We start from the raw sequence: 55,554 nt of genomic DNA, 5'->3' as shown, positions 1-55,554 counted from the left end.
CAGGACCCCCGACCGCTCGAGGGCGACGAGCGTGTTCTCGAAGCTCGGCGGCGCGGCATCCGTGACGATCGCCTCGACCTCGGCGCGCTGCTCGCGCATGCCGGCCTCGATCGCCTCGCGGTAGTGCTCTGGTCGCACGAGTCCGAACAGCGGGAGGCGGTAGGGCAGCGGACTGGGTTCGAGGAACGGGTTCGAGCGATCGTCCATCCGACCACCCTAGGGGCGAGCGCGACGGGAACGCGACGGTCGTAGGCTCGACGTATGCAGCGCGACGGGGAGTCGATCGAGTCCGCACCGGCCGAGGCGTACACGCACGGCCACCACGAGAGCGTACTCCGCGTGCACTCCTGGCGAACGGTCGAGAACTCCGCCGCCTACCTCGCGCCGCACCTCCAGGCCGGCGCCCGAGTGCTCGACGTCGGCAGCGGTCCTGGCACGATCACGATCGACCTCGCGCGCCGCGTGCGGCCCGGTCTCGTGACGGGCGTGGATGCTGCAGCGGACGTCGTGGCGCGCGCGGCGGGCCTCGCGTCGAGCGAGCGCGTCGAAAACGTCGACTTCCGCGTCGGCGACGCGTACGCGCTCGAGTTCGCGGATGCCGCGTTCGACGTCGTGCACGCCCACCAGGTGCTGCAGCACCTCGCCCGGCCCGTCGACGCGCTGCGCGAGTTCCGGCGGGTGCTGAAGCCCGGCGGCATCCTCGCGGTGCGCGACGTGGACTACGGCGGCGTGATCTGGAGCCCCGCGTCGTCGGGCCTCGACCGCTGGCTCGACCTCTACCACGACGTTGCGATCGGCAACGGCGGGGAGCCCGACGCGGGCCGTCACCTCACGCGCTGGGTGCGCGAGGCGGGTTTCGTCGATCTCGAGTCGACCGCGACGAACTGGGTGTTCTCGACCGCGCTCGAGCGCGAGTGGTGGGGCAACTCGTGGGCCGAGCGGGCGACGCAGTCGCAGTTCGCGGCGCACGCCATCGAGTCGGGCCACTCCAGTCCGGCCGAGCTGGCGCGCATCGGGCAGGCGTGGCGCGACTGGGCGGGCGACGACGACGGCTGGCTGCTCATGCCGCACGCCGAGGTGCTCGCGCGGGCCTGAGGCCTACCAGTCCTCGTCGGCGTCGTGCACGTCGATGATGGCGTCGCTGATGACGGTGCCGTCGTCGAGCTCGACGATCGGGCGGCCCTCCAGCCACGTCAGGCTCCAGTGCCGTCCGGCGCCCTCGCCCGGGTGGCCGGCCTCTGCGGCCGCGATGCGCGGGCGCAGGTCGGCGGGCACGGATGCCGGCGGCTCGGCGCCGAACTCCCAGCGCGTGCCGAGGCGCATCAGGCGTCCATCTCGTACGTGACCCACGTCGTGCGACGTGCGAGGTCGTCGTAGAGCTTCTGCGCGTCGGCGTTGTCGGCCGCGGTGATCCAGCTCACGCCGCCCGCGCCGATCTCACGCGAACGCGTGTGCACGAACTCGATCAGCGCGCGCCCCACGCCCGATCCGCGCGACTCGGGGTCGACGTACAGGTCGTCGAGGAACAGGCCGCGCGTCGCGTTGAGCGTGTCGGGCACGACCCGGTACTGCGCCAGCCCGACGGGCGTGCCCTCCTCGTCGACCGCGAGCGCCGCCTCGAGCGGGTCGTGCTCGTCGCGGATCCAGTTCCAGACGATGAGCGCCTTCGCGTCGTCGAGGTCGGTCTCGTAGAACCGGCAGTACGCCTCGAAGAGCGGCAGCCAGCCGAAGAAGTCGTCGTCGGCCGCCATGCGGATCTCGTGTGCCATGCGTTTCCCCCTACGCCTCCGGTGCGGCGAGCACGATGTCGCGCACCTCGAACTCGCCGGCCTCCACGAACGACAGCGACGCGATGCGCCCCACCGCGAGGAGGTCGGATGCCGCGGACTCGAGCAGCGCGATCGCGGCCGCGGGGGCGGCGATCACGGCACTCGACACCGGCGTCTTCTGCGACGCCTTCGCGTCGGTCTTGGCGCGACGGATGCCCGTGAGGGCGAGCCCGGCGAGCTCGAGCAGTTCGACACCGGCCTCGCCGCGCGCCGAGAGCTCGTCGGTCGACGGCCACACGGCGCGGTGCACCGAACCCTCGTTCGACCAGCGCCAGGCCTCCTCGGTCGCGAACGGGATGACCGGCGCGAACAGGCGCAGCAGGACGGAGAGGGCAGTCTTCAGCGCGGCCACGGCCGAGGCCTGCTCGGGGCTGGGCTCGCCGTAGGCGCGCTCCTTGACGAGCTCGAGGTAGTCGTCGCAGAAGGTCCAGAAGAACGTCTCCGCGACTTCGAGCGCGCGGGCGTGGTCGTACGCGTCGAACGACCGCGTGGCGCTCGCGACGACGTCGGCGAGCTCGGCGAGCATGCTGCGGTCGATCGGCACGGTCACCGGCGCATCCGCGCGGCCGTCGAAGCCGAGGATGAACTTCGCGGCGTTCAGGACCTTGATCGAGAGGCGTCGGCCGATCTTGACCTGCGTCGGGTTCTGCGGGTCGAACGCGGCGTCGACGCCGAGGCGGCTCGAGGCGGCCCAGTACCGAACCGCGTCGGAGCCGTGCTGCTCGAGCAGGCCGGCCGGCGTGACCACGTTGCCCTTCGACTTCGACATCTTCTTCCGGTCGGGGTCGACGATGAAGCCCGAGATCGCGGCGTTCGCCCACGGCTGGGCGCCGTGCTCGAGCTGGGCGCGCAGGACCGTCGAGAACAGCCAGGTGCGGATGATGTCCTGCGCCTGGGGCCGGAGCGAGTACGGGAAGACGAGGTCGAACAGCTCGGGGTCGCGCTCCCAGCCGCCCGCGAGCTGCGGGGTGAGCGAGGAGGTCGCCCAGGTGTCCATGATGTCGTGCTCGCCGACGAAGCCGCCCGGCTCCCCGCGCTGCGACTCCTCGTAGCCGGGCGCGGTCGCCGACGACGGGTCGACCGGGAGCAGCTCGCGCGTCGCGACGATGGGCTCGTCGAACACCGGGTTCCCCTCGCCGTCGAGCGGGTACCACACGGGGATCGGCACGCCGAAGAAGCGCTGGCGGGAGATGAGCCAGTCGCCGGAGAGGCCGCCGACCCAGTTCTCGTAGCGCACGCGCATGAAGTCGGGGTGCCAGTCGATCTCGCGGCCGCCGTCGACCAGGCGAGAGCGCAGCTGGTCGTCGCGCGCGCCGTTGACGATGTACCACTGGCGCGTCGAGACGATCTCGAGCGGGCGATCGCCCTTCTCGAAGAACTTCACGGGGTGCGTGATCGCCTTGGGCTCGCCGAGCAGGTCGCCGGAGGCCCGGAGCTGCTCGACCACGGCCTGCTTGGCGGAGTACGCGGTCTTGCCGGCGAGCTCGGCGAACGCGGCACGGCCGGACTCGGAGGTGATGGCCTCGGGCGCCTCGGCGACGATGCGACCGTCGAACCCGATGATCGTGCGGTTGGGGAGGTCGAGCTCGCGCCACCACGTCACGTCGGTCACGTCGCCGAACGTGCAGATCATGGCGATGCCCGTGCCCTTGTCCTTCTGGGCCAGGTGGTGCGCCACGACCGGCACCTCGACGCCGAACACGGGCGTCGTGACCGTCGTGCCGAAGAGGGGCTGATAGCGCTCGTCGTCGGGGTGCGCGACGAGGGCCACGCACGCGGGGATGAGCTCGGGGCGGCTCGTCTCGATCTCGACGGTGCCGCCGTCGGGGCGGTGGAACGTCACCCGGTGGTAGTGCCCGGGCTGCTCGCGGTCCTCGAGCTCGGCCTGCGCCACCGCGGTGCGGAAGGTCACGTCCCAGAGGGTGGGCGCGAGCGCCTGGTAGGCCTCGCCGCGCTCGACGTTGCGGATGAACGCGAGCTGCGACGTGAACAGTGCCTCGTCGGCGATGGTGCGGTAGGTCTGCGTCCAGTCGACCGAGAGGCCGAGCGAGCGGAACAGCGCCTCGAACTCCTGCTCGTCCTCGACCGTGAGCTTCTCGCAGAGCTCGATGAAGTTGCGCCGGCTGATCGGCTGCTGGTCGGCGGCCTTCGTGCTCTTGTTGTCGCCGCCCTCGAACGGCGGCACGAAGTCGGGGTCGTACGGCAGCGTCGGGTCGCAGCGCACGCCGTAGTAGTTCTGCACGCGGCGCTCGGTGGGCAGGCCGTTGTCGTCCCAGCCCATGGGATAGAAGACGCTCTTGCCGCGCATGCGCTGGTAGCGCGCCACCAGGTCGGTGTGCGTGAACGAGAACACGTGGCCGATGTGCAGCGAGCCCGACGCGGTGGGCGGCGGGGTGTCGATCGAGTAGATCGCGTCGCGCGTGGCCGAGTCGCGGTCGAACCGGTACGTTCCGTCGTGCTCCCAGACGCCGCCCCATTTGGCTTCGAGGCCCTCGAGTGCGGGCTTGTCGGGGATGCGCGGGGTGTCGGTCATGATGCTCCGGTTCGGTATATACGGCACCGAGTCCATGGGGGTGCCTGAATGTGCGACGCTCCAGCCTAGCGGATGGAGCGTCGCACCCCGCGGAGCGGGCCGCTCAGGCGGTGGGACCGGCCGCCTGCGGTTCGAGCTGCTGCTCGGGGTCGCCCGACTCGGGCACCACCGGCATCCGGCCGGCCGCCCAGGCCGCGACGAGCGTCACGGCCGAGAGCACGGCGAGCACGATGCCCGGGTGCCACCAGACGTATCCCGTCGCCTCGCCGAGCGCCACCGTCACGAGCGGCACGAAGCCGCCCACGGTGGCCGCGATGGCGTAGGAGACCGACAGGGCCGAGTAGCGGAAGTGGTCGGGGAACAGGTCGTTCATGAGGCCGCCGAGCGCGGCCCACGACATGGTCGGCAGGATGCCGCCGATGATCATCGTTCCCACGAGGATCGGGAACGTCGCGAACTGGAGCAGGAAGTACATCGGGAACGTGATGAGCAGCGTGCCGAGCGCGCCCCACGCGACCACCTTGGCCGAGCCGATGCGGTTCGCCCACGCGCCGAACAGCGGGATCGTGATGAGCTGCAGCAGGCCGCCGATGGTCGTCGCGATGAGGAGGTCCTGGAAGCTGAAGCCGAGCTCGGCCGCGCCGTAGTTGATGGTGTACGTGTTCATCAGCGAGTACGAGCCGATGCCGAGCATCGCCGCGCCGATCGCGATGAGGATCGCGACGGGGCGCTTCTGGAACATGGTCGCGAACGGGACGCGGTCGCGGCGGCCCTCGGCGACGACCTCCTTGAACACCGGCGTCTCGTCGATCGACCAGCGCAGGTAGAGCGAGACGAGCAGGAGCGGGATGGCGAGGAGGAACGGGACGCGCCAGCCCCAGGCGGCGATCTCCTCGGGCGGGAGCACGAGGGTCATGACGATGAACAGGGCCGCGGAGAGGATCGAGCCGACGGGGGAGCCGAGCTGCGGGATGGCGGCGTAGAAGGCGCGCTTCACGGGGTTCGAGTGCTCCGTCGCGAGCAGGATCGAGCCGCCCCACTCGCCGCCGAGCGAGAGCCCCTGCACGACGCGGAGGAGGACGAGTCCGACGGCGCCGAGCCAGCCGGCCTGCGCGTACGTCGGGAGGAGGCCGATGAGGCCGGTCGCGACCCCCATGATGCCCACGGTCCAGAGCAGGGTCGCGCGGCGCCCGAGGCGGTCGCCCATGTGGCCGAAGATCACGGCGCCGATGGGGCGCACGACGAACGCGATCGCGATCGTCGAGAACGCGGCGAGCGTGCCGCCGAACCCGCCGAGCGGATCGAAGAAGAGCGGTCCGACGAAGAACGCGGAGAAGTACGCGAAGACGTAGAAGTCGAACGACTCGAGCGAGGTGCCGACCATGGACGCCCACGCGATGCGGCGGATGTGCGGCGGGTTCGCGGGCGTCGTGGGCACGGGGGTTGCAGTGGTCACGATGGGTCCTTGTGGGTTCTGGCGCGGTGAGCCCGACGGATCGGCGGGTGCCGGCGTCGCGCGACCGGCGGCGTGATCCGGGCCGGTCGACGGGGCGCGCTGGGGGGAGCGGGGACGCCCCGACGACGCGGCTCGGACTCATCATGGCAGTGGGCGATCGAGCCGACAAGCAACTTGTTCGCATTCGACTAGCACAATACGATCTAAAGGTGCTGATCCGCCTCGATCCGACCCGTCCGACCCCGCTCTTCGAGCAGCTCGCATCCGCCGTGCGCGCCGCGATCATCGACGGGCGCGTCATCGGGGGCGAACGACTTCCGGCGGCGCGCGACCTCGCCGCCGACCTCGGCGTGAACATGCACACGGTGCTGCGCGCGTACCGCGTGCTGCGCGACGAGGGCCTCATCGAGCTGCATCGCGGTCGCGGCGCCGTCGTCGCGGTGCGCATCGGCGGCCACGCCGCCCTCGCCGGCGCGATCCACGACCTCGTCGACGAGGCGAAGCTGCACGACCTCCCCGAGGGCGCCCTGCTCGCGCTCATCAGCGAGGCGTACCGGTGGTCGCCGACGTCGCCCGGCGTGCTCCGCACCGCCCCGACGCGGTAGGCTGGACGGCAACGACATCGATCCGGCCATCACCGGGGAGTCTTCGGAAGAACGCGAACGGATGCCCCGCGGCATCCGCTCGGCAAGTAGAACCGAACGGGTCGGCCCGTCACAGCCGTTACGAGGGGCGAATCGGTCCCGGTCCCTGAGCTCGTCGAAGGGCGAAGGGTCCGATTCGCAAGCGAGGTGGTACCGCGGCGGAGCTCGATCGAGCGGCCGGCGTCCTCGTGGAAGCATCCGTCCCCGCAAGGAGCGAGCGTGTACCCCCGTACCCCAGACGACCACTCCGTCGCCCCGTCTCCCGACTTCCCGTCGGTCGAGCGCGAGGTCCTCGCCTTCTGGAAGGCCGACGAGACCTTCCAGGCGTCGATCGACCAGCGCGAGGGCGCACCCGAGTGGGTCTTCTACGACGGCCCGCCGTTCGCCAACGGCCTGCCGCACTACGGGCACCTCCTCACGGGCTACGCGAAGGACCTGTTCCCGCGGTTCCAGACCATGCGCGGGCACCGAGTGCACCGCCGGTTCGGCTGGGACACGCACGGCCTGCCCGCCGAGCTCGAGGCCGAGCGCCAGCTCGGCATCACCGACAAGAGCGAGATCGAGCAGATGGGCATCGCGGCCTTCAACCAAGCCGCGCGCGACGCCGTGCTGCGGTACACCGAGGAGTGGCAGGACTACGTCACCCGCCAGGCGCGCTGGGTCGACTTCGAGAACGACTACAAGACGCTCGACCTGCCGTTCATGGAGTCGGTGATCTGGGCGTTCAAGACGCTGCACGACAAGGGCCTCGCGTACGAGGGCTACCGCGTGCTGCCGTACTGCTGGCGGGACCAGACGCCGCTGTCGAACCATGAACTCCGCATGGACGACGACGTCTACAAGATGCGCCAGGACCAGACGGTGACGGTGACCTTCCCGCTCACGGGCGCGAAGGCGGAGTCGCTCGGGCTCACGGCCGTGCGCGCCCTCGCGTGGACGACCACGCCGTGGACGCTGCCGACGAACTTCGCGCTGGCGGTCGGCCCCGCCATCGAGTACGCCGTCGTGCCCGCCGGCCCGAACGGCACGCCCGACGCGACCGTCAACCGCGAGCACGTCGGCGCGACCGACACCGAGGTGCTCGGCGCCGAGTACCTGCTCGCCCGCGACCTCGTCGGCAGTTACGCCAAGGAGCTCGGCTACGACTCGGCGGACGAGGCTCGCGCCGCGGTCTCCCGGACGGTCACCGGCGCCGATCTGGAGGGCGTGACCTACGACCGGCTCTTCGACTACTACGCCGACGTCGAGCACTACGGGCTGCAGAACGCGTGGCAGATCCTCGTCGCCGACTACGTCACGACCGACGACGGCACCGGCATCGTGCACCAGGCCCCCGCCTACGGCGAGGAGGACCAGAAGGTGGGCGAGGCCGCCGGCATCCCGGTGATCCTCTCGCTCGACGAGGGCGGCAAGTTCCTGCCGGCGGTGACGGATGTCGCGGGCCTCCTCTGGAGCGACGCGAACAAGCCGCTCACCCAGCTGCTGAAGGCCGAGGGCCGGCTCCTCCGCCAGGCGAGTTACGAGCACTCGTACCCGCACTGCTGGCGCTGCCGCAACCCGCTCATCTACAAGGCCGTCTCGAGCTGGTTCATCCGCGTGCCCGAGTTCCGCGACCGCATGGGCGAGCTCAACCAGGAGATCACCTGGGTCCCCGAGAACGTGAAGGACGGCCAGTTCGGCAAGTGGGTCGCGGGCGCGCGCGACTGGTCGATCAGCCGCAACCGGTACTGGGGCTCGCCCATCCCGGTGTGGAAGAGCGACGACCCCGAGCACCCCCGCATCGACGTGTACGGGTCGCTCGAGGAGCTCGAGCGCGATTTCGGCGTGCTGCCGCGGAACTCGCACGGCGAGCCCGACCTGCACCGCCCGTTCATCGACGACCTCACCCGGCCGAACCCCGACGACCCGACCGGGAGGAGCACCATGCGGCGCATCCCCGACGTGCTCGACGTGTGGTTCGACTCGGGCTCGATGCCGTTCGCCCAGGTGCACTACCCGTTCGAGAACCAGGAGTGGTTCGACTCGCACAACCCCGCCGACTTCATCGTCGAGTACATCGGGCAGACGCGGGGCTGGTTCTACACGCTGCACGTGCTCTCGACCGCGCTCTTCGATCGCCCGGCGTTCGAGAACGTGGTGAGCCACGGCATCGTGCTCGGCAGCGACGGGCAGAAGATGTCGAAGTCGCTGCGCAACTACCCCGATGTCTCCGAGGTCTTCGACCGCGACGGCTCCGACGCCATGCGCTGGTTCCTGATGTCGAGCTCGGTGCTGCGCGGCGGCAACCTCGTCGTGACCGAGGAGGGCATCCGCGAGGGCGTGCGGCAGGTCATGCTGCCGCTCTGGAGCACGTGGTACTTCTTCTCGCTCTACGCCAACACGGCGCGAGCGTCGACGGGCTCAGGGACCGGCGGCTACGAGGCGAAGCGCCGCACCGACTCGACTGACGTGCTCGACCGGTACCTGCTCGCGAAGCTGCGCGACCTCGTGGCCGGCGTCACCGCCGACCTCGAGGACTTCGACTCGCCGCTCGCGGCGCAGAAGCTGCGCGACTTCGCCGACGTGCTCACCAACTGGTACGTGCGTCGGTCGCGCGACCGGTTCTGGGCGGGCGTCGGCGACGACGACCGCGGCGCCGAGGCCTTCGACACGCTCTTCACCGTGCTCGAGACGTACACGCGCCTCGCGGCGCCGCTCCTTCCGCTCGTCACCGAGCAGGTGTGGCGCGGGCTGACGGGCGGCCGCAGCGTGCACCTGGCAGACTGGCCCGACGTCGAGGAGTTCCCGGCCGACCCGGCGCTCGTCGCCGCCATGGACGCCGTGCGCGAGATCAGCGGTGCGACGCTCGCGCTGCGCAAGCAGGCCGGCCGCCGGGTGCGCCTGCCGCTCGCGAACCTCACGGTCGTGACGACGGATGCCGCGGCGCTCGCGCCGTTCGAGGGCATCCTGCGCGACGAGCTCAACGTGAAGTCGGTCGAGCTCGTGCCGCTCGACGCGTCGAGCGCCGAGGCCTACGGCGTCACGAAGCGGCTGAGCGTGAACGCGCGCGCCGCCGGCCCCCGCCTCGGCAAGTCCGTGCAGCAGGCGATCCAGGCCGCCCGGTCGGGCGACTGGTCGCTCAACGGCGAGGGCGTCGTGGCGGGCGGCATCGCGCTCGAGCCCGGCGAGTACGACCTCGTGCTCGAGGCCGGCGGCTCCGGAGACGGCTCCACCGCGCTCGCGCTGCTGTCCGACGGCGGATTCGTGCTGCTCGACACGGCGACGACGCCCGAACTCGAGGCCGAGGGCCTCGCGCGCGACGTCGTCCGCGCGGTGCAGGAGGCGCGCAAGGCCGCCGGCCTGGAGGTGGGCGACCGCATCCGCCTCGGCCTCACGCTCGACGCGACCGGCGCCGCCGCGGCATCCGCGCACCACGCCCTCATCGCCCGGGAGACCCTCGCGACGGAGCTCGACATCGAGACGGCCGCCGACGTGGCGGGCGCCGCGGCGTCGCGTCCCGTCGGCGACGGCTCCGCCCTGCTCGTGGACCTGGAGAAGCTGTGACCGACGCATCCGACGACTTCGAGGCCGCCGAGGCGCGCGACGCGGCCGACGCCGTGTACGCCGCGCTCATCGCACGCGTGGGCGAGGGCTCGCCGCGCCCGCGGCTGGCGCCGACCCGTCGTGCCGTCGAACTGCTCGGCGACCCGCACCGCGCCGCGCCCGTGATCCACATCACCGGCACGAACGGCAAGACGTCGACGAGCCGCATGATCGAGAGCCTCCTGCGCGCCTCGGGACTGCGCACCGGCCTGCTCACGAGTCCGCACCTCGAGCGGTTCACCGAGCGCATCCGCATCGACGGCGAGCCCATCGCCGACGAGGCCGTGGCCCGCAACTGGGAGGAGATCCTCCCGTTCATCGCGATCGTCGACGCGGAGCTCGAGGGCGCGGGCGAGGAGCCGCTGACCTTCTTCGAGGTGCTCACCGTGCTCGCGTTCGCGTGCTTCGCCGACGCCCCCGTCGACGTCGTCGTGCTCGAGGTGGGCATGGGCGGCGAGTGGGACTCGACGAACGTGGCCGACGGGCAGGTCGCGGTGTTCACGCCGATCGACCTCGACCACCAGTCGCGCCTGGGCTCGACGATCACCGAGATCGCACGCACGAAGTCGGGGATCATCAAGCCCGCGGCATCCGTCGTCAGCGCTCGCCAGTCCGACGCGGCGCTCGGGGTGCTCGAGGAGGCGGCCGACCTCACCGAGTCGACGCTCGCGGTCGAGGGCGACGCCTTCGACGTGCTCGAGTCGCGCGTGGCCGTCGGCGGACAGCTCGTGACCATCCGGGGCCTCGCGGGGGAGTACCGCGACATCGCGCTGCCGCTGTTCGGACGCCACCAGGCCGAGAACGCCGCCGTGGCCATCGCGGCGGTCGAGGCGTTCATCGGCGGCGGCGCCGTGCGCCTCGCCGACGAGGTCGTCGACGGACTCGCGACGACCACGTCGCCCGGGCGCCTGCAGACGATCGGCACCGAGCCCACGGTCATCGTCGACGCCGCGCACAATCCGCACGGCGCGGCCTCGCTCGTGGCGGCGCTCGAGGAGTACTTCGACTTCGACGAGGTCGTGTTCGTGTTCGGCGTGCTCGCCGACAAGGACGCCGACGGCATCGCCTCGGTGCTCGCCCGCACGGGCGGCGCGTTCCTCGTGACCCGGCCCGACTCCGACCGCGCCCGCGACGCCGCCGAGGTGGCGGCCTCGGTCGCCGCGCGCATCGGACCCGAACGCGTGCAGGTCGTCGAGCGGCTCGACGACGCCCTCGACGAGGCGCGTGAGTGGGCCGCGGAGGCGCCGAAGCGCGCCGTGGTCGTCACCGGCTCGATCGGGCTCGTCGCCGAGGCGATGGAGATCGCCGCCGACCGTGGCTGGGGTCGCGCATGAGCGGCGCCATGGACGCGCCGGCCGACCACGAGCCCGACCCGACCGACGGCACCGAGGCCGCTCCCGCTGCGGCTGCGCGGCGCTCGGTGCGCCGCAGCCTCGCCTCCATCGTGCTCGGCTTCGAGATCATCGTGGTCTTCCTCGCCGCGCTCGTGATCTGGGGCCTCGCGCCCACCGAGAACGGCACGTTCGACCTGCCGCCGTGGATCGCGCTGGCGGCCGGCGGCGTGCTGATCCTCGGCCTCGTCGCCACCATCGGGCTCCTGCGGTTCCGGTGGGGCTACGGCGTCGGATGGGCCATCCAGGCGCTCATCCTCGCGTCGGGCCTGCTCAACCCGGCGATGTACTTCGTCGGCGCCATCTTCGGCGGCCTGTGGGCGTACTGCATGGTCGTCGGTGCACGGATCGACCGTGAACGGACGGCATCGGCCGATCCGGGGAAGGAACAGGAATGACGACCCCCATCGAGGAGACCCTCGTGCTCGTGAAGCCCGACGGCGTCGCGCGCAACCTGACCGGCGAGATCCTCCGCCGCATCGAGGCGAAGGGCTACTCCCTCGTCGACATCCGCATGGTGCAGCCCGATCGCGACCTGCTCGCGCAGCACTACGCCGAGCACGAGGGCAAGCCGTTCTACGAGCCGCTGCTCGAGTTCATGCAGTCGGGCCCGGTCGTCGCCATGCGCGTCGCCGGCAACCGCGTGATCGAGGGCTTCCGCATCCTCGGCGGCACCACCGACCCGACGACCGCGGCGCCCGGCTCGATCCGCGGCGACTTCGGCCGCGACTGGGGCCTCCGCGTGCAGCAGAACCTCGTGCACGGCTCCGATTCGGTCGAGTCGGCCGAGCGCGAGCTCGCCCTCTGGTTCGCCTGATCGGATGCCGCGCCGGCCGGGTCCTCCGGCCGGCGCGCTCCGCCGCGGCGGGTGCCGGCCTCGATCGAGCCGACGCGCTCGGCTAGTCGAAGAGGTTCTGCAGGTCGATCATCACGCGCGGGATGGCGTTCATCTGCGCCTGCGCGAGGACGATGACGATGGCGTAGCAGACGACCGTGATGAGCGGGATCCACTTGAACCACTCCGCCGCGAGCCGTCGGACGCGTGCCGATGCGGGAATATGACCCTCCCGGAGGTTGTGCAGCGTCACGACCCAGAACAGCGGGATGGTCACCGCCCACGTGAGCATGCACCATGGGCAGAGCACGTCGAGCACGTAGATGCTCTGCGCGATGAGCCAGCCCACGAAGACCAGGGCGCCGGCCACGCCGACGTTGAACCCGATCCAGAACCAGCGCGCGAACACGGCGCCCGCGAGGATCGCGACCCCGATCGTGATGACGACGGGCCAGGCCATCATGCCGATGAACGGATTCGGGAAGCCGAACACCGATCCCTGCCACGACGCGAGGTTGGTGCTGCAGCCCACGAGCACCCCGACGTTGCAGTTCGGGACGTGCTCGGGATCGGCCAGCACGAGGACCTTCTCGACCGACAGCTCCCACGCGGCGAGCAGGCCCAGCGCCCCGGCGATCACGAGGAACACGGCGAGCGCGACGGGTCGGGACCGCGGGGGAGTGTCCGGCATGTTCGTATTGTGGCATGCCGGTTCCACACCACCCTGTGAGAGCGTGCGATAATCGAAGGAGTCGCTCGGGCCGCGCCCGCCGCGACGCCGACGAAGGCTTTCATGGATGCAGCGCATCCGAGCAGGCGGTGAGACGCACCGCGAGACGTGGCGACACAGGCAACCAGCCGGTCGCAGCAGTGAGAAGGATTGGCGGTTCCGCGCACGGCGCGAGACCGCTCGAGACGAGAACGGAGCGGATGGCGCGGCCATCCACACCGTCGTAGGAGTGCACCAGAGATGGTGGAAGGCAACGACAACCACACGAACGAACCCGATTCCGGTTCCGGAACACCGAAGCGACGAGGCGGCCTGTTCGGTGCCCGCCGCACCGGCCGGATCCGCATCACCGAGCGCTCGTCGCTGAGCGGCGGCTCGCCCGTCGACGAGGCCACGCCGGCAGCACCCGAGTCGGATGCCGCGGACCCGCGTCCGGCCGAGGAGGCCGCTGTCGCGGCATCCGTCGAGGGCGAGGCCGACCAGGGCGCCGAGGCACCCGAGGCGGCTGCGCCGACCGGCGAGGCCGACGACGCGGACGACGCTGCCGACGCCCCCGAGGCGGAGGAAGCCCCCGCCGAGGCGGACGCCGAGCCCGAGGCGACGCCCGAGCCCGTCTCGCCGATCCCGGCGACGCTCACGACCACCTCGCTGATCTTCCATGCACCGCCCGTGCTGGTCCCCGCCGAGCGGCCCGAACGGCCCGAACGCGCCGAGCGGGGTGACCGGGGCGGCGCTCCGGCCGGCGAGGAGTCCTCGAGCGTCCGCCGCCGCACCCGTCGCCGCACCGGCGAGGAGGGCCGCCCGTCGGCCGACGAGCCGGCCAACACGGTCGTCAAGGTGCGCAAGCCCCGCGAGCCCGAGCTCATCACCGAACCGCAGAAGGTCAAGGGCTCGACGCGCCTCGAGGCCAAGAAGCAGCGCCGTCGCGACGGCCGCGACGCCGGTCGCCGCCGTGCGGTCATCACCGAGGCGGAGTTCCTCGCACGCCGCGAGTCGGTCGACCGCCAGATGGTCGTGCGTTCCAAGAGCGGCCGCGTGCAGATCGGCGTGCTGGAGGACGGCGTGCTCGTCGAGCACTACGTCGCCCGCAACCAGGACGCGTCGCTCATCGGCAACGTCTACCTCGGCCGCGTGCAGAACGTGCTGCCGAGCATGGAGGCGGCGTTCGTCGACATCGGCCGCGGCCGCAACGCCGTGCTCTACTCGGGCGAGGTCGACTGGGACGCCGCCGCCGAGAACGGCGAGAAGAACCAGCCCCGCCGCATCGAGCTGGCCCTGAAGCCGGGCGACCGCGTGCTCGTGCAGGTCACGAAGGACCCGGTCGGCCACAAGGGCGCCCGCCTCACCAGCCAGGTCTCGCTGCCCGGCCGCTACCTCGTGTACGTGCCGAACGGCTCCATGAACGGCATCAGCCGCAAGCTGCCCGACACCGAGCGCGCGCGCCTCAAGAAGATCCTCAAGGAGGTGCTGCCCGACAACGTCGGCGTGATCGTGCGCACCGCGGCCGAGGGCGCCACCGAGGAGCAGCTCACGCTCGACGTGAACCGCCTCATCGCGCAGTGGGCCGACATCTCGACCCAGCTCGAGAAGGTCCAGGCGCCGGCGCTGCTGCACTCCGAGCCCGACCTGCTCATCAAGATCGTCCGCGACGTCTTCAACGAGGACTTCCAGAAGATGATCATCTCGGGCGACGACGCGCGCGAGACGATCGAGCGCTACCTCCGCGCCGTCGCGCCCGACCTGCTCGAGCGGGTCGAGGCGTATGCGGGCGAGCGCGACGCGTTCGACGAGTTCCGCATCACCGAGCAGATCGAGAAGGCCCTCGACCGCAAGGTGTGGCTGCCCTCGGGCGGGTCGCTCATCATCGACCGCACCGAGGCGATGACCGTCGTCGACGTGAACACCGGCAAGTTCGTCGGCTCCGGCGGCAACCTCGAGGAGACCGTCACCAAGAACAACCTCGAGGCCGCTGAGGAGATCGTCCGGCAGCTCCGGCTCCGGGACATCGGCGGCATCATCGTCGTCGACTTCATCGACATGGTGCTCGAGTCGAACCGCGACCTCGTGCTGCGCCGCCTCGTCGAGTGCCTCTCACGCGACCGCACGAAGCACCAGGTCGCCGAGGTCACCTCGCTTGGCCTCGTGCAGATGACCCGCAAGAAGCTCGGCCTCGGCCTGCTCGAGTCGTTCAGCGAGCCCTGCGAGGTCTGCGCCGGCCGCGGCATCATCGTGCACCACGAGCCGATCATGAAGCACCGCGCACCGCAGCAGCAGGTCGAGCGCCGGCGCGGTCGCGGCGGCAACCAGCCGCAGCAGCCGCAGCAGCAGCCGGCCGACTCGAAGGCGCACGCGGGCACGCACGCGATCACCGAGGACGTGAAGCACGCCCTCGCGCAGATCGCCGCATCGACGATCCCGCACACCGAGCACAAGCCGGCGACGGATGCCGCGCCCGCGGCTTCTGCCGATGAGGCCGCGTCGCTCGCGGCCGGGCCGGCCCGGGGGGCCGAGGCCCCCGCCGCGACGGACGCCGCTCCCGCGGCGGCCGAGGCGGCACCGAGCGGGCGCGAGTCGCAGCCGTCCTCGGGCGGTCGCCGTCGCGGTCGCCACCGTCGCGTGTCGCAGGACCAGGGTCCGGCCGAGACGCAGGCGCCTGCTGCTCCGGCACTCGCGGAATCGGCACCGGCGGAGTCGCGCACGACCGAGCCCGCGCCTGCGGGCTCCGAGACCGCCGCGGCATCCGAGGCTCGTGTCTCGCTGGACCTGCCGCCCGTCGCGCCGGCCGAGCGCCGTCGCACGGTTCGCGCCGCCGAGGCCGAGGTGCTCCTCGACTCCGTGCTCGACGCCCTGCCCGCCCCGAAGAAGGCCGGCGAGGGCCGGTCCCGCAGTCGACGCGTGTCGACGGCCGCGCTCAGCACCGCGGGCGGTCCGCCCGTGATCACGCGCGCCGACGGCACGACCGCGGGCGAGCACCAGGAGTAGGCCCGACCCGGGCGGTCCCCGCGGCGGCGCTCGCGCCGCTAGCGGTGGTGCCGCTCGGGGCCGTCCCGGCCGTGCCGCTCGCGCGGCGTGACCCGCAGGCCGCTCGCGGCCAGGCGGCGCACCAGCTCGCGCGGGGAGACGGGCTCGGCGCCCGCGGCGACGAGCTCGTCCCACCGCTCGACGGGGACGTCGTAGTGGTCGAGGTCGAAGGCGCGTGACGGAACCCCGTTGCCCTCGGCGAAGGCCCGGAGCTCGGCGATCGAGCGGTCGCTCACGAGGTGCGCCCAGACCGTGCCGTGCTTCGGCCAGAGCGGCGTGTCGATGAGCACGGTCATGGGCCCGATCCTACGCGCCGGGTCGTTCGACGCGCCGGGCGGCGCGCGTTTGACCGTCCCCGGGGCATCCGGTAGACTCGACCGCTGGTGCCACCGCTTATCCCGGTGTGCCCGCACAGTTTTCTGGCAGTGACGACCCTCCTTCCCGCTGGGGTCCCGCGCAGTGACATCCCCATGCAGCTATGGAGCCCCGGCTCCCCAGAGATAGGTACGAGTAGTGGTTTACGCAGTAGTGCGCGCCGGCGGTCGGCAGGAGAAGGTCGAAGTCGGCACCATCGTGACGATGGACCGGATCAAGGCGGACAAGGACGGCAACGTCCAGCTCACGCCGGTCCTGTTCGTCGACGGCGACAAGATCACCTCCGACGCCAAGTCGCTCGCGAAGATCACGGTCACGGCCGAGGTCCTGAACGACCTCCGCGGTCCCAAGATCGTGATCCAGAAGTTCAAGAACAAGACCGGCTACAAGAAGCGCCAGGGCCACCGTCAGGAGCTCACGCGCGTCAAGATCACCGGCATCAAGTAGCAGCGGCCCGCAAGGAGAAGCAGACATGGCACACAAAAAGGGAGCGAGCTCCACTCGCAACGGTCGTGACTCGAACGCGCAGCGCCTCGGCGTGAAGCGCTTCGGCGGTCAGGTTGTCGGCGCGGGCGAGATCATCGTCCGCCAGCGCGGCACCCACTTCCACCCGGGTGCGGGCGTCGGTCGCGGTGGCGACGACACGCTCTTCGCGCTCGAGGCCGGCGCCGTGCAGTTCGGCACCAAGGGCGGCCGCAAGGTCGTCAACATCGTGGCGGCCGGCGAATAGTCGACCGATCGGTCGTGTGAGGGCGGGCTTCGGCTCGCCCTCACGCATTTTTCCAGAGCACTAGGAGGGCTGCCGCATGGTCAGCTTCGTCGACCGCGTGACACTGTTCGTGCGCGCCGGCCACGGCGGCAACGGCTGCGTGTCGGTGCGCCGTGAGAAGTTCAAGCCGCTGGCCGGCCCCGACGGCGGCAACGGCGGACACGGCGGCGACATCGTGCTGGTCGCCGACCCCCAGGTGACGACCCTCCTCGCGTACCACGGGCGGCCGCACCGGTCGTCCGACAACGGGCAGCCCGGCATGGGCGACAACCGCTCCGGCGCCGCCGGCGAGACGCTCGAGCTCCCGGTGCCCGTCGGAACGGTCGTGAAGGACGAGGAGGGCGTCGAGCTCGCCGACCTCGACCAGCCCGGCATGCGCTTCGTCGTCGCGCCCGGCGGCCTCGGCGGCCTCGGCAATGCGGCCCTCGCGAGCACCAAGCGCAAGGCTCCCGGCTTCGCGCTGCTCGGCACGCCCGGCTACGAGGGCGAGGTCGGCCTCGAGCTGAAGACCATCGCGGATGTCGCGCTCGTCGGCTTCCCGTCGGCCGGCAAGTCGAGCCTCATCGCCGCCCTCTCGGCCGCACGGCCCAAGATCGCGGACTATCCGTTCACGACGCTGCATCCGAACCTCGGCGTCGTGCAGGCGGGCGACCACCGCTACACCGTCGCCGACGTGCCCGGCCTGATCGAGGGCGCGAGCGAGGGCAAGGGCCTGGGCCTGGAGTTCCTCCGCCACGTCGAGCGCTGCTCGGCGCTCCTGCACGTGATCGACTGCGCCACGCTCGAGCCCGGTCGCGACCCCGTCAGCGACCTCGACGTGATCCTCGGCGAGCTCGCCGCGTATCCGGTGCCCGAGGGCCAGGTGCCGCTCCTCGACCGCCCGCAGCTCATCGCGCTGAACAAGGTCGACGTGCCCGAGGCCCGCGAGCTGGCCGACTTCGTGCGACCCGAGTTCGAGGCGCGCGGCTATCGCGTGTTCGAGATCTCGACCGTGAGCCACGAGGGCCTCCGCCAGCTCGGCTACGCGCTCGGCGAGCTCGTCGACGAGGCGCGTGCGGCCGCCGCCGCCGCGCCCGCACCCGAGCGCATCGTGATGCGTCCGAAGGCCGTCGACGAGGCCGGGTTCGTCGTGCGCCCCGAGGGCGGCAGCTACGGCACGATCTACCGCGTGCTGGGTGCGAAGCCCGAGCGCTGGGTCGCGCAGACCGACTTCACCAACGACGAGGCCGTCGGCTACCTCGCCGACCGGCTCGCCCGCCTCGGCGTCGAGGACGAACTCGTGCGCGCCGGCGCGGTCGCCGGCTCGACCGTCGTGATCGGCCCCGGCTCGGGCGTCGTCTTCGACTGGGAGCCGACGCTCACCTCGACCGCCGAGCTCATCACGGCCCCGCGCGGCACCGACGTGCGCCTCGACGACAACCGTCGCGCGACCCGCGCCGAGCGCCGCAGCGAGTACCACGAGCGCATGGACGCCAAGGCCGAGGCCCGCGCCGAGCTGCAGCGCGAGCGCGAAGCCGGTCTCTGGGCGGCCGGCGACGAGGACGCGATCGGGCCCGCCGAGCCCGGTACGGAGGACGACGACCGGTGACCCCGCGCACGCGCGCCGACATCCCGAACGCCCGTCGCATCGTCGTGAAGGTGGGCTCGTCGTCCATCAGCGGCGAGAACGCGGGACAGATCGGCCCGCTCGTCGACGCCCTGGCCGCGGCGCACGAGCGCGGCACCGAGGTCGTGCTCGTCTCGTCGGGCGCGATCGCCACGGGCATGCCGTACCTCCGGCTCGACGAACGGCCCACCGACCTCGCGACGCAGCAGGCTGCGGCATCCGTGGGGCAGAACCTGCTCGTGTTCCGCTACCAGGACTCGCTCGACCGCTACGGCATCGTCGCGGGCCAGGTGCTGCTCACCGCGGGCGACCTCGAGCACGCCACCCCTCGCTCGAACGCCCAGCGCGCGATGGACCGGCTCCTCGCCCTGCGCATCCTGCCCATCGTCAACGAGAACGACACGGTGGCGACGCACGAGATCCGGTTCGGCGACAACGACCGGCTCGCCGCGATGGTGGCGGAGCTCATCGGCGCCGACCTGCTCGTGCTGCTCTCCGACGTCGACGCGCTCTACACGAAGCCCCCGCACCTCGACGGCGCGGAGCGCATCGACCACGTGGCGTTCGGCGATCCGCTCGCCGGCGTCGAGATCGGGTCGATCGGCCGGGCCGGCGTCGGCACCGGGGGAGCGGAGACCAAGGTCTCGGCTGCGCGCATCGCGGCGGAGTCGGGCGCCGCGGTGCTCATCACCGCGACGCCGCTCGTCTCGCAGGCCCTCACGGGCGGCGAGGTGGGCACCTGGTTCGACGCGGCCCCCCTGCGTCACACGGCCGGGGCGTAGTCCCAGCTCGCCTAGGCTGGTGCCATGGAGCACCCCGATCTCGACACGACGGTGATCGATGCGCGGCTGGCCGCCGCGAAGGAGGCGTCGTACCGGCTCGCGCGCGCCACGACGGCCGAGAAGGATGCCGCGCTCGAGCGCGTCTCCGTCCTGCTCCGCGAGCGCACCGCCGAGATCATCGCCGCCAACGCGCTCGACCTCGAGGCGGGCGGCGAGGCGGGCCTCTCCAGCGGACTCCTCGACCGGTTGGCCCTCGACGAGCGTCGGGTCGGCTCCCTCGCCGACGCCGTGCTCGAGGTCATCGCGCTCACCGATCCGATCGGCGACACGGTGAGCGGTCGCTCGCTTCCGAACGGCGTCCGCATCGACCAGGTGCGCGTGCCGCTCGGGGTCGTCGGCGCGATCTACGAGGCGCGCCCCAACGTGACGATCGACATCGCCGTGCTCGCGCTGAAGAGCGGTAACGCGGTCGTGCTCCGCGGCGGCACCGCCGCCGAGCAGACCAACCGCGTGCTCGTCGGCGTGCTGCGCGACGCGCTCGAGTCCGTCGGCCTGCCCGCCGACGGCGTCCAGACGGTCGACGACTTCGGCCGCGCCGGCGCGCGCCACCTCATGCAGGCCCGCGACTACGTCGACGTGCTCATCCCGCGCGGCAGCGCCGGGCTCATCCGCGCCGTCGTCGACGAGGCGAGGGTGCCCGTCATCGAGACGGGCGCGGGCGTCGTGCACATGTTCCTCGACGCGTCCGCCCGTGAGGACTGGGCCGTCGAGCTCGTGCACAACGCGAAGGTCCAGCGGCCGAGCGTCTGCAACGCGCTCGAGACCCTGCTGGTGCACCGCGACGCGGCCGAGCGGCTCCTCCCGGCCGTGCTCGACCGGCTCGAGGCATCCGGCGTCACCGTTCATGCCGACGAGCGCGTGCGCGCCCTGCGGCCCGAGACGGTGCCCGTGACCGACGAGGACTGGGCGACCGAGCACATGAGCCTCGACCTCTCGGTGGGCATCGTCGACTCGATGGACGACGCGCTGCGCCACATCCGCCGCTTCTCGACGAAGCACACCGAGTCGATCGTCACCAACGACCTCGGCAACGCCGAGCGCTTCCTGAACGAGGTGGATGCCGCCGCGGTCATGGTGAACGCGTCGACCAGGTTCACCGACGGTGCGGAGTTCGGGTTCGGCGCGGAGGTCGGCATCTCGACCCAGAAGCTGCATGCCCGCGGGCCCATGGGCCTGCCCGAGCTCACGAGCACGAAGTGGATCGTGCGCGGCGCCGGTCACGTGCGCGCCTGACCTCGCTAGACTGTCACGAGCGACACCCGCAGGATCGAAAGGAACGGCGAATGAGCCTCACGACCGCAGTGCTGACCGGCACGGTACTGGCCGAGACGGTGCACGCGAGGGAGCTCCCCGTGGAGCCCTGGGTCTACGGACTCGTGGCGCTCATCATCTTCGCCGCCCTGGCCTTCGTCGCGGCGTCGTACCGCGACGTCGCCAACCGTCACCGGGCGAAGGCCGCGGCCTACGCGGCGCGCCACGGCGGGGGCGAGCACGGCGGCCACTGAGCGAGCGTTCGCGCCATGACGGGCGGGAGCAGTCGACCACGCATCGGCGTGATGGGCGGCACGTTCGACCCGATCCACCACGGCCACCTGGTGGCGGCCAGCGAGGTCGCGCAGTCGTACGGGCTCGACGAGGTCGTGTTCGTGCCGACTGGGGAGCCGACGTACAAGTCGGTGGTCACCCCGGCCGAGCACCGCTACCTCATGACGGTCATCGCGACCGCGTCGAATCCGCGCTTCACCGTGAGCCGCGTCGACATCGATCGCGGCAAGCCGACGTTCACGATCGACACCCTGCGCGACATCCGTCGCGAGCGCCCCGACGCGGAGCTGTTCTTCATCACGGGAGCCGACGCGATCGCCCAGATCCTCAGTTGGCGCGACGTGGAGGAGCTCTGGGAGCTCGCCCACTTCGTGGCTGTGAGTCGTCCGGGACACGACCTGTCCGTTTCGGGTTTACCCGAGCAGGACGTAAGCTTGCTGGAGGTCCCGGCACTGGCGATCTCGTCGACCGACTGCCGAGACCGGGTACGCCGGGGTTTCCCGGTGTGGTACTTGGTGCCTGATGGGGTCGTCCAGTACATCTCCAAGCACCACCTCTATCGGAGTGTCGCATGACGTCGTCGCAGGAACCGCCGCTGACGCGGCGAGAGATGCGAGAACGCGAACGCCTGCTCGAGCAGCAGGCGGCTTCGTCGACCCCCGAGGCCGCGCCCGCCCCGCCGCCGCAGCAGGCGCCGCCCCCGCAGCAGCAGGTTCCGCCGCAGTCCCAGGTGCCGCCGCAGGCGCCGAAGGCCGTGCCGGCGCCGCCGCAGACCGACTACATCGCGCCACGGCCGGCTGGCGGGTTCTCCGAGCCGTCGTCGCCCTTCGGTGGTGCGGTCGTGACGCCGTCCGGCACGCCTGAGAGCGCGTTCCCGGTGCAGTTCGATCCCACCGCCGCCGCGCCGCCGCGGCAGGAGCCGTTCCCCGAGCCGTCGACCCCCGAGCGCACGCTCACGCGCCGTGAGCTGCGGGCGATGCTCGACGCGCATGCGGCCGGCGAGTTCCACGACCTCGACATCTTCGACGAGCTCGAGACCGAGGCCCCGGCCGCCCAGGCACCCGCGGCCGCGCCGGCGGCGCCCGCGCCCGTACCCGGTGCGATGTCGAACCCGTTCGGCCAGGCCTCGACGCCGACGCGTTCGCCCGCGCCGCACCAGGTCGCCGATTCCGCGATCGCCGACGAGCCCGCGGCCGCGCCGAAGCCCGTCGGGCACTGGACGTCGCAGCTCGACGCCCCCATCGAGCGTGCCGAGCCGTTCGACCAGCTGCTCTCGCGCGGCGGCATCAGCCACGGCGTCCCCACGACCACGAACGCCCTCATCCTGCCGAGCCTGCCCGACCAGGGCCCGATGAGCGACGCACTCGCGAAGAGCGGCGAAGTGATCGTGACCGGCTCGATCGACCTGCCGCGCAGCTTCGGCGCGACGGGCGTGCACCCCAGCCAGATCGACTCCTCCGACGTCGACCGCCTGTTCGACCAGGTGGAGGACGGTGCGGGCGTCGGCGCCCCTGTCGCGGCCACGCGGGCGATCAGCACCCAGAACAACGCACGCGCCATGATGGCGCCGCCGAAGAAGGAGGGCATGAACGTTCCGCTCGTGCTCGCCGTCACCGCCGGCGTGCTCGCGCTCGGCGTCGTCGCCACCCTCATCATCGGCGCGGTCGCCGGCCTGTTCTGATCGGCCGCGTCATCACCAGCAACCGGAAGTGAGCCTATGACCGCATCCGACCAGGCACTCGACTCGCTCGCCCTCGCGGCGCGCGCGGCCGATTCGAAGGGCGGCGAGGATCTCGTCGCCCTCGACGTGTCGGTGCCGCTGCCCTTCGCCGACGTGTTCCTCATCGTCACCGGCACGTCCGAACGCAACGTCATCGCGATCGCCGACGAGGTCGAGGACGTGCTCCGCAAGGCGGGCGCCAAGACCCATCGGCGCGAGGGCCACGATGCCGGACGATGGGTCCTGCTCGACTTCGGCGACCTCGTCGTGCACGTCTTCCACCGCGAGGAGCGGCTCTACTACGGCCTCGAGCGCCTCTGGCTCGACTGCCCGGTGCTGCCGGTGGCGCCGTTGCTCGCGGCGGGCAGCGGCAGCACGGCGAACTGAGCGGGCGGCATCCGCGGCATACGTCGACCGAGCACCGCTCGATTTCATCGGAGAGGCCCGGCTGGTGTAAGCTCAATTCGTTGCCCCGAACGGGGCGCACGGGTCTGTGGCGCAGCTGGTAGCGCACCTGCATGGCATGCAGGGGGTCAGGGGTTCGAGTCCCCTCAGATCCACCAATCACACGGAATGGCCGGTCGCGGAAGCGCCGGCCATCGTCGTCTCCGGGGCTGCGCAGACGTCCAGCGAACCCGGGTTAGGCTCGAACGGTGACCCTCCGAGACATCCCGCTCACGACCATCGACGGCGAGACGACGACCCTGGCCGAGTACGACGACCGCGTCGTGCTGGTGGTGAACGTCGCGTCGCGATGCGGGCTCACGCCCCAGTACGAGAAGCTCGAGGCACTGCAGCGCGAGTACGGCGACCGCGGGCTCACGGTGCTCGGCTTCCCCTGCAACCAGTTCGCCGGCCAGGAGCCGGGCAGCTCCGACGACATCAAGTCGTTCTGCTCGATGACGTACGGCGTGACCTTCCCGCTCATGGAGAAGGTGAAGGTCAACGGGCGCAAGCGGCATCCGCTCTACGTCGAGCTCACCCAGGTGCCGGATGCCGCGGGCAAGGCCGGCCGCGTCACCTGGAACTTCGAGAAGTTCGTGCTGCTGCCCGACGGCGAGGTCGCCCGATTCCGCCCGAACGTGCAGCCCGACGACCCCGCGGTGATCGCGGTCATCGAGCGGGGCCTCGCGGAGGCCGCGGCAGCCTGACACGCGAGCCGACCTCGGGCGGCGCGCTTCCTTGACCGCTTCGCCGGGCCGACCCACAATTGGGGGGTCCGGCAATGCACGGGAAGCGGGGGAGCCATGACCGACGCGTACTCACGTCAGATCGTCGACCAGGGGGCGCAGGGCGGGTATCCGGCCCAGCAGCCCGACGACACCGTCGTGATGCAGACGGGTCCCCAGCCCGAGTCGGGCGGCGCTTCGTCGCCCCGCTCGCCCTCGCGCGTGTGGGGTCGCGACCTGCGCTTCATGCTCGTGGTGCTCGTGGGCATCGTCGTGCTCTTCCTCGCGTTCGCCCTCCTCATCGCGTTCAGCCCGACGGGCGCCGCGATCAGCGCGCTCGCGGTGATCGCCGCGCCCATCGCCACGATGGTCGCCGCCTACTACGGCATCTCACTCGCCCTGCGACAGGTCGCCGACGCCCGCAGCGCCGCCGAGGCCTCCGAGGCGCGTGCGCGTGCCGCCGAGTCGGCCGCCCGCGACTCCGACTCGTGGGCCGCGCAGATGGAGTCCGGGCTGCGCGTCGCGGTGGCGAAGCTCAGGGCCGCGAGCGAGAGCACGCGCGACGTCGAGCGCGCCGCGGGCACGCCCGACGACTTCTTCTGATCCCCAGATCGACGGATGCCGCGGCGGCCGCCTCGAGCCCGGCGCCGCGGCATCCGCCTGCCCGGTGACCGTCGCGCGGTCTCGGGCAGCCGTCGAAGGTTAGAGGTCGGCGAGCACCGACACCGGACGCTCGATGCAGCGCGCAACGAACGTGAGGAAGGCCGCGGCCTCCGCGCCATCGCAGACGCGGTGGTCGAACGAGAGCGTGAGCTCGGTCACGGTGCGCACGGCCAACGCGCCGTCGACGACCCACGGCCGCTCGACGAGGCGCCCGATGCCGAGCATGGCCGCCTCGGGGACGTTGATGATCGCCGCGGAGCCGTCGACGCCGAGCGTGCCGTAGTTGTTCAGCGTGAACGTGCCGCCCGTGAGCGCGGACGGCGGGAACGCGCCCGAGGTCGCCTCCTCGCTGCGCGAGCCGATCGCGTCCCGCAGCTCGCGCAGCGACATCCGGCCCGCGCCGTGCACGACGGGCACGAGCAGGCCGCGCGGTGTCTGCGCGGCGATGCCGAGGTTCACGTCGCCGTGCAGCACGATCTCCTCGCGCTCGGCGTCGAAGCTCGAGTTGAGCAGCGGATGCCGCGCCAGCCCGGCCACGACGAATCGCGCCACGATCGCGGTGACGCCGAAGCGCTCGCCCGTCGCCTCCTGCAGCTGCCGGCGCGCGGCGAGGAGTTCGGTCGCGTCGACGTCCATCCAGACGGTCGCCTCCGGGATCTCGCGGCGCGACCGCGAGAAGTGCGCGGCGGCGGCGCGTCCCATGCGGTCGAGCGGCACGCGGCGATCGCCGGCCGGCTCGGGGGCCGGGGCAGCGGATGCCGCGGGCTCGCGCATGGGCGCTGTCGGCTCGGCGGCGGGCATCGCCTCCGGTGCCGCCGTCGTCGCGCCCTCGAGCTCCTGCACGTACGCCTCGACGTCGCGGCGCATCACGAGGTGATCGGGGCCCGAGCCGTCGAGCTGGCTCGCGTCGAAGCCGTGATCGCGCGCGATCCGGCGCACGATCGGGGAGACGACGGGGGAGCGGCGAGCGGGGTCCAGGCGTGCGGGCGCCGGGCCGGTCGCGGTGCGGCTCGCGTTGGCGGGACCACCTGAGGCGCCGGAGCCCGTTCCGGCCCCGCGACGCCGGCGACCGAACCGCGTCGGCGCCGCGGCGGAGCGCTTCGTCGCGGTCGTCGCCTTCGTGCCGTAGCCGATGAGCACGGCGCCCGACTCCTCCGAGGCGGCCTCGGTGGGCACGGCGATGCCGGGCTCGGCGGCCACCGGCGCCGGCGCGGCATCCGTGGACGCCTCGACCGCCGGCGCGGCATCCGACGCGACCTCGGCGCCGACCGGCGCGAGCGTCATGAGCACGTCGCCCGCGTGCAGCACCTGGCCGACCTCGCCGCCCAGCGTCTCGACGACACCAGCGAACGGCGTGGGCAGCTGGACCACGGACTTCGCGGACTCGAGCTCGACGACCGGCTGGTCGATGCCGACCTCGTCGCCCGGCGCGACGAGCCAGGCGACGACCTCGGCCTCGGTGAGGCCCTCGCCGAGATCGGGGAGGATGAAGTCGCGGCCCATCAGTCGTCCCACTCCCACGAGTCGAGCGCCGCGAGCACGCGGTCGGGCGTCGGCAGGTGGTACTCCTCGAGCTTCGGCGACGGGAACGGGATGTCGAAGCCGGTGATGCGCAGCACGGGCGCGGAGAGCCAGTGGAAGTTGCGCTCGGTCACCCGGGCGGCGACCTCCGCGCCGTAGCCGCCGAACTGCGCGGCCTCGTGGATCACGGCCGCCCGCGAGGTCTTGCGTACGGATGCCCCGACGGTCTCGTCGTCGAACGGGGAGAGGCTGCGGAGGTCGACGACCTCGATCGACAGGTCCTCGGCCGCGGCGGCATCGGCCGCCTCGAGGGCGGTGCGGACGGTCGGCCCGTAGGCGAGCAGGGTCGCGTCGGTGCCCTCGCGCACCACGACGGCGCGGTCCATGGGCGCCGTGCGCACGGGCAGCGACATCTCGGCCTTCGACCAGTAGCGGCTCTTCGGCTCCATGAACACGACCGGGTCGTCGCTCTCGATCGCCTCGCGCAGCATCGAGTACGCGTCGGCGGGGTTGGAGGGCATCACGACCGTGAGTCCGGGCGTCGACGTCCAGTACGCCTCCGAGGAGTCGGAGTGGTGCTCGACGCCGCCGATGGCGCCGGCGCAGGGGATGCGCACGACCATGGGCAGCGTCATCCGGCCCTTCGTGCGATTCCGCATCTTCGCGACGTGCGAGACCATCTGCTCGAACGCGGGATAGCTGAACGCGTCGAACTGCATCTCGACGACCGGGCGCATGCCGTACATGGCCATGCCCACCGCGGTGCCGACGATGCCCGACTCGGCGAGCGGCGCGTCCCAGATGCGGTCCTCCCCGAAGCGCGCCTGCAGTCCGTCGGTGACGCGGAACACGCCGCCGAGCGGGCCGACGTCCTCGCCGTAGACGACGACGCGGTCGTCGGCCTCCATCGCGTCGCGAAGCGCGGCGTTGAGCGCGCCGGCCATCGTGAGCTGCGTGGGCGCGGATGCCTCGGGCGCGTCGGGCTTGGTCGAGGTCGCGGTCATCGGGCGGCTCCGGCGTGGTCGGCGGCGTGCATCGCGGCGTCGGCCAACTCGGCCTCGAGGCGCGCACGCTGCTCGAGGAGGGAGGCACGCTCCCGGCCGTAGACGTGGTCGAAGAGTTCCAGCGGGTCGAGCTCGGCCTCGGCGGTCATGACCTCGCGCGCGTGCGCGGCGACGGCCTCAGCGGCATCCGCGATCTCGGCACGCGCGGACTCGCTCAGCGCACCCTCGGAGACGAGGTACTTCTCGAGGCGCTCGATCGGGTCGCGGCGCTTCCAGTGCTCGACGTCGCGCGAGTGACGGTATCGCGTGGGGTCGTCGGAGTTCGTGTGCGCCTCGATGCGGTAGGTGAGGCCCTCGATGAGGGTGGGACCGCCGCCGGAGCGGGCGCGGTCGACGGCGGCGCGGGTGACGGCGTACATCGCGGCGACGTCGTTGCCGTCGACGTGGTAGCCGGGCATGCCGTAGCCGACGGCCTTGTCGGCGAGCGTGGCCGCACGAGTCTGCCGCGAGACGGGCGTGGAGATCGCGAACCCGTTGTTCTGGATGAGGAAGACGGTGGGCGTCTGCCAGACCGCCGCGAAGTTGAACGCCTCGTGCGCGTCGCCCTCGCTCGTCGCGCCGTCGCCGAGGTACGTCATCGTCACGATCGGGTCCTGGCGCAGGCGGGCGGCGTGGGCGAGCCCAACGGCGTGCAGCGCCTGCGTCGCGAGCGGCGTCGCCTGCGAGGCGGAGCGGTGGGCGTGCTGGTCGTAGCCGTTGTGCCAGTCCCCGCGGAACGAGGCGAGGATGTCGCCGGGCTCGATGCCGCGCGTGAGCAGGGCGATGCTGTCGCGATACGTCGGGAAGAACCAGTCGCGCGCCTCGATCGCCGAGATCGCGCCGATCTCGCACGCCTCCTGTCCGTACGCGGAGGGATACGTCGCGAGTCGGCCCTGCTTCGTGAGGGCGGTGACCTGGACGTCGAAGCGACGTGCGACGACCATGCGCCGGTACAGCTCGACGAGGGTCTCGACGTCGGGAAGGTCGAAGCCCCCGGCGGCCGCGCCGTGCACCGCGTGGCCGGCGTTGTCGAGCAGCCGGATCGGTTTCTCGGACGGGAGTGCGCGGACGCTGTGGTGCTCGACGTTGAGGCTCATACGGCCAATCGTCCGCCCATCCGGGGGCGCTCGCTGGGCGTCCCGGACAAGCGTGAACGAACGGCACTGCCAGCGTGAAACGGTTGCCGTTCGTCCGCGGTGAGGGCCCTCAGGTGCGCCAGATGTCCAGGGTCTGCGCGGGCGGATGTCCGTCGAGTTCGGCGAGGATCAGGTGCGACCTCGTGGACACCACGCCGGGCATGTCGTGGATGTCGCGGAGGATGGCCTGGCTGAGCTGCTCGTGGTCGGGCGCGCTCACCGTGAGCATGATGTCGATGTCGCCCGAGACGGCCTGCACCTTCTCGACGAAGGGGAGCGTCGCGAGCTTCGCGGCGATCTGCTCCCATGACACCTCGCCGATGCGCACCACCACGAGCGCCGAGATGTTCAGGCCGATCGCCTTGCGGTCGATCTGCGCGCCGAAGCCCGTGATGACGCCGCGCTTCTGCAGCTGCTGCACGCGGTTGTGGGCGGCGGTGCGGGAGATGTGCACGCGCTCCGCGAGGGTGCGGACGGAGAGGCGGCCGTCCCGGCTGAGCTCCGCGACGATGCGCCGATCGATGCTGTCGAGCGGCTCGTTCCGGTGCGGTGCTGGCTGGGTCATCGTCGTCCTCGGTGCTCAAGGCCAGCGTAGCGAATGCGGCGCCTCGTGCGCCGGAGTGATGCGCGCATCGGGGCGTGCCGCACGGCCCGGGGGAGGATGAGCCAGACGACCCCGATCCCGCGGAGCCACCCGTTCGCGACGCGCTCGGTGCGCGCGGTCCAGCGGAAGCCGTACGCCTCGCGGACCGCGGCCGGGAGGAGCGCCGCCGTCAGGAGTCGCACGGGCGCGAGCAGCGTGGTCGCGCCCGCGGGGAACCCGGCCTCCCGCGACAGCAGCGCCCGCGCCACCGCACGCGCCTCGTCGCCCACCGCCAGCCGCTCGGCGCGATCGGCCCACCACGCATCGAACTCGGCCCGGGTCTCCGGCCACCCCTCGCGGGTCGCCTGGAGGTGGTGGCCCACGGCGGCGTAGCCGCGCACGATCGCGTCACCCGTCGCCTCGTCGACCGGACCCCAGAGCCGCTCCCGCAGGTCGAGCGCCACGGCCGCGAGCGTCGAGGCCACCCAGCGCTGCGCGTCCGCGTCGAAGGCGCTGTAGGCCGGGCGACCCTCGCCCGCGGCGGCGCGGACCGGCACGTGCGCGGCGTTGACCGCCCGCACCGCGGCGCGCACGGTCTCCTCGTCGCCGAATCCCACCGCGTAGATGTAGTCGAGCGTGCCGAACAGTCGATCCAGGGGACGCGAGCGAAAGTCGCTGTGGCGGACCACGCCGTGCGCGACCCGGGGGTCGGCGAGCTGCAGGAGCAGCGCCGCGCCGCCGCCGAGCAGCAGCACGCCCTCCGCGCCGTGCCGGCGGAACACCTCGAGCTCGTCCTGGTCGCGCATCCGTACCAGTCTGGACTGCCGTCGGGCCCGTCGCGGACGCGGCGTCGCCGTCAGTACCAGTTGACCGCCTCGGAATGCGCCCACGCGGCGCACGGCGAGCCGTACCGAGCGTCGATGTACCCGAGGCCCCAGTCGATCTGCGTGGCCGCGTTGGTGCGCCAGTCGGCGCCGGCGCTGGCCATCTTGCTGCCGGGCAGCGACTGGGGGATGCCGTACGCCCCGCTCGAGGCGTTGTACGCGTCGGCCCGCCAGCTCGACTCCCGCGTCCATAGCAGGTCGAGGCACCGGAACTGGTCGGAGCCCCAGCCGTTCGCGCCCATGCGGCTCGCGGCGTAGGCCTTGGCCGCCGCTCGGTCGACCACGACGCCGGGCGGAGGTGCGCCGACGTCGCCGCCGTTCGACGCCGCGGCGGCGGCAGCGGCCGCGGCCTCACGCGCGGCCTGCTCCTGCGCCACCTGCTCGCCGATCCGGTACTGCCGCTCGAGCTCCACGGTGCGGTCGCGCAGGCTCGCGAGCTGGGCGTAGAGCGTGTCGAGCACGCCCTGCTGCTCGATCACGCGGGCCTCGGCCGCGTCGTGCGCGGCCTCGGCGGCGTCGGCGGCCGCGACGGCTTCGGCGGCGAGCCGGGTGCGCTCGGACTCGGCGACGTCCGCCTGCCCGCTCAACGCCGCGGCATCCGCCCGTGTGGCCTTCGCCCGCGCCGCGACCCCGCCGTAGAGGTCGGCGAGCTGCGCCGCGCGGGAGAGGCCCATGAGGAGGTCGGAGGCACTGCCGTCGTCGAAGAGGAGCCGGAGTCCAACGTCGGCTCCGCCCGAACGAGCGAGCACCGCGCCGACCCGCCCGAGACGAGCGGCGGATGCCTCGGCCTCGGCCGTGGCCGCGTCCGCCTCCGCGCGCATGGTGGTGGCTCGCGTCTCCGCGGCGGCGCGTGCCGCCTCGGCCGCAGCGGATGCCGCGGCGGCCTCGACTGCCGCGTCCCCCAGGCGTCCCGCCTCGGCCTCGAGCTCGTCGACGAACGCGGTGATCCGCGACGCCTCGGCCTCGCGGCTCGTCACGTCGGCCTTCGCGGACTGCACCTCGTCCCACGTCGGATAGTCCTCGGCGACGGCCGGCACGGCGGGCAGGGCGATCACGGCGAGCACCACCGCGATGCCCGCGACCGCCTTCCCTCCGATTCGCACAGGACCCCCTTCGAGCGCCGCGAGTCTAACCGCGGGCCCGCTCGGCGGACGTCCGGACACGCAGCGTACACTCGGGCCGGTGCGAACGACGAGAACGACGATCCTGCCGCTGCTGGCCGTGGCCGTCCTCGTCGGCGGTGCCGCGTGCGCCGCCCCCGCGTCCGGTGACCGCACGTCCGGCGAGACCTCGGCGTCGGCCTCCGAGCGGCCCGTCCAGTCGATCGGCGACTGGGTCGACGAGCGGATGTCGGAGCTCACCACCGAGCAGAAGGCGGCGGCGCTGCTGATGCTGCACGCCCCGGGCATCGACCCCGCGCCGCTGCGGGCATACGTCGATCAGGGGGTCTCCGGCCTCATCCTCATGGGCGACAACATGCCCGAGACCCCGCCCGAGCTCGCCGAGCTGACGGCCGCCGTCCAGGACGACCCCGAGGCGCCCGCGCTGATCGGGATCGACGAGGAGGGCGGCGAGGTGCAGCGCCTGCCGTGGGACGACCAGCCCGGCGCCGACCAGCTGCGGAACGAGCCGCCCGCGGCATCCGAGGACGCGTTCGCGGCCCGTGCCGCCGCCCTCGCCGACGCGGGCGTCTCGGTGAACTTCGGAATCGTGGCCGACGTCACGCCCGACCCCGAGTCGTTCATCGCGGGCCGCATCCTGGGCACGGACCCGATCGGAGCGGCGGATCGCGTCGCAGCCGCCGTGTCGGGGGAGCGCCACGTCGTGGAGAGCACGCTCAAGCATTTCCCGGGCCACGGCGCCGCCCCAGGGGACTCCCACACGAGCATCCCGACCGCGCCGCTGACGATGGACGAGTGGCGCACCGGGCCGGCCGTGCCGTTCGAAGCCGGCATCGATGCCGGTGCCGAGCTCGTGATGACCGGTCACCTCGCCTACCCCGCGATCGACCCGGCCCCGGCGTCGCTCTCGCCGGAGTGGCACCGGATCCTCCGCGACGAGCTCGGCTTCGACGGCGTCGTCGTGAGCGACGACATGCTCATGCTGCAGCGGAACGACCTGCCCGAGTACGCCGATCCCGGCGAGAACGCCGTGCGCGCGGTCGCGGCGGGCTGCGACCTGCTGCTCTACGTGCTGCCCGCCGATCCGGCGGAGGTCGGCATCTCCGTCGACGGCCTCGTCGGGGCCATCAGCGGCGCGGTGGACTCCGGCCGCCTGAGCGAGGAGCGCCTCGACGACGCGGTCGAGCGGGTGCTCACCCTCCGCCGCTCGATCGCGGTCGAGGAAACGGATTGGGGATCCGGGGAATAGACGCGACGGTTCCATGCGTTCGTATCGAGTGTGGCCGATCCGGCCGCACGATACCGAACACGGAGAACAACGCACTATGACGAGCACCGCCACGATCGAGATCCCCGGCTACCGAGTGGGCACCTGGAAGGTCGACACCGCGCACAGCGAGGTCGGCTTCAGCATCCGCCACCTCATGATCAGCAAGGTGAAGGGCAAGTTCGAGCGCTTCGACGCCACCTTCGTCACGGCCGAGAACCCCCTCGACTCGCAGGTCACCGCGTCCGCCGAGGTCGCCTCGATCACCACGAACGAGCCGAACCGCGACGCCCACCTGCGCACCGGCGACTTCTTCGAGGCGGAGACCCACCCGACGATCGACTTCGTCTCGACGGGCGTGCGCGTCGAGGGCGGCGACTTCAAGGTGGACGGCGACCTCACCATGCGCGGCATCACCAAGCCCGTGACGTTCGACTTCGACTTCGGCGGCTTCGGCGGCGACCCCTACGGCAACTACAAGGGCGGCGCCACCGCGAAGGCCGTCGTGAACCGCGAGGACTTCGGCCTCAGCTACAACGCCGCGCTCGAGACCGGCGGTGTGCTCCTCGGCGACCAGGTCACCATCACGCTCGAGCTCCAGGCTGCCCTCGCGCAGTAGTCCGACGCGTGCGAACGGGCGGTGCCGGCTCTCGGCGCCGCCCGTTCGTCGTCCCGGCGGCTGCCGCGTCGACGCCGACCCGCTCAGGCCGTCGTGACCCCGTCGAGCCGTTGGCCCGTGAAGCGGGCCCACCTCGCGAGCGCCGAGCGATAGCGCGAGGGCTCGAGGTCGCCGTCGAAGCCGTGCAGGGCGACGGATGCCCCGCCTCGCGCCCGCGCGACCTTCCACAAACCCTCCACCACGCCGCCGGCCACGAGGATCGGCTGGAACACGCCGTTGCCGCCCGGCACCACGCGGCCGGCGTGGAGCGGCTCGCAGACCGGAGCGCGGTCGCGGTAGCCGAGGAAGTACTCGTCGAAGGCGGCGAGCGCGTGGCGCCCGGTCGCGCGCGGCGCCGCGGCCTCGGGACCGGCCGCCCAGCCGGCGTCGGCGGCCACGAATCGCTCGTCGTCGAACGCGGTGACTGCGTCGCCCGCGGCCGCGAGCGCCGTGCGCGCGTCGCCGAGCGTGAGCCCGGCCCACCAGGCGAAGTCCTGCACGGTGGCCGGGCCGTGCCCCGCGAGGTACGCGGTGAACAGGCCCGCGAGGACCTCGTCGCGATCGGGGAGCCCGCCGCGCTGTGGCGCCCACTCGTCGAGCAGGACGAAGCGCTGGGTGCGGCCCTCGACCGGCCCGCAGCAGACGACGGCCTCGAGCGCGAGCCACCAGATCAGGTGGTACCCGCGCTGTCCCGCCGTCGAGATGCCGGCGTCCTCCCACGCGCCGGTCAACTCCTCGCGCGACATCGCTGCGCCGGCGAGCTCCCGCTCGGCCACCGCGCGAGCACGCCGGTAGACGGCGTCGTCGAGCTCGAGCGTGCGGTGGGTGAGCGTCGCCCGTCGGAGCTCGCGAGCCCCGGTGATCGAGAGGATCGGCCGGAGCTGCTCGGTGGGGAGGATGTGCAGCGTGCCCCGCATCGGCCAGGAGCGCACCACCTCGCGCGACTCGAGCGCCGCGTCGACGTCGGCGCTGACGGACCCCAGGACCCGCGCGCCGAGCACCCACTTCGATGCGACGAAGTCCTGCGCCTGCACGGCCCCGAGGCGGCGCACGGCGTCGGCGATCGTGGGCAGGCCGTCGCGGAGTCCGTGCGCGGCGAGGCGGGCGGAGCGCAGGCGGGCCGTGCTGGCGGGCTTCGGCATGCCTCGAGTCTGGCGGATGCCGGGGACATCCGTCCGGCGACATCCGCTCGGCGTCGGGCCGCGGGACGATCGGCGCACGGCGGTTCCCGAGGGGCACGCGGCGCTCACCCATGCTGCGGACGATAGACTGGGCGGCTGTGCCGTTCGGCACGTCGCCCACCACCCGTTCCGCCCGGAGGATCCCCGTGCTCGCCGTCCATGATCTCGAGATCCGCATCGGCGCGCGCGTGCTCATGGAGCACGTGGACTTCCGCGTCTCCTCGGGCGACAAGGTGGGACTCGTCGGCCGCAACGGCGCCGGCAAGACGACCCTCACGAAGACGCTCGCAGGCGAGACGCTGCCGACCGGCGGGCGCATCGACCGTTCGGGCGAGATCGGCTACTTGCCGCAGGACCCGCGCTCCGGCGATCCTGACATGCTCGCGCGCACGCGCATCCTCGACGCGCGCGGCCTGGGCTCGCTCGTGCTCGGCATGCACGAGGCATCCGTGCAGATGGGCAGCGACGACCCCGCCGTCGCCGAGCGCGCGATGAAGAAGTACGGCAACCTCACCGACCGCTTCACGGCGCTCGGCGGGTACGCCGCCGAGGCCGAGGCCGCGTCGATCGCGTCGAACCTCAACCTGCCCGACCGAATCCTCGACCAGCCGTTGAAGACCCTGTCGGGCGGACAGCGCCGCCGCATCGAGCTGGCCCGCATCCTCTTCTCGGACGCCGAGACGATGATCCTCGACGAGCCCACCAACCACCTCGACGCCGACTCCGTCGTCTGGCTCCGCGAGTTCCTGAAGGGCTACAAGGGCGGCGTGATCGTGATCAGCCACGACGTGGAGCTCGTCGGCGAGGTCGTGAACCGCGTGTTCTACCTCGATGCGAACCGCTCGGTCATCGACATCTACAATATGGGCTGGAAGCACTACCTCCGTCAGCGGGCCGCCGACGAGGAGCGCCGCAAGAAGGAGCGCGCCAACGCCGAGAAGAAGGCCGGCGTGCTGCAGCTGCAGGCCGCGAGGTTCGGGGCGAAGGCGTCGAAGGCGGCCGCGGCGCACCAGATGGTCGCGCGCGCCGAGAAGCTCCTCGCCGGGCTCGAGGAGGTGCGCTCGGTCGACCGGGTGGCCAAGCTCCGCTTCCCCACGCCCGCGCCCTGCGGTCGCACGCCGCTCACCGCGAGCGACCTCTCGAAGAGCTACGGCTCGCTCGAGATCTTCACGGCGGTCGACCTCGCGATCGACCGCGGCTCGAAGGTCGTCATCATCGGGCTCAACGGCGCGGGCAAGACCACCCTGCTCCGCATCCTCGCGGGCGTCGACGCACCCGACACGGGCGTCATCGAGCCCGGCCACGGACTGCGCGTCGGCTACTACGCCCAGGAGCACGAGACGCTCGACGTGAAGCGCAGCGTGCTGCAGAACATGGTGAGCGCATCGCCGAACCTCACCGAGACCGAGGCGCGCAAGGTGCTCGGCTCGTTCCTCTTCACGGGTGACGACGTGCACAAGCCCGCCGGGGTGCTCTCAGGCGGCGAGAAGACGCGTCTCGCGCTCGCGATGATCGTCGTGTCGGGGGCGAACGTGCTCCTGCTCGACGAGCCGACGAACAACCTCGACCCCGCGAGCCGCGAGGAGATCCTCGACGCGCTCGCGCACTACGAGGGCTCGGTCGTGCTCGTCAGCCACGACCCGGGCGCGGTCGAGGCGCTCAACCCCGAGCGCGTCCTCATCATGCCCGACGGCACCGAGGACCACTGGTCGAAGGAGTACCAGGAGCTCATCGAGCTGGCGTGACGGCAGCGGGTCGCGAGAGCGACCGCGTGCATCGGGACAGGACCTACCGCCCCTACCGCCGGTCGAGCACCTCGTCCTCGAGGTCGGCGTCCGCGTCCTTCCGCTCGCGCTTCGGTCGCCTCGGCGCCCGCGCGGGCGTGCCCGAGACCGGCGCGCCCGGTGCGGTCGCGGCATCCGTCGTCGCATGCGAGCCGGCGGATGCCTCGGCGAGGCCCTTGCGCTCCTGGTTCGCGGCCCAGGCGAGCCCGACGAACCCGAGGAGGGCGAACACGAACCACTGCAGCGCGTAGGAGAGGTGCGGACCCTCGTCGCGCGCCGGGCGCATGGCCGCCAGGGGCGGCTCGTCGGCGTCGTCGCCGCGCACCACGAGCAGGCCGTACGCACCCGAGTAGGTTGGTCCGCCGACGCGGTCGGAGAGCTCGTCGAGGTCGATCGTGGCGAGCTCGTTCCCGGTGGACGTGCGTCCGGCGATCCGGCCTTCACCCGCCTTCAGCCGCGCCTCGACGGCGACGCGTCCGGCCGGCGGCGCCGCGTACTCGCTCGGCCGACCATCGGAGTCCTGCGCGATCCAGCCGCGGTTCACCATGAACACGGTGCCGTCGTCGAGCCGGAACGGCGTGATCACCTCGAAGCCCGAACTGCCCTGTAACGGCCGGTTGCGCACGACGACCTCCTCGTCGGCCAGGTACTCGCCCGCGAGGGCGACGACCTGCCAGCGCTGGTCGGCGTCGAACCCGTCGGGATCGGGCAGGGCCTCGGCCACCGGGATCGCCTCGGCGTCGTAGTTGGCGTCGATCCGGGCGACCTCGGCGAGCGCCTCGGCACGGCGGTTGAGCTGCCACGTGCCGAGCGCGCAGCAGGCGATCGCGAACACGATCACGAGCGCCAGGTAGCCCGCCCAGCGCGGCGACCTGAGGAAGGACCACTCGCTCACGGCTCGGCCCCCGCCGCGGCATCCGTCACCGGGTCGAAGGCCGCGACGCGCACCGGGAAGGACCTGGCCTCGAGGAATCCGCGGAGGTACTCCACGTGCTCGTCGCACGCGAGCCAGGTCTTCCACCGGTCGCCGGTGTGGATGCGCGGGTTCTGCCAGTCGATGCGCCAGGTCGCGGGCTCACGGCACGCGGCGCGCGAGCAGACGTCCTGGGCGGGTTCCGCCCCGATCCCGCCGATCACGCGGCACCGCGCTCGTCGCCGTCGCGATCGGATGCTGCGGGGCCCGGGTCCTCGGCCGAGGTCTGCTCGTCCGTCGGCTCGCCGGCTCCGGGCGACGCGTCGTCGGGCCCGTCGGCGCCGGCTGCGTCGTCATCGGATCGGGCGTCGCCGTCGGGCGGCGTCCCGACCGGGACGATGCTTCCGGGCCGCAGGACCTCGTCGTTGCGCGTCGGACCGCTCACGTTGGCGAGCACGACCGCGACGTAGGGGAGGAACACCGCACCGGCGGCGAACACGGCGAGCCACCAGCCCTTCGCGAACAGCATGCAGAAGATGCACGCGACGCGGATGGACATCGCGACCGTGTACTTGATCATGCGCGAACGCCGCTCCGCTTCGGGCGAGGGCGGCAGCGTGGTGATCGACTGCTGCTTCATGCTGGTCGCCGTGGGTCTCGCGGCGCCCTCCTCATTCCTCAAGCCTACGTCCGTCCGGGCCGGACGGATGCCCCGATCGGCGAGCCTCTATGCTGGGACGGGCCGATCGGCCGGGGCGTCGCCCCTTCGCAGCAGGGCATCGCCCGATCGCACAGAACGGAGTCCAGCATGACGACGAGCCGCACCGTCCTCGTGACCGGTGGCAACCGGGGGATCGGCTATGCGATCGCCCAGGAGTTCCTCGCCGAGGGCCACCGGGTCGCGGTCACCGCGCGCTCGGGCGAGGGCCCGGAGGGTGCGCTCACGGTTCGGGCCGACGTCACGGATGCCGCGTCGGTCGACCAGGCGTTCACCGAGGTCGAGGCGGCCCTCGGTCCCGTCGAGGTGATCGTCGCGAACGCCGGCATCACGCGCGACACGCTCCTGCTCCGGATGACCGAGGACGAGTTCACGAGCGTCATCGACACGAACCTCACGGGAGCGTTCCGCGTGATCAAGCGCGCGTCGAAGGGCATGCTCAAGGCGCGCTTCGGACGCATCGTGCTCATCTCGAGCGTCGTGGGCCTCTACGGCTCGCCCGGGCAGGTCAACTACGCGGCGTCGAAGGCCGCCCTCGTGGGCATGGCCCGTTCGCTCACGCGCGAGCTCGGCGCACGCAACATCACCACGAACGTGGTGGCGCCCGGCTTCATCCAGACCGACATGACCGACGAGCTGTCCGAGTCGCAGCAGGCCGACTACCAGAAGACGATCCCCATGGGTCGCTTCGCGACGCCCGTCGAGGTCGCGAAGGTCGTCACCTGGCTCGCCGGCGACGACGCCGGCTACATCTCGGGCGCCGTGATCCCCGTCGACGGCGGCCTCGGGATGGGGCACTAGGCCCCACCGCTCGCTGCGACGCGACCGCTCAGCGATCGATGCGCACCACCGAGTACTCCGTGGTCGGCGTCGGCGGCGTGTCGAAGCGCGCGTTCGGGAGGAAGAGGCTCTTGCCGAACTTCGCGACGGTCGTGGGCACCCGGAAGTCGGAGTCCGTGATCGTGTCGACGACGGTGCCGCTCGAGCCGTCGGGGGCCAGTTCGACGACGGCGACCGCATTGCTGAAGTTCTGCACGACGTAGAGCGTGCGGCCGACCACGAGCAGACCGTCGCCGTTGTCCAGGGTCGCGCCGCCGAGATCGACGGCGGTGGCGTCACCGGTGGCGGGATCGACCCGGAACAGCGTCGCGGTCGCCGACTGGATGACGAGCAGCGCCGTGTGGTCCGGTGTCTCGGCGATGCCGTTCGCATTGAATGCGTTGGGGACCTGCGTCCAGTCGCCCGAGAGCGGCACCTTCTCGGCCTTGGCGGGCAGCGCTCCGGCCGGGCCGATAGGCAGGAAGTACAGCTCGGCGGCCGAGCTGTTCGTGAACCACGCGCCGTCGCGGGTCAGCACCACGTCGTTGATGAACGCGGGTCCGGTGGTCAGCTGGTAGTCCTTCAGCAGCGCTCCGGTCGACGCGTCGACGACGCGCGCATCGCCCGCCGGCCCGCCGGCGATGAAGAGCCGTCCCCGCTGGTCGACCTTCAAGCCCACCGACGGCGTGCCCGGGCCCTGGAGGGTCGTGACCTCTGCGCCCGTGCGCAGGTCGAAGACGTAGACGTCGCCGTCGGCGAGCGAGCCGACGTACGCCGTCGGTCCGTTGCCGATCGCGATCCCCTCGGGCTGGAACCCGTCGGGCAGGGAGATGACGTCCTCGACGGCGCCGCCTCCCGGCGGACTGCCTGCTGCCTGTGCGGTGCCGACCGCGCCGACGGCCATGAGCCCGGTCAGCGCGGCGGCGGCGAACGTACGTGCGACGATGCGACCGGACATGGGGTCAGGCTACGACCGATCCGCCATGGCGGTGCGGGTTCGGAGCAAGCTCCCAGCCCCCTTCGGAGCGGTCTCGCGCGAGGTGTCAGCCGCGGAGGCCGAGCAGGGGGAGCACGGTGCTGAGGTCGGGCACGTCGATCGCGACATCCGCCTGTCGCCGCACGACCGGCTTGGCGCAGAACGCGACTCCCAGGCGCGCGCGGCCGAGCATCTGCAGGTCGTTGGCGCCGTCGCCGACGGCGACCGTGCGCTCCAACGGGATGCCGCTCGCCGCCGCCCACTCCTCGAGCGCCGCGGCCTTGCCGCCCGCGTCGACGATGGCGCCGTCGACCCGACCCGAGAGGCGGCCGTCGACCACCTCCAGCCGGTTCGCGCGGCAGAAGTCGAGGCCCAGCCGCTCGGCGAGCGGATCGAGCAGCTCGTGGAAACCGCCGGAGACCACGCCGACCCGGCCGTCGATCGCGTGCACCCGCTCGATGAGCTCCTCGACGCCCGGCGTGGGCGTCATCCGGGCGCGGGCGCGCTCGAACTCGGCCACCTCGAGTCCGGCGAGCGTCGCGACGCGCTCGCGCAGGCTCGCCGCGAAGTCGAGCTCGCCGCGCATCGCGCGCTCGGTGACCTCGGCGACGAGCTCGAGGCTGCCCGCGGCATCCGCCAGCAGTTCGATCGCCTCTTCGCGGATGAGCGTGGAGTCGGCGTCGAGCACGACGAGGGGGCCGCTCGCGCGGCCGGCCGTGCCGCCCGTCACGCGGAGACCCGGACCCGGGAGCCCTTGCCGACGACGGTGATGCCGCTGTCGGTCACGATGAAGCCGCGCGCGAGGTCTTCTGCGCGGTCCACGCCGATGTGCGCACCGGCCTCGACGACGACCTCCTTGTCGAGGATCGCCCGCTGCACGGTCGCGCCCGCCTCGATGCGCGCGCGGTCGAACAGAATCGAGTCGGCGACGTGCGCCCCCGAGCCCACGATCGCCCACGGGCCGAGCACGCTGCGCTCGACGTGCGCGCCCGAGATCACGGACCCGAGCGACACGATCGAGTCGATGACCGTGCCGAGCGAGCCGCGGGCATCGCGCGTGAACTTCGCGGGCGGCGAGTTGAGCTGCTGGCTGAAGATCGGCCACTCGCGGTTGTAGAGGTTGAACACCGGCAGCACCGAGATGAGGTCCTGGTGCGCCTCGAAGAACGAGTCGATCGTCCCCACGTCGCGCCAGTAGTAGCGGTCGCGGTCGGTGGATCCGGGGACGTCGTTGCGCTTGAGGTCGTAGACGCCCGCGGCGCCCTGGGCGACGAAGGCGGGGATGATGTCGCCGCCCATGTCGTGGCTCGAGTCGGTGCGCTCTCCGTCGCGGAGCACGGCGTCGATGAGCGCGTCGGCGTCGAAGACGTAGTTGCCCATCGAGGCGAGCACCTCGTTGGGGGAGTCGGGCAGGCCGACCGGCTCCTTCGGCTTCTCGAGGAAGCGGTGGATGCGGTCGGGCTGCTCCTTGTCGACCTCGATGACGCCGAACTGGTCGGCGAGCGAGATGGGCTGACGGATCGCGGCGACCGTCGCCGCCTGGCCCGACTGGATGTGCGCGTCGATCATCTGGCTGAAGTCCATGCGGTACACGTGATCGGCGCCGACGACGACGATGATGTCGGGTTGCTCGTCGTAGATGAGGTTGAGGCTCTGCAGGATCGCGTCGGCCGACCCCGAGAACCAGCGCTTGCCGAGGCGCTGCTGCGCCGGCACGGAGGCCACGTAGGAGTTCAGCAGGCCGTTCATGCGCCAGGTCTGCGAGATGTGGCGGTCGAGGCTGTGCGACTTGTACTGGGTGAGCACCACGATCTGCCTGAGGCCCGAGTTCAGCAGGTTCGACAGGGCGAAGTCGATGAGCCGGTACTGTCCCCCGAACGGAACTGCGGGCTTGGCCCGGTCCTCCGTGAGGGGCATGAGCCGCTTGCCCTCGCCGCCGGCGAGCACGATGCCGAATACCTTGCGCGTGGCCATGGACCCCAGCGTAGTCAGAGGCCGTGCGATTTCGGGGGTCGATGTCTGCCCATGTCGCATGCGGCACGTGCTGCGCTACCGTGGCAGCATGCGTGTCGACCTGCTCACCCGCGAGTATCCGCCCGAGGTCTACGGAGGAGCGGGGGTGCATGTCGCCGAGCTCGTCAGGGCGCTGCGCCGCGACCTCGACGTGATCGTCCGCTGCTTCGGCGCACCACGCGACGAGCCCGGCACGATCGGCTACGCGACCCCCGCCGAGTTCGACGGCCGCAACGCCGCGCTCGGCACCATGGGCGTCGACCTGCTGATGGCCGGGGATGCCGCGGGCGCCGACCTCGTGCACTCGCACACCTGGTACGCCAACTTCGCCGGCTTCACCGCCAAGCGCCTGCACGACGTCCCGCACGTCGTCACCGCGCACAGCCTCGAGCCGCTGCGTCCGTGGAAGGCCGAGCAGCTCGGCGGCGGCTACCGCCTCTCGTCGTGGGTGGAGCGCACCGCATTCGAGGACGCCGACGCGGTGATCGCGGTGAGCGACGGCATGCGCCGCGACATCCTGCGCGCGTACCCCGCCATCGACCCCCAGCGCGTCGAGGTCGTCTACAACGGCATCGACCTCACCGACTGGAAGCCGAACCACGACGCCGATCTCGCGCGATCGCTGGGGCTCGACCCCGACCGGCCGTCGGTCATCTTCGTCGGCCGCATCACCCGGCAGAAGGGCCTCCCGTACCTGCTGCGCGCGGCGCGGATGCTGCCCGCCGACGTGCAGCTCGTGCTGTGCGCGGGCGCGCCCGACACCGAGGAGATCATGGCCGAGGTCACGGGCCTCGTCGAGGAGCTCAGCGCCGAGCGCGGCGGTGTCGTGTGGATCGACCGGCACCTCCCGCGGCCCGAGCTCACCGCGCTCCTCACCGCGGCGACCACCTTCGTGTGCCCCTCGGTGTACGAGCCGCTCGGCATCGTCAACCTCGAGGCGATGGCCTGCGGCGCACCCGTCGTGGGCACCGCCACGGGCGGCATCCCCGAGGTCGTCGAGGACGGCGTCACGGGCGTGCTCGTGCCCATCGAGCAGGTCGACGACGGCACCGGGACCCCGCTCGACCCCGACGCGTTCGTCGCCGATCTCGCCGCGGCGCTGACGCGCGTGGTGAGCGATCCGGCCACGGCGAAGGCGATGGGGGAGGCCGGTCGCCGACGCGCCGAGGAGCACTTCGCGTGGGACGCGATCGCGGCGCGCACGCGCGAGCTCTACGCCCGGGTCCTCGGGCGGTGAGCCGCCGAGCAGCGGCGTCGCTGACGATCGTGCGCGGACCGGAGGGCCCTTCCGGTCCCGATAGCATGGTGGGCATGGCGAGTACGGTGCTGCAGTTCCACGACGTGTCGGTGATCCGAGACGGGAATCCGATCCTCGACTCCGTGACGTGGAGCGTCGACTCCGACCAGCGCTGGGTCATCCTCGGTCCGAACGGGGCCGGCAAGACCACGCTGCTGCAGATCGCGGCCGCGGCGATGCACCCGACCAAGGGCACGGCCGACGTGCTCCAGGAGTCGCTCGGCAAGGTCGACGTCTTCGAACTGCGCCCGATGATCGGCTTCGCGTCGACCGCGATGGCCCGCAAGATCCCCAAGAACGAGACCGTGCTCGACGTGGTGCTCACGGCCGCCTACTCGGTCACCGGGCGCTGGAACGAGGAGTACGAGGAGATCGACCTCCGCCGCGCCCAGCGGGTGCTCGCCGAGTGGGGCCTCGAGGGCTTCGCGGAGCGCCGCTTCGGCAGCCTCTCCGACGGGGAGCAGAAGCGCGTGCAGATCGCCCGCTCGGTGATGACCGACCCCGAGCTGCTGCTCCTCGACGAGCCCGCCGCGAGCCTCGACCTCGGTGCCCGCGAGGAGCTCGTCGGCCTGCTCGGCGGCTACGCCTCGTCGCCGTCGTCGCCCGCGATCGTGATGGTCACCCACCACGTCGAGGAGATCCCGCAGGGCTTCACGCACGCGCTGCTGCTCTCGGACGGGAAGGTGGTCACGGCCGGTCCGCTCGCCGAGGCGCTCACGTCCGACAGCCTGAGCGAGACGTTCGGGATCTCGATCGACCTCTCCGAGGCCGAGGGGCGGTTCGCCGCACGTGCGGCCTGACGTGCGACCGCGTCGATTCTGCTAGACTCGATAGCTGGCCCGAGGGCCACGAAGCTTTCCCTGCGCCCAGTGCGCGGGATTCCCCGTCAGATCCGATCAACAAGGAAGTCTCCATGAAGACCGACATCCACCCCGAGTACAACGCGATCGTCTTCCGCGACCTCGCTTCGGGCGCCACGTTCCTCACCCGCTCGACCGCGACGAGCGACAAGACCATCGAGCTCGACGGTGTCACCTACCCGGTCATCGACGTCGAGATCTCGTCGGAGTCGCACCCGTTCTACACGGGCAAGCAGCGCATCATGGACTCGGCCGGCCGCGTCGAGAAGTTCAACCAGCGCTTCAAGAACTTCGGCAAGTAGTCCTGCCGACCGGAAGGGCGGGCGACTCAGGTCGCCCGCACTTCCGCATGCCCGGCGCAGATCACGTGCGGAGGGCCGACGGGATCAGGTCCCGTCCTCGGAGTCCTGCGACGGCACCCAGTAGGCGATCAGCGCGTCGCGCCGACGCTGGCGGTCGGCGGCCCATTCGGCACGGATCCGATCGAGCTCGGCCGGATCGAGGGCGAGCACCAGGGTGTCGAAGTCGGCGAGCGCGTCCGCCGGCTCCGATCGCGCGATCGCCTCGACGTCGAGGCGCTGCGTCCAGCGCGTCGCGGTGAGCGACCCCCACGTGGCCGCCGCCGTCTGTGGCCAGACTCCGCGGGCGTCGCGCAGGATCGCCGCGGCATCCCGACGCACGTTCGCTGCGAGGAGCAGGCACGCGGTGCACGCCGGAGCGGCCTCGGTCGTGGCGCTCTCGGCGTCGAACTCCTCGGGCGTCGGCGGACGGAGCTCCGCGGGGCGACTGCTCAGATCGCACAGCGAGCGCCCGTCGAGGAGCCAGACGTGCCGCAGGATCGGCTCGGAATCGGTCATGCCCGGAGCCTACGACCTCAGGGCGCGGCGGCAACCGCCTTGCGGACGCACCACGCGGTGTGGTGCAGCGAACGCAGGAAGAATGGGCCGACACGCCGCGACCGCGTCGGGAACACGCCGCGCCCCGACTGGTTCTTCCTGCATTCGTCCCGAGATGAGTGTTCCGAGAATCGAGAACAATCGAGAACACGCGTCAGAAGAGCATGTCGTCGGAACCGGGCGGCAGCGGTGCCTCGACGGTGGTCGGAGCATCGGGCGTCAGGGTCGCGACCGGCGCGACGAGGAGCACGGTGGCCGCGCGACGCACGGGCCACGAGCCCGACGTCGTGAACGTCGGCTCGCCGTTCGCCCGGCGATAGGCCTGGTAGCTCTCGGCCTGCTCGCGGCACCAGTCGACCTGCCGGTCGTGCAGGTCGCCGACGGCGAGTGCCGCGAGCTCGGGGAAGGTGCGCGCGATGGCCTGCGCCACCCGGCCGGCGGCGACCGCGTCGGCGCCCGCGTCGTGCGCGTCGAGGAGGGGCACGCCGTAGTGCGCGGCGGCGGCCGTGAGCGTGCGCTTGCCGCGGCGATAGCGGTCGACGGCCTTGTCGATCACGAGAGGATCGACGACGGGACCCGGTCCGGGCAGCGGCGCGTGCCCGTACCGCTCGGCCTCGCGCTCGAGCACGGTGAGGTCGTAGGCGGCGTTGTAGGCGACGATCGGCAGGCCGCGGCTCGCGGCATCCGTCAACGCGGCGATGATCTCGGCGACGGCCGTGACCGCCGACTGGCCTTCGAGGCGGGCGCGCTCGGTCGTGATGCCGTGGATGAGCGACGCGGCGGTGGGGATCTCGACCCCGGGATCGACGAGCCATTCCTCCTGCTCGAGCACCCCGCCGTCGGACCCGATGACGCCCACGTGGGCCGACACGATGCGGCACGTGTCGACGTCGATGCCCGTGGTCTCGAGGTCGAAGACGGCGAGGGTGTCGGCCCAGCGGGCGCTGCTCGAGGCATCCATGGTGGAAGGCTATGGGCGCCCACCCACGGACCCGGGGGAGCGCGCCGCGTGTGTCGCGAGCGCTGTGGAGGCCGGGCGTTCGCCCAGCCCCCGCGCCGTAGAATGTGCGGGATGATCGCCTCCCCGTACGACGAGCAGCTCGCTCGCATCCCCGTCAGCGAGCACCGCGTCGACGTCGACGGCACCGAGACCGCGTGGTGGGAGTACGGCCCGGCGGATGCCCCGGTGCTCGTGCTCGTGCACGGCTTCCGCGGCGACCACCACGGCCTCGAGCCCGTGGTCGCGCAGCTGCCGGGGTTCCGTTTCATCTCGCCCGACCTGCCGGGGTTCGGCGCGTCCGCGACCTTCGCCGACCGCCCGCACGACATCGACGCCTACGCCGACTGGCTCGCGGCGTTCATCGACGCCGTCGGCATCACGGGTCCCTACGCGCTGCTCGGCCACTCGTTCGGGTCGATCGTCTCGTCCGCCGCGGTCGCCCGGGGGCTGCGGCCCGAGCGGCTCGTGCTCGTCAACCCGATCGGCGCGCCCGCGCTCGAGGGCCCGCGCGGGGTCATGACGCGGCTCGCCGTGGGCTACTACCGCGCCGCGGCCGCGCTGCCCGAGAAGGCGGGCTTCGCGCTGCTGCGCAACGGCGCGATCGTGCGCGTCATGAGCGTGACCATGGCCAAGACGCGGTCCAAGTCGCTCCGCCGCTGGATCCACGACCAGCACGACCGCTACTTCTCGGCGTTCGGCGACCGCGACGCCGTGCTCGAGGCGTTCCGCGCGTCGGTCAGCCACGACGTGAGCGAGTACGCGCACGACATCGACGTGCCGACCCTGCTCGTCGCCGCAGAGCGCGACGACGTCACGCCGCTGGAGGAGCAGCACCGACTCGTGAGCCTGTTCCCCGACGCGACGCTCGAGGTGATCCCCGAGGTCGGGCACCTCATCCACTACGAGACGCCCGGCGACGCCGCGGCGCGCATCCTGCGGTTCCTCCGCTCGGGAGCGCACGCGTGAGGATCGTCGTCGACTGCCGGTACGTGCGCATCGGGCACCACGACGGCATCAGCCGCTTCACGGCGGGCATCGTCACGGAGCTCGCGAAGCGGCATCCGCTCACCATGCTCGTCAGCGACCACCGCCAACTCGAAATGCTGCCGGCGCTGCCGTGGCAGCTCGTGAGCTCGCCCACGAGCCCGCGCGAGCCGTTCGTGGCGCAGCAGGTCAAGCAGCTGCGGCCCGACATCGTCTTCACTCCGATGCAGACCATGGGCTCCTGGGGCCGCGACTACAAGCTGCTGCTGACGCTGCACGACCTCATCTACTACGAGAACCGCACGCCGCCGCGCGACCTCCCGTGGTTCGTGCGCATCCTGTGGCGGCTGTACCACCTGGCCTGGTGGCCCCAGCGGATGCTGCTGAACCGGGGCGACGCGGTCGTCACCGTGTCGCAGACCACCGCCGGCCTCATCCGGGAGCACCACCTCACCGACCGGCCCGTCACGGTGGTGTCCAACGCCGCCGACGACCTCGGAACGCCCGCGCTGCCGCGCGTCCGTCCCGAGGGTCACCGGCTCGTGTACATGGGCTCCTACATGCCGTACAAGAACGTCGACACGCTCGTGCGCGCGGTCGCGGCGCTGCCCGACCACGAGCTGCACCTCGCGAGCCGCATCGGCCGCGGCGAGCGCGAGCGACTCACCCGGCTCGCGCCGCAGGCCCGCCTCGTCTTCCACGACGGCGTCACGGATGCCGAGTACGCGGAGCTGCTGTCGGGTGCGACAGCGCTCGTGCACGCGTCCCGCGCCGAGGGCTTCGGCATCCCGCTCGTCGAGGCGATGCGACTGGGCACTCCCGTCGTCGTGAGCGACATCCCGATCTTCCGGGAGATCGGCGGCGACGCCGCCCTCTACTTCGACTCCGAGAACCCCGAGGCGCTCGTCGCCGCGCTGTGGTCGCTCGAACGGCCGGGGGAGTGGGAGCGGCGCTCCGCGGCATCCGTCGACGTCGCCGCCCGCTTCACCTGGGCGAAGTCGGCCGAGCAGCTGCTCGAGCTCATGCGCCGCACGGTGGCGCCGGGCACGCGGCGTCGTCGCGCCGGGCGTCGTCGCTGACGCGGTGTTCTCGCCGGGGCGCTGCCGCGCGCCGGCGGATCAGCCGTCCGTGCCCGTGAGCGTCTCGGGTGCCACGAGCTCGAGCCGACCGTCGGTGACGGTCACGAGGTGCACCGACCCGTTCCCGATGAGGTAGCCCGCTCCGGGCAGGCGCCAGTCGCTCAGGTGCTGGATGAGGGAGTGGATGACGCCGCCGTGGGTCACGACCACGACCGCGCCGCCGGGGTGCGCCGCGGCGATGTCCACGAGCGCCGCCGAGGCCCGCGCGACGACGGCCGAGCGGGTCTCGAGGCCGTCGATCGTCGCCGCCTGCGCCTCGACGGCTGCTCGACCGTGGTGGTCGAGGCCCTCGAGCACCCCGTAGCTGCGCTCGGCGAGCGCGTCCACGATATCGGGGCGCGGCAGCCCGAGCCGCTCGGCGATGAGCTCGGCGGTCTCCGACGCGCGGGACAACCCGCTCGAGTACACCGCGTCCCATCGCTCCGTCGCGAGTCGCTCGGCGGTCGCGATGCCCTGCGCTCGGCCGGCCTCGTTCAACGGGATGTCGGTGCGGCCCTGGATGCGCCCCGCGCGGTTCCACTCCGTCTCGCCGTGGCGGACGAGGGCGATGAGCACGGGCGTCGCCGGCAGGGCGGTGGCATCGGTCATCGGACCACTCTGGCAGATCGGCGGGCGCGGTCCGACCGTGCTGCGGCGGCACTCGTCGCGGGCGCGGTGGGCGTCGCCGTCAGCCGAGCAGTGCCTCGGCCATCGCGACGAGGGTCTCGCTCGTGCCGGCGTCGATCTTCACGGCGGCGCGGCTGTCGCCCTTCGTGATGCCGCGGTTCACGACGATGATCGGCATCCGGCGGCGGCGGGCGAGCTCGAGGAGCCGGACGCCCGAGTTCACGACGAGCGACGACCCGGCCACGAGCAGCGTGTCGGCCGCCTGCACGAGCGATGCGGCCGCCTGGTAGGTGTCGGCCGGCACGAACTCGCCGAAGAACACGACGTCGGGTTTCAGGATGCCGCCGCAGACCGTGCACGCCGGGATGACCATCGCGTCGACGTCGTCGACCTCCACGTCGCCGTCGGGCGCTATGCGGATCGCGACGTCGAGGTCGATCGCCGGGTTCAGCTCGGCGAGCCGGTCGGCGATGGCCTGGCGGGCGTAGTGCTGCCCGCACGTGAGGCAGAGCACGCGGTCCATGCCGCCGTGCAGCTCGACGACGTGTCGGCTGCCGGCGCGGCGGTGCAGGCCGTCGACGTTCTGCGTCACGATGCCAGGCACGACGCCACCGGCCTCGAGGTCGGCCAGCGCGACGTGGCCGACGTTGGGCTGGGCGGCGCCGAAGTTGCGCCAGCCGAGGTGGCTGCCCGCCCAGTAGCGCTTGCGTGCGGCCTCGGAGGACAGGAACGCCTGGAACGTCATGGGCGTGCGAACAGGGGCGCCCTCGCCGCGGTAGTCGGGGATGCCGGAGTCTGTGGACACGCCCGCACCCGTGAGCACCGCGACCCGCGCGCCGCGCATCAGGCCGACGGCCGCATCGAGCAGCTCGTCGGTCAGCATCGGGGCTTCGAGGCCAGGCGCCACCGTGTCTCCCTTCGACGGTGGTCCGATTCTAGACGCGTCGGTTTTCGGGATTGTTTCCGGCGCTGGCAGGCTGGAGGGGAGGAGGACCATGCACATCGAACGCGTCCGCGACGCGGCATCCGACGCCGTCGCCGACTACGCCGGGCTGACCGACGTGGCGCTGCGCAGCGCCCACGAGCCCGCCAACGGCCTCTACATCGCCGAGTCCGCGAAGGTCATCCGCCGCGCCATCGGCGCCGGGCACCGTCCGCGATCGGTGCTCATGGAGGAGAAGTGGCTGCCGGGGCTCGAGGCGGTGCTCGATCCGTTCGACATCCCCGTGCACCTGGCCGAGCCCGAGCAGCTCGAGGCGATCACGGGGTACCGCGTGCACCGCGGCGCCCTCGCCGCGTTCGAACGTCCGCGGCTGCCCGAGCCCGGCGAGCTGCTCGCGAGCGCGCGGCGGGTGGTCGTGCTCGAGGACATCGTCGACCACACGAACGTCGGCGCGATCTTCCGCTCGGTCGCCGCGCTGGGCGCCGACGCGGTGCTCGTCACGCCCCGGTGCGCCGACCCCCTCTACCGGCGCAGCGTCCGCGTGAGCATGGGCACCGTGTTCCAGGTGCCGTGGACCCGGCTGCCCGAGTGGCCCGAGGCGGCACGGATGCTGCAGTCCCACGGGTTCTCGACGGCCGCGCTCGCCCTGGCCGACGACGCCGTGTCCCTCCGCGACCTCGCGGCGGATCCGCCCGAGCGGCTCGCGCTCGTGTTCGGCGCGGAGGGCGACGGGCTGAGCGCTCGTGCGCTCGAGGCGGCCGACCGCGTCGTGACGATCCCCATGGCGCACGGCGTCGACTCGCTCAACGTCGCGGCGGCCGCGGCCGTGGTGCTCTACGCGCTCGCGGTCGACTGAGGCGTCACCGCCGCAGCCGTCGTCGTGCCGGCGTTCGCCGTCGCGTGACGCGGAACGGGGTCGGTGCGGCCACTGCCGCACCGACCCCGTGTGGGGTCCCGGGTCGAGTCCGTGGGGGCTAGACGCCCTCCTTCACCGAGTACACCTCGTCGGCGACGAGCCCGTGCGCCTGCTCGTGCACGTCGTTGACCGCCTCCGCGCTGGGTGCGTCGACGAGGCAGAAGATCCGCCCCTCCGACTCGGCGACCCAGTAGCGGAGGAACTGCACGTCGTGGGGCGCCTGGGCGCGCAGGTCGGCGGCGTGCGCCTGGGCGACGTCGTCCATCGCGACGGACTCGGACAGGGCGTGGACATCCATGTAGAGCGGCATCGTGTTCTCCTTCGAGTGGTGGTCGTGGTGCCGGAACCCAGTCCACCGCGGACGCGCGATCGCGGGATCCGCGCCCGCTACCCAGATTTTCCTGCTCGGCCACCCAGGTTCGATGCTCGAGGTCGGACGGGAGCATCTCGATACGCGTCCGCCTTCGGCGCTCGCTACTCGATGACCGGGGCTGGGCGGCCGCGGGGCTCGACGACGACGCCGCGTCAGGCGCTCTCGACGAGCCCGGTGGCGCGAGCGGCCTCGACGGCTTCCTGCCGCGAGGCCACCGCGAGCTTCGCGAGCACCGAGGAGACGTGGTGCTCGACGGTCCGCACCGACAGCACGAGCCGGTCGGCGATCTCCTCGTTGCTCAGCGACTCCGCGAGGAGCTCGAGGACCTCCTGCTCGCGACGGGTGAGTCCCGCGGCGTTGGCCCGCGTTGCCGTGCGGGAGCCCACCGGGATCGACCGGATCCCGAGCGACCGCATGCGCCGGCGGACGGCGGTGATCGCCGCGACCGCGCCCAGCCGGTCGAGGCGCGCGACGGCGTCGCGGAGGTCGGCCTCGTCGTCGGACCACGCGAGCACCAGCGCGGCCTCGTAGGGGCAGCCGAGCGCGTCCCACGCGGCCACCGCCTCGTCGAGGCGTCCGTCGACCTCGGCGCGGAACGGCGGCCGCAGGGGAGCGAGCAGCGAGAGCTCGGTGCCGAGGAGCCGTCGCGCCCACACGGCGAGCGGGCCGGCGTCGCCCGGCGAGAGCCGGTGCTCGTACTGCAGCACCGCCTCGAGCTCGGCGCGGGCGCTCGCCTCGTCGCCGTCGAGCCAGTGCACCTCCGCACGCGCCACGGCGTTCGGCACGAGATATTGCGGCTCGCCGATGCCCCGGACGTCGTCGCGCACGCCGTCGAGCGCGGGCCACACGTTCGCGTCGCCGCGGCGGGCCCGCAGGAGGACCCACGTCTCGAGCGCCTGGATGCGGTTCCACACGGACAGCTGCGAGCCCAGCACCTCGTCGCAGAGCTCGAACGCCTCGGGCCAGCGCCCGGTGAGCTCGAGGGCGTCGCAGCGCTCTCGCCGGAGGCACCAGCCCCAGAACGCCAGGTCGAGGCGGTCGCAGTACTCGCTGCCCTCGAGGAACACCCGGTCGGCGTCGTCGAAGCGGAGGTCGTCGAGGAGCAGCTCGTGCAGGTTGGAGAACGCGCGTCCGGCCTGCGGGCCGAGGCCGTGGTCGAGGGCCACCCGCACGGCGCGCTCGATCTCGGCGATGCCCGGCAGGCCGAGGGCGTTCACCGAGCATCCGCGGCTGTTGAGCGCATCGCTCAGCACGTCGGGGAGGTCGCGCCGCTCGGCGAGGTCGATCGCGCGGTCGGCGAGGGCGACCGCGTCCTCGTCGAGGTTGTCCATCATGCGGTTGCCTGCGAGGTTGCACAGCGCCCTCGCGAGCTCGTCGGACTCGCCGAGCGGCTCGAGCAGCGCGACCGCGCGTTCGAGCGCGGCGGTGCCCTCGTCGCCGCGAGCCACCCGCTGGAGGATCCCGCCGAGCTCGGAGAGCGCCGCCCCCTCGCCGAGCACGTCGCCGAGCTCGTGGCGGAGCTCGATGGCCTGGGAGATCGCCTCGAGCGCCCGCTCGCCGAGGTCGACGAGCGCCGCCTCGGTGCCGAGCGCGTGCAGGAGATCGGCCAGCTCGCGACGCGAGGATCGGTCGGCGTGGGCGACGGCACGTTCGTACTGGGCGACCGCCTCGCGGTGCGAGCCGAGCCCGGCGGCCTCGCGCGCCGCCCGCACGGCGAACCCGAGCGCCGCCTCGGCATCGCCGGCGCCGTCGGCGTGGAACGCGAGGCGCGCGGCATCCGTGACGCCGTCGTCGACCAGCACGTCGAGGATGCGCCGGTGCAGGGCCACGCGGCGGTGCGGCGGGATCGCGTCGTCGACGGCGAGGCGCGCGAGCTCGTGCCGGAACGCGAACCACTCGCCGTCGGAGCGCACGATCCCGCAGACGAGCATCTCGTCGATGTCCGCGGGACCGGCCGCCGTGACCTCGGCGAGGAGCGTCGGGCTCACCCGCCGGCCGAGCAGGGCCGCGGTGTCGAGGACGTCACGTGCCCGCTCGTGGAGCGCGGCCGCGCGCGCGAGCACCACGTCGCGGACCGACGGCTGGAGCACCTCGGCGGGCGTGTGCAGCACCTCGGTGGCGAAGTACGGATTGCCGCCCGTGAGCTCGAGGAGCGCGTCGGGATCCACGCCCGTGCCCGCGGCGAGCGCGGTGAGGCCGGGGAGCGAGAGCGGCAGCAGGCCGATCCGCCGGGTGCTGCGCTGGGCCGTGAGCTCGCCGATGGCGGACCGCAGCTCGTGGTCGGGCGCGAGCGCGTCGTCGCGATAGGTGGCGATGACCATCGCCCGCCGGTCGCGCAGCCGGCGCCCGAGGAAGCGGAGCAGGTCGAGCGTCGCCTCGTCGGCCCAGTGCACGTCCTCCACGACGAGCACGACCGGCGGATCCTCGGTGCCGCGGCGGGGAAGGCGCTCGAGCACGGCGTCGAAGAGCACCTCTCTGGGGGCTCCCGAGCGGCTGAGGCGCTCCAGGTCGTCGTCGAGGTCGCCCGCGAGGTCGAGCAGCGGCCCGAGCGGACGCGGGGTCGAGAGTCCGTCGCACGCGCCCCACGCCCAGCGCGCGGCATCCGATCGGGCCTCGAAGGCCTCGACGAGCGACGACTTGCCGACGCCCGCCTCGCCGGAGACGAGCACCATGCGCCCGCGCCCGGCGGCCGACTCGTCGGCGTAGTCGCGCAGCGCCGCGAGCTGCGCCTCCCGCTCCAGCAGCATCACGCCGTCGAGGCTAGACCTCCCGCGCGTGGCACGGCGGCCCCCGACCGAGGGACACCCGCGCCATTCCGGGGATCACCAGCCTCCACGGTTAAGCTCGTTGCGTGCCTTCCCCTGCCCTGAACGACGTCGATGCGCGTCGCCCGAGCGCCGCGGTCTACCGCCGGCGTCGCATCGTCGTGTTCGGCGTGCTCGCGCTCGTGGTCGCGCTGCTCACGACCGGAGGGGTGTACACCGCCGGCGCGCTCGGGGCACCCGTCCCGGCGGCCCAGCCCGCGGTCACCGATCCCGAGCCGGTCGCGGCCGCCCCGCAGGCGCTCGTGCTGCCCGGGTTCGGCACGTACGCAGTCGCGGCGGTGGGCTACGACGGGCTGCTCGCGGCGGGCAACGAGCAGGCGCCGATGGCGACGGCGAGCATCACGAAGGTGATCACGGCGCTCGTCGTGCTGGAGGAGCATCCGATCGCGGCCGGCGAGGGCGGCCCCGAGATCACCTACACCGACGCCGACGTCGACATCTACTGGGACATGATCGCCCAGAACGGCTCCGTCGCGCCGGTGCAGGCGGGCGCGACGCTGACCCTGCGCGAGAGCCTCGAGGCGATGCTGCTGCCGTCGGGCAACAACTACGCCATCTCGATCGCGAACTGGGCGTTCGGCTCGGTCGACGCCTTCCTCGAGCGGGCAGGCACCTGGCTCGACGCGCACGGGCTCGCGAACACGCGCATCGCCGACTCCAGCGGCCTGTCGCTCGACAACGTGAGCACCGCGGCCGACCTGGTGCAGCTCGGCGAGCTCGCGCTCGAGGACCCGGTGCTCGCCGAGATCGTCGCGACGCAGTCCGTCGACATCCCCGAGCTCGGCACGCTGAAGAACGGCAACAAGCTGCTTGGCACGCACGGCGTCGACGGCATCAAGACGGGCACGACGGATGACGCGGCCAACCTGCTGTTCTCGGCGGACTTCGCCGTGGGCGCGTCTTCCATCACGGTCGTGGGCGTGCTGCTCGGAGGCGAGACGCACGCCGTGCTGAACGACGCGATCGCCGCGCTCCTCGACTCCATCGCGCCCGGCTTCCACGAGGTGGCGCCGCTCGAGGCGAACGAGGCCCTCGCGACCTACGACACCGCGTGGGGCGACACCGCCCGCGCGCGCACGACGAGCGGGGCATCCGTCATCGTGTGGAACGACACGCCCGTCGACGTGGAGGTGCACGCCGACCCGGTGACGCTCGCCGGCCGTGGCGACGAGGTGGGCACGGCCGTCGTGCACGCCGGCACGCAGGAGATCACGGTGCCGCTCGTGCTCGACGCGTCCATCACCGACCCCGGCGCCTGGTGGCGGCTCACGCACCCGGGCGCGCTCGAGCCGGCGAGGCCGACGACGGCCGGTTGACGCGACTCAGTCGGGCAGGGTGTACGGCCCGGCATCCGGCCGCTTGGCGGAGATGAGGTCGCCCGACGACTGGTGCCGCACACGGCGGAGCACCCACGGCACGAGGTACTCGCGTGCCCACGCGAGGTCTTCGACGCGGGCCTGCCGCCAGGTGCCCTGCGGCAGCGGCTCGGGCTTCATGGGCTCGAGGTCGTTCTCGACGTTGAGCGACGCGAGCACCATGCGCGCGACCGTGTGGTGTCCGAGTGAGTTGAGGTGGAGGCGGTCGGGCGCCCACATGCGCTGGTCCTGGATCTCGGCGAGCGCCCACTGGTCGGCGACGATGCAGTCGTGCTTCGCGGCGATCGAGCGCAGGTTCTCGTTGTAGATCGCGACCTTGCCGCGGATGCCGCGGAAGACGGGGGAGAAGCCCACGTCGACGCCGGTGAACAGCACGATGGTCGCGTGGTCGCGGGAGAGCCGCTCGATCGCGTACTCGAACCGCGCCGCGATCTCGTCGGGGTCGGTGCCGGGCCGGATGACGTCGTTGCCGCCCGCGGAGATCGTGACGAGGTCGGGCCGCAGCGCCAGCGCCGGCTCGAGCTGCTCGTCGACGATCTGCTGGATGAGCCTGCCCCGCACGGCGAGGTTCGCGTACGCGAAGTCCTCGGTGCCCTGCGAGAGCACCTCGGCGACGCGGTCGGCCCAGCCGCGGTTCCCGCCCGGCACCGTGGGCTCGGGGTCGCCGATGCCCTCGGTGAAGGAGTCGCCGAGGGCGACGTAGCGGGACCACGGATGCTGCTGCTTGACCATGCCTCCATTGTGCCAACGGCGTCCGACGCGGTCGGTCACCGTGCCCGGCTGGTCGGTCGAGGGGGCCGGTTCGGGGGATGTCGGGGCCCTCCGCTACGCTCGGATCCAGTGAGCACAGCGACCCCCTCCGGCAACCTGCCGGGCACCTCGGCCGCCGAGCACCTCTCCCCGTCCTTCCCCGAGCGCGCCGCCTGGGGCACCGCGAGCAAGCTGCGCGCCTGGCAGGCCGAAGCCCTCGAGCAGTACCTCGCCGAGCTGCCGCGCGACTTCCTCGCGGCCG

At 72.3% G+C, this 55,554-nt stretch carries 57 protein-coding genes and 1 tRNA gene (2 of these 58 only partly in view); 31 read left to right on the top strand and 27 right to left on the bottom strand.

Going from position 1 to position 55,554, the window contains the following annotated elements; all coding sequences use genetic code 11:
- A protein-coding gene (locus ACFVN5_RS09485; RefSeq protein ID WP_376954791.1) for a M3 family metallopeptidase crosses the window boundary here: on the bottom strand, positions 1-207 show its start. 1,836 nt of this gene lie to the left of the window's left edge; only the first 207 of its 2,043 coding nucleotides appear in the window; the start codon lies at positions 205-207; the stop codon falls past the left edge of the window.
- Positions 208-261: 54 nt separating this feature from the next.
- On the opposite strand from ACFVN5_RS09485, the gene ACFVN5_RS09480 reads away from it, so the two are divergent.
- Complete coding sequence (locus ACFVN5_RS09480) at positions 262-1,095, top strand: methyltransferase domain-containing protein (protein WP_376954790.1); 834 nt, start codon at positions 262-264, stop codon at positions 1,093-1,095.
- Positions 1,096-1,098: 3 nt separating this feature from the next.
- Here the strand turns inward: ACFVN5_RS09480 and ACFVN5_RS09475 are convergent, their stop codons facing one another.
- The 4 genes from ACFVN5_RS09475 to ACFVN5_RS09460 form a co-directional block, all read right to left on the bottom strand.
- On the bottom strand, positions 1,099-1,323 hold the full coding sequence (locus ACFVN5_RS09475; RefSeq protein WP_376954789.1) for a hypothetical protein: 225 nt from the start codon (positions 1,321-1,323) through the stop codon (positions 1,099-1,101).
- The gene (locus ACFVN5_RS09470) at positions 1,323-1,769 is read right to left on the bottom strand and encodes a GNAT family N-acetyltransferase (protein WP_376954788.1); all 447 of its coding nucleotides are present in this window, start codon (positions 1,767-1,769) and stop codon (positions 1,323-1,325) included. Before ACFVN5_RS09470 ends, ACFVN5_RS09475 begins: the two co-directional genes overlap by 1 nt.
- Before the next feature lie 10 nt (positions 1,770-1,779).
- Positions 1,780-4,362 carry a valine--tRNA ligase gene (gene valS, locus ACFVN5_RS09465; RefSeq protein ID WP_376954786.1) on the bottom strand — a complete coding sequence of 861 codons (2,583 nt, stop codon included), beginning with the start codon at positions 4,360-4,362 and terminating at the stop codon, positions 1,780-1,782.
- A gap of 103 nt (positions 4,363-4,465) precedes the next feature.
- A complete protein-coding gene (locus ACFVN5_RS09460) occupies positions 4,466-5,818 on the bottom strand; it encodes an MFS transporter (RefSeq protein WP_376954785.1) in 1,353 nt (450 codons plus the stop codon).
- Between the two features lie 209 nt (positions 5,819-6,027).
- Here ACFVN5_RS09460 and ACFVN5_RS09455 point away from each other — a divergent pair, with 209 nt between their 5' ends.
- The 5 genes from ACFVN5_RS09455 (at position 6,028) to ndk (ending at position 12,252) form a co-directional block, all read left to right on the top strand.
- Positions 6,028-6,423 carry a GntR family transcriptional regulator gene (locus tag ACFVN5_RS09455; protein ID WP_376954783.1) on the top strand — a complete coding sequence of 132 codons (396 nt, stop codon included), beginning with the start codon at positions 6,028-6,030 and terminating at the stop codon, positions 6,421-6,423.
- 258 nt (positions 6,424-6,681) lie between these two features.
- Positions 6,682-10,005: an isoleucine--tRNA ligase gene (ileS, locus tag ACFVN5_RS09450; RefSeq protein WP_376954781.1), complete on the top strand. Its 3,324-nt coding sequence runs from the start codon at positions 6,682-6,684 to the stop codon at positions 10,003-10,005.
- The gene (locus ACFVN5_RS09445) at positions 10,002-11,378 is read left to right on the top strand and encodes a bifunctional folylpolyglutamate synthase/dihydrofolate synthase (protein WP_376954779.1); all 1,377 of its coding nucleotides are present in this window, start codon (positions 10,002-10,004) and stop codon (positions 11,376-11,378) included. Before ileS ends, ACFVN5_RS09445 begins: the two co-directional genes overlap by 4 nt.
- Positions 11,375-11,833 carry a DUF4233 domain-containing protein gene (locus ACFVN5_RS09440; protein ID WP_376954778.1) on the top strand — a complete coding sequence of 153 codons (459 nt, stop codon included), beginning with the start codon at positions 11,375-11,377 and terminating at the stop codon, positions 11,831-11,833. Before ACFVN5_RS09445 ends, ACFVN5_RS09440 begins: the two co-directional genes overlap by 4 nt.
- Complete coding sequence (ndk, locus tag ACFVN5_RS09435; protein WP_148734946.1) at positions 11,830-12,252, top strand: nucleoside-diphosphate kinase; 423 nt, start codon at positions 11,830-11,832, stop codon at positions 12,250-12,252. Before ACFVN5_RS09440 ends, ndk begins: the two co-directional genes overlap by 4 nt.
- Before the next feature lie 82 nt (positions 12,253-12,334).
- Here the strand turns inward: ndk and ACFVN5_RS09430 are convergent, their stop codons facing one another.
- Positions 12,335-12,961, bottom strand: coding sequence for a vitamin K epoxide reductase family protein (locus ACFVN5_RS09430; RefSeq protein WP_376954777.1), 627 nt, complete (start codon positions 12,959-12,961; stop codon positions 12,335-12,337).
- Between the two features lie 279 nt (positions 12,962-13,240).
- Here ACFVN5_RS09430 and ACFVN5_RS09425 point away from each other — a divergent pair, with 279 nt between their 5' ends.
- Positions 13,241-15,982, top strand: coding sequence for an Rne/Rng family ribonuclease (locus tag ACFVN5_RS09425; protein ID WP_376954776.1), 2,742 nt, complete (start codon positions 13,241-13,243; stop codon positions 15,980-15,982).
- A gap of 38 nt (positions 15,983-16,020) precedes the next feature.
- On the opposite strand, the gene ACFVN5_RS09420 is transcribed toward ACFVN5_RS09425, so the two are convergent.
- Positions 16,021-16,317, bottom strand: a complete 297-nt coding sequence (locus tag ACFVN5_RS09420) for a DUF4031 domain-containing protein (protein ID WP_376954775.1) — start codon at positions 16,315-16,317, stop codon at positions 16,021-16,023.
- 217 nt (positions 16,318-16,534) lie between these two features.
- Between ACFVN5_RS09420 and rplU the strand changes: the two genes are divergently transcribed.
- The 12 genes from rplU (at position 16,535) to ACFVN5_RS09360 (ending at position 24,650) form a co-directional block, all read left to right on the top strand.
- On the top strand, positions 16,535-16,843 hold the full coding sequence (rplU, locus tag ACFVN5_RS09415; RefSeq protein ID WP_148734950.1) for a 50S ribosomal protein L21: 309 nt from the start codon (positions 16,535-16,537) through the stop codon (positions 16,841-16,843).
- Positions 16,844-16,868: 25 nt separating this feature from the next.
- The gene (rpmA, locus tag ACFVN5_RS09410) at positions 16,869-17,126 is read left to right on the top strand and encodes a 50S ribosomal protein L27 (RefSeq protein ID WP_376954774.1); all 258 of its coding nucleotides are present in this window, start codon (positions 16,869-16,871) and stop codon (positions 17,124-17,126) included.
- 76 nt (positions 17,127-17,202) lie between these two features.
- Positions 17,203-18,753, top strand: coding sequence for a GTPase ObgE (gene obgE, locus ACFVN5_RS09405; protein ID WP_376954773.1), 1,551 nt, complete (start codon positions 17,203-17,205; stop codon positions 18,751-18,753).
- Positions 18,750-19,553, top strand: coding sequence for a glutamate 5-kinase (proB, locus tag ACFVN5_RS09400; RefSeq protein ID WP_376954772.1), 804 nt, complete (start codon positions 18,750-18,752; stop codon positions 19,551-19,553). Before obgE ends, proB begins: the two co-directional genes overlap by 4 nt.
- 24 nt (positions 19,554-19,577) lie before the next feature.
- Positions 19,578-20,846, top strand: coding sequence for a glutamate-5-semialdehyde dehydrogenase (locus ACFVN5_RS09395; RefSeq protein ID WP_376954771.1), 1,269 nt, complete (start codon positions 19,578-19,580; stop codon positions 20,844-20,846).
- Between the two features lie 50 nt (positions 20,847-20,896).
- Entirely contained in the window at positions 20,897-21,118 is a 222-nt protein-coding gene (locus tag ACFVN5_RS09390) for a hypothetical protein (protein ID WP_376954770.1), read from the top strand.
- Positions 21,119-21,133: 15 nt separating this feature from the next.
- Positions 21,134-21,733, top strand: coding sequence for a nicotinate-nucleotide adenylyltransferase (gene nadD / locus ACFVN5_RS09385; protein WP_376954768.1), 600 nt, complete (start codon positions 21,134-21,136; stop codon positions 21,731-21,733).
- A gap of 35 nt (positions 21,734-21,768) precedes the next feature.
- Entirely contained in the window at positions 21,769-22,839 is a 1,071-nt protein-coding gene (locus ACFVN5_RS09380) for a hypothetical protein (RefSeq protein ID WP_376954766.1), read from the top strand.
- 36 nt (positions 22,840-22,875) lie between these two features.
- Entirely contained in the window at positions 22,876-23,265 is a 390-nt protein-coding gene (gene rsfS, locus ACFVN5_RS09375; protein ID WP_376954765.1) for a ribosome silencing factor, read from the top strand.
- Positions 23,266-23,365: 100 nt separating this feature from the next.
- A tRNA-Ala gene (locus ACFVN5_RS09370) sits at positions 23,366-23,441 on the top strand.
- Between the two features lie 90 nt (positions 23,442-23,531).
- Complete coding sequence (locus tag ACFVN5_RS09365) at positions 23,532-24,029, top strand: glutathione peroxidase (protein ID WP_376954764.1); 498 nt, start codon at positions 23,532-23,534, stop codon at positions 24,027-24,029.
- A 96-nt stretch (positions 24,030-24,125) separates the two neighbouring features.
- Positions 24,126-24,650, top strand: a complete 525-nt coding sequence (locus ACFVN5_RS09360) for a hypothetical protein (protein ID WP_376954763.1) — start codon at positions 24,126-24,128, stop codon at positions 24,648-24,650.
- Between the two features lie 99 nt (positions 24,651-24,749).
- On the opposite strand, the gene ACFVN5_RS09355 is transcribed toward ACFVN5_RS09360, so the two are convergent.
- The 6 genes from ACFVN5_RS09355 to ACFVN5_RS09330 form a co-directional block, all read right to left on the bottom strand.
- On the bottom strand, positions 24,750-26,225 hold the full coding sequence (locus ACFVN5_RS09355) for a dihydrolipoamide acetyltransferase family protein (protein ID WP_376954762.1): 1,476 nt from the start codon (positions 26,223-26,225) through the stop codon (positions 24,750-24,752).
- Positions 26,213-27,235 (bottom strand): alpha-ketoacid dehydrogenase subunit beta, encoded by a 1,023-nt coding sequence (locus tag ACFVN5_RS09350; protein WP_376954761.1) that lies wholly within the window; start codon positions 27,233-27,235, stop codon positions 26,213-26,215. The genes ACFVN5_RS09355 and ACFVN5_RS09350 overlap by 13 nt, the downstream gene beginning before the upstream one ends.
- On the bottom strand, positions 27,232-28,371 hold the full coding sequence (gene pdhA / locus ACFVN5_RS09345; protein ID WP_376954760.1) for a pyruvate dehydrogenase (acetyl-transferring) E1 component subunit alpha: 1,140 nt from the start codon (positions 28,369-28,371) through the stop codon (positions 27,232-27,234). Before pdhA ends, ACFVN5_RS09350 begins: the two co-directional genes overlap by 4 nt.
- 109 nt (positions 28,372-28,480) lie before the next feature.
- Positions 28,481-28,975 (bottom strand): Lrp/AsnC family transcriptional regulator, encoded by a 495-nt coding sequence (locus ACFVN5_RS09340; protein ID WP_148734963.1) that lies wholly within the window; start codon positions 28,973-28,975, stop codon positions 28,481-28,483.
- Complete coding sequence (locus ACFVN5_RS09335; protein WP_376954759.1) at positions 28,972-29,799, bottom strand: oxygenase MpaB family protein; 828 nt, start codon at positions 29,797-29,799, stop codon at positions 28,972-28,974. The genes ACFVN5_RS09340 and ACFVN5_RS09335 overlap by 4 nt, the downstream gene beginning before the upstream one ends.
- A gap of 50 nt (positions 29,800-29,849) precedes the next feature.
- Positions 29,850-30,980, bottom strand: a complete 1,131-nt coding sequence (locus ACFVN5_RS09330) for a hypothetical protein (RefSeq protein WP_376954757.1) — start codon at positions 30,978-30,980, stop codon at positions 29,850-29,852.
- 79 nt (positions 30,981-31,059) lie between these two features.
- Here ACFVN5_RS09330 and ACFVN5_RS09325 point away from each other — a divergent pair, with 79 nt between their 5' ends.
- Both ACFVN5_RS09325 and ACFVN5_RS09320 read left to right on the top strand, forming a co-directional pair.
- Entirely contained in the window at positions 31,060-32,247 is a 1,188-nt protein-coding gene (locus tag ACFVN5_RS09325) for a glycoside hydrolase family 3 N-terminal domain-containing protein (RefSeq protein ID WP_376954755.1), read from the top strand.
- A gap of 76 nt (positions 32,248-32,323) precedes the next feature.
- A complete protein-coding gene (locus ACFVN5_RS09320; protein ID WP_376954753.1) occupies positions 32,324-32,884 on the top strand; it encodes a YceI family protein in 561 nt (186 codons plus the stop codon).
- 83 nt (positions 32,885-32,967) lie between these two features.
- Here the strand turns inward: ACFVN5_RS09320 and ACFVN5_RS09315 are convergent, their stop codons facing one another.
- Positions 32,968-34,065: a winged helix DNA-binding domain-containing protein gene (locus ACFVN5_RS09315; RefSeq protein WP_376954751.1), complete on the bottom strand. Its 1,098-nt coding sequence runs from the start codon at positions 34,063-34,065 to the stop codon at positions 32,968-32,970.
- A gap of 185 nt (positions 34,066-34,250) precedes the next feature.
- On the opposite strand from ACFVN5_RS09315, the gene ACFVN5_RS09310 reads away from it, so the two are divergent.
- Positions 34,251-35,849: an ABC-F family ATP-binding cassette domain-containing protein gene (locus ACFVN5_RS09310; protein ID WP_376954750.1), complete on the top strand. Its 1,599-nt coding sequence runs from the start codon at positions 34,251-34,253 to the stop codon at positions 35,847-35,849.
- A gap of 52 nt (positions 35,850-35,901) precedes the next feature.
- Here ACFVN5_RS09310 and ACFVN5_RS09305 read toward each other — a convergent pair whose 3' ends face one another.
- Genes ACFVN5_RS09305 through ACFVN5_RS09295 form a run of 3 tightly spaced genes read right to left on the bottom strand, consistent with a single transcriptional unit; the run spans position 35,902 to position 37,441 of the window.
- Positions 35,902-36,783 carry an SURF1 family protein gene (locus tag ACFVN5_RS09305; protein ID WP_376954749.1) on the bottom strand — a complete coding sequence of 294 codons (882 nt, stop codon included), beginning with the start codon at positions 36,781-36,783 and terminating at the stop codon, positions 35,902-35,904.
- Complete coding sequence (locus ACFVN5_RS09300; RefSeq protein ID WP_376954747.1) at positions 36,780-37,025, bottom strand: hypothetical protein; 246 nt, start codon at positions 37,023-37,025, stop codon at positions 36,780-36,782. The genes ACFVN5_RS09305 and ACFVN5_RS09300 overlap by 4 nt, the downstream gene beginning before the upstream one ends.
- Positions 37,022-37,441 (bottom strand): DUF3099 domain-containing protein, encoded by a 420-nt coding sequence (locus ACFVN5_RS09295; RefSeq protein ID WP_376954746.1) that lies wholly within the window; start codon positions 37,439-37,441, stop codon positions 37,022-37,024. Before ACFVN5_RS09295 ends, ACFVN5_RS09300 begins: the two co-directional genes overlap by 4 nt.
- A 168-nt stretch (positions 37,442-37,609) precedes the next feature.
- Here ACFVN5_RS09295 and fabG point away from each other — a divergent pair, with 168 nt between their 5' ends.
- Positions 37,610-38,320, top strand: coding sequence for a 3-oxoacyl-ACP reductase FabG (gene fabG / locus ACFVN5_RS09290; RefSeq protein WP_376954745.1), 711 nt, complete (start codon positions 37,610-37,612; stop codon positions 38,318-38,320).
- Positions 38,321-38,348: 28 nt separating this feature from the next.
- Here the strand turns inward: fabG and ACFVN5_RS09285 are convergent, their stop codons facing one another.
- The 3 genes from ACFVN5_RS09285 to glgC form a co-directional block, all read right to left on the bottom strand.
- A complete protein-coding gene (locus ACFVN5_RS09285; protein ID WP_376954743.1) occupies positions 38,349-39,296 on the bottom strand; it encodes an SMP-30/gluconolactonase/LRE family protein in 948 nt (315 codons plus the stop codon).
- Positions 39,297-39,381: 85 nt separating this feature from the next.
- Complete coding sequence (serB, locus tag ACFVN5_RS09280; RefSeq protein WP_376954741.1) at positions 39,382-40,044, bottom strand: phosphoserine phosphatase SerB; 663 nt, start codon at positions 40,042-40,044, stop codon at positions 39,382-39,384.
- A complete protein-coding gene (gene glgC, locus ACFVN5_RS09275; RefSeq protein WP_376954739.1) occupies positions 40,041-41,288 on the bottom strand; it encodes a glucose-1-phosphate adenylyltransferase in 1,248 nt (415 codons plus the stop codon). The genes serB and glgC overlap by 4 nt, the downstream gene beginning before the upstream one ends.
- An 88-nt stretch (positions 41,289-41,376) precedes the next feature.
- Between glgC and glgA the strand changes: the two genes are divergently transcribed.
- From glgA to ACFVN5_RS09260, 3 genes are all read left to right on the top strand, one after another.
- Entirely contained in the window at positions 41,377-42,564 is a 1,188-nt protein-coding gene (gene glgA, locus ACFVN5_RS09270) for a glycogen synthase (RefSeq protein ID WP_376954738.1), read from the top strand.
- A 74-nt stretch (positions 42,565-42,638) separates the two neighbouring features.
- Positions 42,639-43,424, top strand: coding sequence for an ABC transporter ATP-binding protein (locus ACFVN5_RS09265; protein WP_376954736.1), 786 nt, complete (start codon positions 42,639-42,641; stop codon positions 43,422-43,424).
- Positions 43,425-43,537: 113 nt separating this feature from the next.
- Positions 43,538-43,786: a type B 50S ribosomal protein L31 gene (locus ACFVN5_RS09260; RefSeq protein ID WP_376954735.1), complete on the top strand. Its 249-nt coding sequence runs from the start codon at positions 43,538-43,540 to the stop codon at positions 43,784-43,786.
- Positions 43,787-43,870: 84 nt separating this feature from the next.
- Here ACFVN5_RS09260 and ACFVN5_RS09255 read toward each other — a convergent pair whose 3' ends face one another.
- On the bottom strand, positions 43,871-44,341 hold the full coding sequence (locus ACFVN5_RS09255; protein ID WP_376954734.1) for a hypothetical protein: 471 nt from the start codon (positions 44,339-44,341) through the stop codon (positions 43,871-43,873).
- 193 nt (positions 44,342-44,534) lie between these two features.
- On the bottom strand, positions 44,535-45,341 hold the full coding sequence (locus tag ACFVN5_RS09250; RefSeq protein WP_376954733.1) for an exonuclease domain-containing protein: 807 nt from the start codon (positions 45,339-45,341) through the stop codon (positions 44,535-44,537).
- Between the two features lie 111 nt (positions 45,342-45,452).
- Here ACFVN5_RS09250 and ACFVN5_RS09245 point away from each other — a divergent pair, with 111 nt between their 5' ends.
- Complete coding sequence (locus tag ACFVN5_RS09245; RefSeq protein WP_376954731.1) at positions 45,453-46,346, top strand: alpha/beta fold hydrolase; 894 nt, start codon at positions 45,453-45,455, stop codon at positions 46,344-46,346.
- Complete coding sequence (locus ACFVN5_RS09240; RefSeq protein ID WP_376954730.1) at positions 46,343-47,443, top strand: glycosyltransferase family 4 protein; 1,101 nt, start codon at positions 46,343-46,345, stop codon at positions 47,441-47,443. The genes ACFVN5_RS09245 and ACFVN5_RS09240 overlap by 4 nt, the downstream gene beginning before the upstream one ends.
- 39 nt (positions 47,444-47,482) lie before the next feature.
- Here the strand turns inward: ACFVN5_RS09240 and ACFVN5_RS09235 are convergent, their stop codons facing one another.
- Together ACFVN5_RS09235 and ACFVN5_RS09230 are read right to left on the bottom strand one after the other, a co-directional pair.
- The gene (locus ACFVN5_RS09235; protein ID WP_376954729.1) at positions 47,483-48,091 is read right to left on the bottom strand and encodes a histidine phosphatase family protein; all 609 of its coding nucleotides are present in this window, start codon (positions 48,089-48,091) and stop codon (positions 47,483-47,485) included.
- Between the two features lie 79 nt (positions 48,092-48,170).
- Positions 48,171-48,992, bottom strand: a complete 822-nt coding sequence (locus ACFVN5_RS09230; RefSeq protein WP_376955634.1) for an NAD-dependent protein deacetylase — start codon at positions 48,990-48,992, stop codon at positions 48,171-48,173.
- Between the two features lie 112 nt (positions 48,993-49,104).
- Here ACFVN5_RS09230 and ACFVN5_RS09225 point away from each other — a divergent pair, with 112 nt between their 5' ends.
- Complete coding sequence (locus ACFVN5_RS09225; RefSeq protein WP_376954728.1) at positions 49,105-49,908, top strand: TrmH family RNA methyltransferase; 804 nt, start codon at positions 49,105-49,107, stop codon at positions 49,906-49,908.
- A 118-nt stretch (positions 49,909-50,026) separates the two neighbouring features.
- On the opposite strand, the gene ACFVN5_RS09220 is transcribed toward ACFVN5_RS09225, so the two are convergent.
- A complete protein-coding gene (locus ACFVN5_RS09220) occupies positions 50,027-50,278 on the bottom strand; it encodes a DUF4242 domain-containing protein (protein WP_376954727.1) in 252 nt (83 codons plus the stop codon).
- 215 nt (positions 50,279-50,493) lie between these two features.
- On the bottom strand, positions 50,494-53,088 hold the full coding sequence (locus ACFVN5_RS09215; protein WP_376955633.1) for an ATP-binding protein: 2,595 nt from the start codon (positions 53,086-53,088) through the stop codon (positions 50,494-50,496).
- A gap of 104 nt (positions 53,089-53,192) precedes the next feature.
- On the opposite strand from ACFVN5_RS09215, the gene ACFVN5_RS09210 reads away from it, so the two are divergent.
- The gene (locus ACFVN5_RS09210) at positions 53,193-54,482 is read left to right on the top strand and encodes a D-alanyl-D-alanine carboxypeptidase family protein (protein WP_376954726.1); all 1,290 of its coding nucleotides are present in this window, start codon (positions 53,193-53,195) and stop codon (positions 54,480-54,482) included.
- Between the two features lie 6 nt (positions 54,483-54,488).
- On the opposite strand, the gene ACFVN5_RS09205 is transcribed toward ACFVN5_RS09210, so the two are convergent.
- Positions 54,489-55,274 carry an SGNH/GDSL hydrolase family protein gene (locus tag ACFVN5_RS09205; RefSeq protein WP_376954725.1) on the bottom strand — a complete coding sequence of 262 codons (786 nt, stop codon included), beginning with the start codon at positions 55,272-55,274 and terminating at the stop codon, positions 54,489-54,491.
- Between the two features lie 108 nt (positions 55,275-55,382).
- Between ACFVN5_RS09205 and ACFVN5_RS09200 the strand changes: the two genes are divergently transcribed.
- Positions 55,383-55,554, top strand: partial view of a DEAD/DEAH box helicase gene (locus ACFVN5_RS09200; protein WP_376954723.1) — the beginning only. The gene runs 1,634 nt beyond the window's last position; 172 of the gene's 1,806 nt are visible here — the first part of the coding sequence; its start codon is at positions 55,383-55,385; the stop codon falls past the right edge of the window.

This window comes from Agromyces sp. NPDC057865 (assembly GCF_042796995.1).
In the GTDB taxonomy this organism is placed as follows: Bacteria; Actinomycetota; Actinomycetes; order Actinomycetales; family Microbacteriaceae; genus Agromyces.
This window is presented reverse-complemented; position numbering and strand designations above follow the sequence as displayed.

Coding starts and splice junctions, on each gene's coding strand:
- ACFVN5_RS09480 (WP_376954790.1), top strand. CDS start 262: ATGCAGCGCGACGGGGAGTCGATCGAGTCCGCACCGGCCGAGGCGTAC.
- ACFVN5_RS09475 (WP_376954789.1), bottom strand. CDS start 1,323: ATGCGCCTCGGCACGCGCTGGGAGTTCGGCGCCGAGCCGCCGGCATCC.
- ACFVN5_RS09470 (WP_376954788.1), bottom strand. CDS start 1,769: ATGGCACACGAGATCCGCATGGCGGCCGACGACGACTTCTTCGGCTGG.
- valS (WP_376954786.1), bottom strand. CDS start 4,362: ATGACCGACACCCCGCGCATCCCCGACAAGCCCGCACTCGAGGGCCTC.
- ACFVN5_RS09440 (WP_376954778.1), top strand. CDS start 11,375: ATGAGCGGCGCCATGGACGCGCCGGCCGACCACGAGCCCGACCCGACC.
- ndk (WP_148734946.1), top strand. CDS start 11,830: ATGACGACCCCCATCGAGGAGACCCTCGTGCTCGTGAAGCCCGACGGC.
- ACFVN5_RS09430 (WP_376954777.1), bottom strand. CDS start 12,961: ATGCCGGACACTCCCCCGCGGTCCCGACCCGTCGCGCTCGCCGTGTTC.
- ACFVN5_RS09425 (WP_376954776.1), top strand. CDS start 13,241: ATGGTGGAAGGCAACGACAACCACACGAACGAACCCGATTCCGGTTCC.
- ACFVN5_RS09420 (WP_376954775.1), bottom strand. CDS start 16,317: ATGACCGTGCTCATCGACACGCCGCTCTGGCCGAAGCACGGCACGGTC.
- rpmA (WP_376954774.1), top strand. CDS start 16,869: ATGGCACACAAAAAGGGAGCGAGCTCCACTCGCAACGGTCGTGACTCG.
- obgE (WP_376954773.1), top strand. CDS start 17,203: ATGGTCAGCTTCGTCGACCGCGTGACACTGTTCGTGCGCGCCGGCCAC.
- ACFVN5_RS09395 (WP_376954771.1), top strand. CDS start 19,578: ATGGAGCACCCCGATCTCGACACGACGGTGATCGATGCGCGGCTGGCC.
- ACFVN5_RS09390 (WP_376954770.1), top strand. CDS start 20,897: ATGAGCCTCACGACCGCAGTGCTGACCGGCACGGTACTGGCCGAGACG.
- nadD (WP_376954768.1), top strand. CDS start 21,134: ATGACGGGCGGGAGCAGTCGACCACGCATCGGCGTGATGGGCGGCACG.
- ACFVN5_RS09380 (WP_376954766.1), top strand. CDS start 21,769: ATGCGAGAACGCGAACGCCTGCTCGAGCAGCAGGCGGCTTCGTCGACC.
- rsfS (WP_376954765.1), top strand. CDS start 22,876: ATGACCGCATCCGACCAGGCACTCGACTCGCTCGCCCTCGCGGCGCGC.
- ACFVN5_RS09360 (WP_376954763.1), top strand. CDS start 24,126: ATGACCGACGCGTACTCACGTCAGATCGTCGACCAGGGGGCGCAGGGC.
- ACFVN5_RS09350 (WP_376954761.1), bottom strand. CDS start 27,235: ATGACCGCGACCTCGACCAAGCCCGACGCGCCCGAGGCATCCGCGCCC.
- pdhA (WP_376954760.1), bottom strand. CDS start 28,371: ATGAGCCTCAACGTCGAGCACCACAGCGTCCGCGCACTCCCGTCCGAG.
- ACFVN5_RS09340 (WP_148734963.1), bottom strand. CDS start 28,975: ATGACCCAGCCAGCACCGCACCGGAACGAGCCGCTCGACAGCATCGAT.
- ACFVN5_RS09335 (WP_376954759.1), bottom strand. CDS start 29,799: ATGCGCGACCAGGACGAGCTCGAGGTGTTCCGCCGGCACGGCGCGGAG.
- ACFVN5_RS09320 (WP_376954753.1), top strand. CDS start 32,324: ATGACGAGCACCGCCACGATCGAGATCCCCGGCTACCGAGTGGGCACC.
- ACFVN5_RS09315 (WP_376954751.1), bottom strand. CDS start 34,065: ATGCCGAAGCCCGCCAGCACGGCCCGCCTGCGCTCCGCCCGCCTCGCC.
- ACFVN5_RS09295 (WP_376954746.1), bottom strand. CDS start 37,441: ATGAAGCAGCAGTCGATCACCACGCTGCCGCCCTCGCCCGAAGCGGAG.
- fabG (WP_376954745.1), top strand. CDS start 37,610: ATGACGACGAGCCGCACCGTCCTCGTGACCGGTGGCAACCGGGGGATC.
- ACFVN5_RS09285 (WP_376954743.1), bottom strand. CDS start 39,296: ATGTCCGGTCGCATCGTCGCACGTACGTTCGCCGCCGCCGCGCTGACC.
- glgC (WP_376954739.1), bottom strand. CDS start 41,288: ATGGCCACGCGCAAGGTATTCGGCATCGTGCTCGCCGGCGGCGAGGGC.
- glgA (WP_376954738.1), top strand. CDS start 41,377: ATGCGTGTCGACCTGCTCACCCGCGAGTATCCGCCCGAGGTCTACGGA.
- ACFVN5_RS09265 (WP_376954736.1), top strand. CDS start 42,639: ATGGCGAGTACGGTGCTGCAGTTCCACGACGTGTCGGTGATCCGAGAC.
- ACFVN5_RS09260 (WP_376954735.1), top strand. CDS start 43,538: ATGAAGACCGACATCCACCCCGAGTACAACGCGATCGTCTTCCGCGAC.
- ACFVN5_RS09255 (WP_376954734.1), bottom strand. CDS start 44,341: ATGACCGATTCCGAGCCGATCCTGCGGCACGTCTGGCTCCTCGACGGG.
- ACFVN5_RS09250 (WP_376954733.1), bottom strand. CDS start 45,341: ATGGATGCCTCGAGCAGCGCCCGCTGGGCCGACACCCTCGCCGTCTTC.
- ACFVN5_RS09245 (WP_376954731.1), top strand. CDS start 45,453: ATGATCGCCTCCCCGTACGACGAGCAGCTCGCTCGCATCCCCGTCAGC.
- ACFVN5_RS09235 (WP_376954729.1), bottom strand. CDS start 48,091: ATGACCGATGCCACCGCCCTGCCGGCGACGCCCGTGCTCATCGCCCTC.
- ACFVN5_RS09230 (WP_376955634.1), bottom strand. CDS start 48,992: ATGCTGACCGACGAGCTGCTCGATGCGGCCGTCGGCCTGATGCGCGGC.
- ACFVN5_RS09225 (WP_376954728.1), top strand. CDS start 49,105: ATGCACATCGAACGCGTCCGCGACGCGGCATCCGACGCCGTCGCCGAC.
- ACFVN5_RS09220 (WP_376954727.1), bottom strand. CDS start 50,278: ATGCCGCTCTACATGGATGTCCACGCCCTGTCCGAGTCCGTCGCGATG.
- ACFVN5_RS09215 (WP_376955633.1), bottom strand. CDS start 53,088: ATGCTGCTGGAGCGGGAGGCGCAGCTCGCGGCGCTGCGCGACTACGCC.
- ACFVN5_RS09205 (WP_376954725.1), bottom strand. CDS start 55,274: ATGGTCAAGCAGCAGCATCCGTGGTCCCGCTACGTCGCCCTCGGCGAC.